This is a genomic window from Kribbella antiqua (genome assembly GCF_004345665.1).
GTDB lineage: Bacteria > Actinomycetota > Actinomycetes > Propionibacteriales > Kribbellaceae > Kribbella > Kribbella antiqua.
Map to the genome: position 1 here is coordinate 151,677 of NZ_SLWR01000006.1, position 56,313 is coordinate 207,989.

General features: G+C 68.4%; 54 protein-coding genes (1 of these 54 cut by a window edge). 35 read left to right on the plus strand and 19 right to left on the minus strand.

Going from position 1 to position 56,313, the window contains the following annotated elements:
- Positions 1-135: 135 nt before the first annotated feature.
- Both EV646_RS18400 and EV646_RS18405 read right to left on the minus strand, forming a co-directional pair.
- Positions 136-915, minus strand: a complete 780-nt coding sequence (locus EV646_RS18400; RefSeq protein WP_132150116.1) for an SDR family NAD(P)-dependent oxidoreductase — start codon at positions 913-915, stop codon at positions 136-138.
- A 1-nt stretch (position 916) separates the two neighbouring features.
- A complete protein-coding gene (locus EV646_RS18405; protein ID WP_132150118.1) occupies positions 917-1,597 on the minus strand; it encodes a TIGR03089 family protein in 681 nt (226 codons plus the stop codon).
- 66 nt (positions 1,598-1,663) lie between these two features.
- Here EV646_RS18405 and tatA point away from each other — a divergent pair, with 66 nt between their 5' ends.
- The 5 genes from tatA (at position 1,664) to EV646_RS18430 (ending at position 6,603) form a co-directional block, all read left to right on the plus strand.
- Positions 1,664-1,918 (plus strand): twin-arginine translocase TatA/TatE family subunit, encoded by a 255-nt coding sequence (gene tatA / locus EV646_RS18410; protein WP_132150120.1) that lies wholly within the window; start codon positions 1,664-1,666, stop codon positions 1,916-1,918.
- A gap of 64 nt (positions 1,919-1,982) precedes the next feature.
- Positions 1,983-3,320, plus strand: a complete 1,338-nt coding sequence (locus EV646_RS18415) for a hemolysin family protein (protein ID WP_132150122.1) — start codon at positions 1,983-1,985, stop codon at positions 3,318-3,320.
- A complete protein-coding gene (locus EV646_RS18420) occupies positions 3,317-4,408 on the plus strand; it encodes a hemolysin family protein (protein WP_132150124.1) in 1,092 nt (363 codons plus the stop codon). Before EV646_RS18415 ends, EV646_RS18420 begins: the two co-directional genes overlap by 4 nt.
- A 27-nt stretch (positions 4,409-4,435) precedes the next feature.
- Complete coding sequence (locus EV646_RS18425) at positions 4,436-5,494, plus strand: NAD(+)/NADH kinase (RefSeq protein WP_241996144.1); 1,059 nt, start codon at positions 4,436-4,438, stop codon at positions 5,492-5,494.
- Positions 5,495-5,505: 11 nt separating this feature from the next.
- Positions 5,506-6,603 (plus strand): mannose-1-phosphate guanylyltransferase, encoded by a 1,098-nt coding sequence (locus EV646_RS18430; RefSeq protein ID WP_132150128.1) that lies wholly within the window; start codon positions 5,506-5,508, stop codon positions 6,601-6,603.
- A gap of 67 nt (positions 6,604-6,670) precedes the next feature.
- Here the strand turns inward: EV646_RS18430 and EV646_RS18435 are convergent, their stop codons facing one another.
- From EV646_RS18435 to cofD, 3 genes are all read right to left on the minus strand, one after another.
- Positions 6,671-7,390 (minus strand): DUF3105 domain-containing protein, encoded by a 720-nt coding sequence (locus EV646_RS18435; RefSeq protein WP_132150130.1) that lies wholly within the window; start codon positions 7,388-7,390, stop codon positions 6,671-6,673.
- Between the two features lie 86 nt (positions 7,391-7,476).
- On the minus strand, positions 7,477-8,451 hold the full coding sequence (locus tag EV646_RS18440) for a coenzyme F420-0:L-glutamate ligase (protein WP_132150132.1): 975 nt from the start codon (positions 8,449-8,451) through the stop codon (positions 7,477-7,479).
- Positions 8,448-9,425 (minus strand): 2-phospho-L-lactate transferase, encoded by a 978-nt coding sequence (cofD, locus tag EV646_RS18445; protein ID WP_132150134.1) that lies wholly within the window; start codon positions 9,423-9,425, stop codon positions 8,448-8,450. The genes EV646_RS18440 and cofD overlap by 4 nt, the downstream gene beginning before the upstream one ends.
- Positions 9,426-9,541: 116 nt before the next feature.
- On the opposite strand from cofD, the gene EV646_RS18450 reads away from it, so the two are divergent.
- From EV646_RS18450 to EV646_RS18465, 4 genes are all read left to right on the plus strand, one after another.
- Positions 9,542-10,840, plus strand: coding sequence for a hypothetical protein (locus EV646_RS18450; protein WP_132150136.1), 1,299 nt, complete (start codon positions 9,542-9,544; stop codon positions 10,838-10,840).
- A 327-nt stretch (positions 10,841-11,167) separates the two neighbouring features.
- Complete coding sequence (locus tag EV646_RS18455) at positions 11,168-11,419, plus strand: WhiB family transcriptional regulator (RefSeq protein ID WP_020389877.1); 252 nt, start codon at positions 11,168-11,170, stop codon at positions 11,417-11,419.
- A 385-nt stretch (positions 11,420-11,804) separates the two neighbouring features.
- Positions 11,805-14,717 carry a glycosyltransferase family 2 protein gene (locus EV646_RS18460; RefSeq protein ID WP_132150140.1) on the plus strand — a complete coding sequence of 971 codons (2,913 nt, stop codon included), beginning with the start codon at positions 11,805-11,807 and terminating at the stop codon, positions 14,715-14,717.
- On the plus strand, positions 14,714-16,198 hold the full coding sequence (locus EV646_RS18465) for a DUF5719 family protein (protein ID WP_132150142.1): 1,485 nt from the start codon (positions 14,714-14,716) through the stop codon (positions 16,196-16,198). Before EV646_RS18460 ends, EV646_RS18465 begins: the two co-directional genes overlap by 4 nt.
- 1 nt (position 16,199) lies before the next feature.
- Here EV646_RS18465 and EV646_RS18470 read toward each other — a convergent pair whose 3' ends face one another.
- The gene (locus tag EV646_RS18470) at positions 16,200-16,583 is read right to left on the minus strand and encodes a DUF3499 domain-containing protein (protein ID WP_132150144.1); all 384 of its coding nucleotides are present in this window, start codon (positions 16,581-16,583) and stop codon (positions 16,200-16,202) included.
- A 31-nt stretch (positions 16,584-16,614) separates the two neighbouring features.
- On the opposite strand from EV646_RS18470, the gene EV646_RS18475 reads away from it, so the two are divergent.
- The 8 genes from EV646_RS18475 (at position 16,615) to EV646_RS18510 (ending at position 23,850) form a co-directional block, all read left to right on the plus strand.
- Complete coding sequence (locus EV646_RS18475) at positions 16,615-17,061, plus strand: metallopeptidase family protein (protein ID WP_241996145.1); 447 nt, start codon at positions 16,615-16,617, stop codon at positions 17,059-17,061.
- A gap of 135 nt (positions 17,062-17,196) precedes the next feature.
- Complete coding sequence (locus tag EV646_RS18480; RefSeq protein WP_132150146.1) at positions 17,197-18,273, plus strand: Gfo/Idh/MocA family protein; 1,077 nt, start codon at positions 17,197-17,199, stop codon at positions 18,271-18,273.
- Entirely contained in the window at positions 18,266-19,009 is a 744-nt protein-coding gene (locus EV646_RS18485; RefSeq protein ID WP_132150148.1) for a ThuA domain-containing protein, read from the plus strand. The genes EV646_RS18480 and EV646_RS18485 overlap by 8 nt, the downstream gene beginning before the upstream one ends.
- Before the next feature lie 37 nt (positions 19,010-19,046).
- Positions 19,047-20,435 carry a phosphomannomutase/phosphoglucomutase gene (locus EV646_RS18490; RefSeq protein ID WP_132150150.1) on the plus strand — a complete coding sequence of 463 codons (1,389 nt, stop codon included), beginning with the start codon at positions 19,047-19,049 and terminating at the stop codon, positions 20,433-20,435.
- The gene (locus EV646_RS18495; RefSeq protein WP_132150152.1) at positions 20,436-20,636 is read left to right on the plus strand and encodes a Trm112 family protein; all 201 of its coding nucleotides are present in this window, start codon (positions 20,436-20,438) and stop codon (positions 20,634-20,636) included.
- On the plus strand, positions 20,636-21,712 hold the full coding sequence (locus EV646_RS18500) for an SIS domain-containing protein (RefSeq protein ID WP_132150154.1): 1,077 nt from the start codon (positions 20,636-20,638) through the stop codon (positions 21,710-21,712). Before EV646_RS18495 ends, EV646_RS18500 begins: the two co-directional genes overlap by 1 nt.
- The gene (manA, locus tag EV646_RS18505) at positions 21,706-22,860 is read left to right on the plus strand and encodes a mannose-6-phosphate isomerase, class I (RefSeq protein ID WP_132150156.1); all 1,155 of its coding nucleotides are present in this window, start codon (positions 21,706-21,708) and stop codon (positions 22,858-22,860) included. The genes EV646_RS18500 and manA overlap by 7 nt, the downstream gene beginning before the upstream one ends.
- Before the next feature lie 30 nt (positions 22,861-22,890).
- On the plus strand, positions 22,891-23,850 hold the full coding sequence (locus EV646_RS18510; RefSeq protein WP_132150158.1) for a cation diffusion facilitator family transporter: 960 nt from the start codon (positions 22,891-22,893) through the stop codon (positions 23,848-23,850).
- 148 nt (positions 23,851-23,998) lie between these two features.
- Here the strand turns inward: EV646_RS18510 and EV646_RS18515 are convergent, their stop codons facing one another.
- Complete coding sequence (locus EV646_RS18515) at positions 23,999-24,358, minus strand: MerR family transcriptional regulator (protein ID WP_132150160.1); 360 nt, start codon at positions 24,356-24,358, stop codon at positions 23,999-24,001.
- Positions 24,359-24,489: 131 nt separating this feature from the next.
- On the opposite strand from EV646_RS18515, the gene ahcY reads away from it, so the two are divergent.
- Positions 24,490-25,926, plus strand: a complete 1,437-nt coding sequence (ahcY, locus tag EV646_RS18520) for an adenosylhomocysteinase (RefSeq protein ID WP_132150162.1) — start codon at positions 24,490-24,492, stop codon at positions 25,924-25,926.
- Between the two features lie 61 nt (positions 25,927-25,987).
- On the opposite strand, the gene EV646_RS18525 is transcribed toward ahcY, so the two are convergent.
- Entirely contained in the window at positions 25,988-26,956 is a 969-nt protein-coding gene (locus EV646_RS18525; protein ID WP_241996146.1) for an RDD family protein, read from the minus strand.
- Between the two features lie 82 nt (positions 26,957-27,038).
- On the opposite strand from EV646_RS18525, the gene EV646_RS18530 reads away from it, so the two are divergent.
- Positions 27,039-28,034 (plus strand): stage II sporulation protein M, encoded by a 996-nt coding sequence (locus EV646_RS18530; protein WP_132150164.1) that lies wholly within the window; start codon positions 27,039-27,041, stop codon positions 28,032-28,034.
- A 27-nt stretch (positions 28,035-28,061) separates the two neighbouring features.
- Positions 28,062-28,817 carry a DUF1206 domain-containing protein gene (locus EV646_RS18535; RefSeq protein ID WP_132150166.1) on the plus strand — a complete coding sequence of 252 codons (756 nt, stop codon included), beginning with the start codon at positions 28,062-28,064 and terminating at the stop codon, positions 28,815-28,817.
- Between the two features lie 21 nt (positions 28,818-28,838).
- Here the strand turns inward: EV646_RS18535 and EV646_RS18540 are convergent, their stop codons facing one another.
- Genes EV646_RS18540 through EV646_RS18550 form a run of 3 tightly spaced genes read right to left on the minus strand, consistent with a single transcriptional unit; the run spans position 28,839 to position 31,939 of the window.
- Positions 28,839-30,428, minus strand: a complete 1,590-nt coding sequence (locus tag EV646_RS18540) for an ABC transporter permease (RefSeq protein WP_132150168.1) — start codon at positions 30,426-30,428, stop codon at positions 28,839-28,841.
- Complete coding sequence (locus EV646_RS18545; RefSeq protein WP_132150170.1) at positions 30,425-31,327, minus strand: ABC transporter ATP-binding protein; 903 nt, start codon at positions 31,325-31,327, stop codon at positions 30,425-30,427. Before EV646_RS18545 ends, EV646_RS18540 begins: the two co-directional genes overlap by 4 nt.
- Before the next feature lie 3 nt (positions 31,328-31,330).
- Positions 31,331-31,939, minus strand: a complete 609-nt coding sequence (locus EV646_RS18550; protein ID WP_132150172.1) for a TetR/AcrR family transcriptional regulator — start codon at positions 31,937-31,939, stop codon at positions 31,331-31,333.
- An 89-nt stretch (positions 31,940-32,028) separates the two neighbouring features.
- Between EV646_RS18550 and EV646_RS18555 the strand changes: the two genes are divergently transcribed.
- On the plus strand, positions 32,029-32,319 hold the full coding sequence (locus EV646_RS18555; RefSeq protein ID WP_241996147.1) for an oligopeptide/dipeptide ABC transporter ATP-binding protein: 291 nt from the start codon (positions 32,029-32,031) through the stop codon (positions 32,317-32,319).
- Complete coding sequence (locus EV646_RS18560) at positions 32,303-33,274, plus strand: ABC transporter ATP-binding protein (protein ID WP_241996148.1); 972 nt, start codon at positions 32,303-32,305, stop codon at positions 33,272-33,274. Before EV646_RS18555 ends, EV646_RS18560 begins: the two co-directional genes overlap by 17 nt.
- Positions 33,275-33,356: 82 nt before the next feature.
- On the opposite strand, the gene EV646_RS18565 is transcribed toward EV646_RS18560, so the two are convergent.
- Positions 33,357-33,611 (minus strand): amphi-Trp domain-containing protein, encoded by a 255-nt coding sequence (locus EV646_RS18565; RefSeq protein ID WP_132150174.1) that lies wholly within the window; start codon positions 33,609-33,611, stop codon positions 33,357-33,359.
- Positions 33,612-33,684: 73 nt separating this feature from the next.
- Between EV646_RS18565 and EV646_RS18570 the strand changes: the two genes are divergently transcribed.
- Positions 33,685-34,020, plus strand: coding sequence for an ArsR/SmtB family transcription factor (locus EV646_RS18570; RefSeq protein WP_132150176.1), 336 nt, complete (start codon positions 33,685-33,687; stop codon positions 34,018-34,020).
- A complete protein-coding gene (locus tag EV646_RS18575; protein ID WP_132150178.1) occupies positions 34,017-34,814 on the plus strand; it encodes a VOC family protein in 798 nt (265 codons plus the stop codon). The genes EV646_RS18570 and EV646_RS18575 overlap by 4 nt, the downstream gene beginning before the upstream one ends.
- A 78-nt stretch (positions 34,815-34,892) precedes the next feature.
- Here the strand turns inward: EV646_RS18575 and EV646_RS18580 are convergent, their stop codons facing one another.
- From EV646_RS18580 to EV646_RS18600, 5 genes are read right to left on the minus strand one after another with little or no spacing between them, the layout of a single operon-like run.
- Entirely contained in the window at positions 34,893-36,185 is a 1,293-nt protein-coding gene (locus EV646_RS18580; RefSeq protein ID WP_132150180.1) for a DUF58 domain-containing protein, read from the minus strand.
- A complete protein-coding gene (locus tag EV646_RS18585) occupies positions 36,185-37,156 on the minus strand; it encodes an AAA family ATPase (RefSeq protein WP_132150182.1) in 972 nt (323 codons plus the stop codon). Before EV646_RS18585 ends, EV646_RS18580 begins: the two co-directional genes overlap by 1 nt.
- Positions 37,153-38,304: a DUF4350 domain-containing protein gene (locus EV646_RS18590; protein WP_132150184.1), complete on the minus strand. Its 1,152-nt coding sequence runs from the start codon at positions 38,302-38,304 to the stop codon at positions 37,153-37,155. The genes EV646_RS18585 and EV646_RS18590 overlap by 4 nt, the downstream gene beginning before the upstream one ends.
- Positions 38,301-38,924, minus strand: coding sequence for a DUF4129 domain-containing protein (locus EV646_RS18595; RefSeq protein ID WP_132150186.1), 624 nt, complete (start codon positions 38,922-38,924; stop codon positions 38,301-38,303). The genes EV646_RS18590 and EV646_RS18595 overlap by 4 nt, the downstream gene beginning before the upstream one ends.
- On the minus strand, positions 38,921-39,931 hold the full coding sequence (locus EV646_RS18600; RefSeq protein ID WP_132150188.1) for a hypothetical protein: 1,011 nt from the start codon (positions 39,929-39,931) through the stop codon (positions 38,921-38,923). The genes EV646_RS18595 and EV646_RS18600 overlap by 4 nt, the downstream gene beginning before the upstream one ends.
- A gap of 228 nt (positions 39,932-40,159) precedes the next feature.
- Here EV646_RS18600 and mtrA point away from each other — a divergent pair, with 228 nt between their 5' ends.
- The 5 genes from mtrA (at position 40,160) to hpf (ending at position 45,955) form a co-directional block, all read left to right on the plus strand.
- Positions 40,160-40,837, plus strand: a complete 678-nt coding sequence (gene mtrA, locus EV646_RS18605; RefSeq protein ID WP_131345780.1) for an MtrAB system response regulator MtrA — start codon at positions 40,160-40,162, stop codon at positions 40,835-40,837.
- Positions 40,838-40,899: 62 nt separating this feature from the next.
- Positions 40,900-42,615: an MtrAB system histidine kinase MtrB gene (mtrB, locus tag EV646_RS18610; protein ID WP_241996149.1), complete on the plus strand. Its 1,716-nt coding sequence runs from the start codon at positions 40,900-40,902 to the stop codon at positions 42,613-42,615.
- Positions 42,612-44,369 (plus strand): LpqB family beta-propeller domain-containing protein, encoded by a 1,758-nt coding sequence (locus EV646_RS18615; RefSeq protein ID WP_241996150.1) that lies wholly within the window; start codon positions 42,612-42,614, stop codon positions 44,367-44,369. Before mtrB ends, EV646_RS18615 begins: the two co-directional genes overlap by 4 nt.
- 58 nt (positions 44,370-44,427) lie before the next feature.
- Positions 44,428-45,117 carry a ComF family protein gene (locus EV646_RS18620; RefSeq protein ID WP_132150190.1) on the plus strand — a complete coding sequence of 230 codons (690 nt, stop codon included), beginning with the start codon at positions 44,428-44,430 and terminating at the stop codon, positions 45,115-45,117.
- 214 nt (positions 45,118-45,331) lie between these two features.
- Positions 45,332-45,955, plus strand: a complete 624-nt coding sequence (gene hpf / locus EV646_RS18625) for a ribosome hibernation-promoting factor, HPF/YfiA family (RefSeq protein ID WP_132150192.1) — start codon at positions 45,332-45,334, stop codon at positions 45,953-45,955.
- Positions 45,956-46,090: 135 nt separating this feature from the next.
- Here hpf and EV646_RS18630 read toward each other — a convergent pair whose 3' ends face one another.
- Complete coding sequence (locus EV646_RS18630) at positions 46,091-46,906, minus strand: S1 family peptidase (protein ID WP_132150194.1); 816 nt, start codon at positions 46,904-46,906, stop codon at positions 46,091-46,093.
- Positions 46,907-47,119: 213 nt separating this feature from the next.
- Between EV646_RS18630 and EV646_RS18635 the strand changes: the two genes are divergently transcribed.
- The 3 genes from EV646_RS18635 to EV646_RS18645 all read left to right on the plus strand — a co-directional run bounded on the left by EV646_RS18635 (position 47,120) and on the right by EV646_RS18645 (position 52,398).
- Complete coding sequence (locus EV646_RS18635) at positions 47,120-48,268, plus strand: winged helix-turn-helix domain-containing protein (protein ID WP_132150712.1); 1,149 nt, start codon at positions 47,120-47,122, stop codon at positions 48,266-48,268.
- Between the two features lie 188 nt (positions 48,269-48,456).
- Positions 48,457-51,360 carry a preprotein translocase subunit SecA gene (gene secA / locus EV646_RS18640; RefSeq protein ID WP_132150196.1) on the plus strand — a complete coding sequence of 968 codons (2,904 nt, stop codon included), beginning with the start codon at positions 48,457-48,459 and terminating at the stop codon, positions 51,358-51,360.
- Positions 51,361-51,453: 93 nt separating this feature from the next.
- On the plus strand, positions 51,454-52,398 hold the full coding sequence (locus EV646_RS18645) for an NAD(P)H-dependent flavin oxidoreductase (protein ID WP_132150198.1): 945 nt from the start codon (positions 51,454-51,456) through the stop codon (positions 52,396-52,398).
- Here EV646_RS18645 and EV646_RS18650 read toward each other — a convergent pair.
- Complete coding sequence (locus EV646_RS18650) at positions 52,374-53,165, minus strand: endo alpha-1,4 polygalactosaminidase (protein ID WP_132150200.1); 792 nt, start codon at positions 53,163-53,165, stop codon at positions 52,374-52,376. The genes EV646_RS18645 and EV646_RS18650 overlap by 25 nt on opposite strands.
- Before the next feature lie 103 nt (positions 53,166-53,268).
- On the opposite strand from EV646_RS18650, the gene EV646_RS18655 reads away from it, so the two are divergent.
- The 3 genes in view from EV646_RS18655 to EV646_RS18665 are tightly spaced (at most 28 nt apart) and all read left to right on the plus strand, a layout consistent with a single transcriptional unit that may run on beyond the window.
- Positions 53,269-54,291, plus strand: a complete 1,023-nt coding sequence (locus tag EV646_RS18655; protein WP_132150202.1) for a LacI family DNA-binding transcriptional regulator — start codon at positions 53,269-53,271, stop codon at positions 54,289-54,291.
- A gap of 28 nt (positions 54,292-54,319) precedes the next feature.
- The gene (locus tag EV646_RS18660) at positions 54,320-55,609 is read left to right on the plus strand and encodes an extracellular solute-binding protein (RefSeq protein ID WP_132150204.1); all 1,290 of its coding nucleotides are present in this window, start codon (positions 54,320-54,322) and stop codon (positions 55,607-55,609) included.
- A protein-coding gene (locus tag EV646_RS18665) for a carbohydrate ABC transporter permease (protein ID WP_132150206.1) crosses the window boundary here: on the plus strand, positions 55,606-56,313 show its 5' portion. It continues 189 nt past the right edge of the window; the window shows 708 of its 897 coding nt (coding positions 1-708); its start codon is at positions 55,606-55,608; its stop codon lies beyond the right edge, outside the window. Before EV646_RS18660 ends, EV646_RS18665 begins: the two co-directional genes overlap by 4 nt.

A 56,313-nucleotide genomic window follows, 5' to 3' on the forward strand; every position in this document is an offset into this window, starting at 1 on the left:
GCTCGCTCTGGTGGGGCGGGGGGGGGGTCCGGGGGCCCCCCCCCCCCCCGGGGGGGGGGGGGGGCGGCGCCCGGGCGGGGGGGGGGGGGGGGGGGCCCCCCCGGGGGGGGGGGGGGGGGGGGGGGGGGGGGGGGGCTAGTACTCCTTGCGGAAGGGGCCGGTGGTGGCTAGGTCGAAGAGGCCGGGGCCGGTGAGGATGCCGCCTTCTACGGGGAGGGTGTGGCCGGTGATCCAGGCGGCGTCGTCGGAGGCGAGGAAGGCGACGGCGGCGGCGATGTCCTCGGGTTCGCCGACTCGGCCGAGCGGGTACATGGGGGCGAAGCGTTCCAGCGTGTCCGGCTGGTTGTCCCAGTTCGGCGTACGAATGGTGCCGGGGGCGACGACGTTGAAGCGGACGCCCAAACCGCCGTACCGTGCGGCGTAGTTGACCGTCATGGCGATCTGACCGGCCTTGGCCGCCGAGTACTCGATGTTGCCGAAGGCCGCCAGGCCGTTGACCGAGCTGATCGTCACCACGTTGCCGCGGGTCTTCACCAGGTGCGGAAGCGCCGCCTGGATGCAGCGGGAGGCGCCGACCAGGGTCAGGTCCAGTTGCCGATGGAACTCCTCGGCGGTCGTGTCCTCCGGCACCGAGGTCACGATGCATCCGCCGGCGTTGTTGACGAGTACGTCGAGCCGCCCGAACCGCTCGACCGCCGCCGCGACAGCCGCGTCGACGTCGTCGCGGCTGGTGACATCCACCCGCAGCCCGATCGCCTGCTCGCCGATCTCGGCGGCGACCTGAGCGACCTTCTCCTTCTGCAGATCGGTGACGACGACCGAGCCGCCCTCGTCGGCGATACGCCGTGCCACCGCGGCGCCGATCCCCTGCGCACCCGCCGTGACGAGCGCCACGCGTCCTTCGAACCGCCGCATGTCAGCCCTCCACCACTCGGTCGACCTTTTCGTCCGTCACTCGCCGCTCCAGCTTCGCCTGGTCGAGGTTGCGGCAGAGCACGATCGAACCACCTCCGGCGATGACTCCGACCAGCAGTCCGATCCCGTCCCGGCTGACCAGGTCCTTGGTCACCAGGATCCGGTCGGCGACGGGCTCCGCCGTACGGATCAGGTCGTCGTGGGTCAGTTCGTCGTACGCCGGTGAGTCCGGGGACGGCGGGTCGAACGGGACGAAGAGGTCGGGGTGGTTGTAGACCTCGGCGCCGTAGTCGTGGACGCCGTCGGGGAGCGGCTCGCGGAAGCGGCCGCCGAGGGGGAGGAGAGCCGACGCGACTGTCTCCCGCTGGCCGCGGATGGCGAGGTCGGGGCCGGTGATCGCGAGGGTTCCGATGCCGGTGGTGAGTGAGGCTCCGGCGGACCACGCCGAAAGCGCCCAGACCACCCCGAGCCAGTGCGGCGGGAGGCCGATGGCGACGGTCTCGCCGGACTCGAGGTCGTACTCGTCGACGAGGAGGTTGGCGGTCTTGGCGACCCAGTTCGCGGTGGTGACTGCGCTGAGCTCGATCCGCTCGCCGGTCGCGTCGTCGTAGTACGTGAGGAAAGGCGCGCCACCGTCCCGGCGAACCGCGGCGGCGAACAGCTCCGGGAGAACTCGTGACATATGGCACACCCTACGGTTCGCCGGCCGACGTACTTTGGTTGGGGACTTTTGGAAAGAAGGCATGTGATGGCTGCTTTGCTTGCTCTGCCCGAGGGTGGCGAATGGATCGTCATCCTGGTGATCGTCGTCCTGCTGTTCGGCTCGAAGAAGCTGCCGGAGCTCACCCGGAACGCCGCCCGCGCGATGAACGAGTTCAAGAAGGTCAACAGCGGCGAGGACGACGAGAAACCGCAGGTGGACGGAAAGGCCGCCCAGCCTGCGTCAGGCGATCTCCAGAGCCGCCCGGCGGAGAGCGCCAGCGAGCAGCGCCCCGGAGTCTGACCTCCGGCTGGACGTAGTACACCCCGCGGTCCCGGGAGGGCCGGAGTTCTCATAGGGTCAGTACATGTTGATCCTGGCCGGCCTGGGGCTGATCCTCGCGCTGACCGTTGCCACCGGCTACTTTGTCGCGCAGGAGTTCGCGTACGTCGCGGTGGACCGCAACCGGCTGCAAAGCCTGGCCGCGTCCGGCAACGCCGCCGCCGGCCGGGCCTTGAAGGTGACCTCCCGGTTGTCCTTCGTCCTCTCGGGCGCCCAGGTCGGCATCACCATCACCGCACTGCTTGCCGGGTACGTCGCCGAGCCCTATCTCGGCAAGGGTCTGGCCGCAATTCTCGGCTCGGCCGGCGTACCCGACGCGGTCAGCCTGTCCATCTCGGTCGTCCTCGCGTTGCTTCTGGCAACGATCATCCAGATGGTGCTCGGCGAGCTCGCGCCGAAGAACCTGGCGATCGCCAAGTCCGAGGCGATCGCGCTCAGCCTGGCCCGGTCCACCCTGATGTACCTGACCATCGCCGGCCCGCTGATCCACGTCTTCGACGCGACCTCCAACCGGATCCTGCGCCGGGTCGGCATCGAGCCCGTCGAGGAGCTGCCGCAGGGCGCGACGGCTCAGGAGCTCGACCGGATCATCGTCACGTCGTACGAGCAAGGGCTGCTGGACGAGGACACCATGCGGCTGCTGGACCGCGGCCTCGACTTCCGCGGCCGGACCGCGGGGGAGGCGATGATCCCGCGCGTCGACGTCGTCACCGTGCACCAGGACGACCCGCTGACGCGCGTGGTCGAGCTGCAGGACACCGGTCACAGCAGGTTCCCGGTCATCGCGGACTCGGTCGACGAGGTGGTCGGCGTGATCGCGATCGGCGATGTCGTCGAGGTCGAACCCGCCGACCGAGGCCATGTCCCGGCGAGCTCGCTCGCGTCGCCGCCGGTCGTCGTACCGTTCACGCTCCCGCTGCCCGCCGTACTGGAACGGCTTCGGTCCGCGCACCGGCAGCTCGCGATCGTCGTGGACGAGTACGGCGGTTTCGCCGGGGTCGTGTCGCTGGAGGACATCGCCGAGGAGCTGGTCGGTGAGATCCGGGACGAGGACGACCTGCCGGAAGCCGGTGTGGTCGAGAGTGCGGACGGGGCGTGGGTGGTGTCCGCGCGCTGGCGGCTCGACGAGGTCGAGGCCGCGACCGGTGTACGGCTGCCGGAGGGTGACAACTACGAGACGCTGTCCGGTCTCGTGATGGCCCGGCTCGGCCGGATCCCGGTCGTCGGCGACGAGGTCGTGGTCGAGCTGCCCATGCGCTTCGATCATGACGGCCGCCCGGTCCCGGCCGAGTTCGTCAAGCTGGAGGTCCAGTCGATCGAGCGGCATGTGCCCGGGCTCGTGGCTCTGGAGCGTGTGTCATGAGTACGACGCTTGCGCTCATCATCTCGGTGGTCTTGCTGGCCCTCAACGGCTTCTTCGTCGCCGCGGAGTTCGCGCTGGTCGCGTCGAAGCGGCATCGGCTCGAAGCGGCGGCGGCCGCCGGAAGCAGGTCGGCGCGCGCCGCGATCGCCGGGGTCAGCGAGCTGTCGTTGATGCTCGCGGGTGCTCAGCTCGGCATCACCCTTTGCACCCTCGGCCTCGGTTCATTGAGCGAACCCGCGGTCGCCGACTTGCTGCACCCACTGTTCGAGCTGATCCACGTGCCCGAAGGCGTCGGCCATGTGATCGCGCTGATCATCGCCGTCGGCGGTATCGGCCTGCTGCATGTACTGCTCGGCGAGATGGCGCCGAAGTCATGGGCGATCAGCGACCCGGAGCGTTCGGCGCTGCTCCTCGCCCTGCCGTTCCGCGGTTTCACGTACGTCTTTCGGCCGATGCTGCTCGTCCTCAACTGGCTCGCCAACCTCTGCGTCCGCGCGCTCAAGGTGACGCCGCAGAACGAGCTCGCGAGCGCGCACGGCCCGGACGAGCTCCGGCTCCTGATCGAGTCGTCCCGCGAACACGGCACTCTCGAACAGCCCGAACACCAGCTCCTCACCGCGATGCTGGCCCTGCAGAACACCACGGTCGCCGAGGTGATGACGCCCATCGCCAAGCTGGTCACGGTCCCTGCCGCCGCATCCGCGCGCGACGTCGAGCTCACCAGCCGCCGCGAAGGCCGATCGCGCCTGGCTGTCGTCAGCGCCGGTACGACGATCTGCGGCATCGTGCATGTTCGCGACGCCGCCCGGGCCACGACCGGCGGTGGTACGACGCTCCACGCGTCCGACCTGATGACGGCACCGCTCGACCTTCCCGCCGACACCCCGGTGGCGGCGGCGATCCGGATCATGCGTGATCACCGGTCGCAGCTGGCCGTCGTACGGCAGGAGGAGCAGCCGCTCGGGGTGGTCGCGCTGGAGGATCTGCTGGAGGAGGTGATCGGGGAGTTCGACGACGAGACCGACCCGATCATCACCGCCGCGCGAGCGGAATCACCTCCCGACGGCCAGCTACCGTTGAAGCAGTGAACCGTCCGGAGGAGGACTGTCGTGCCGGTGAGCAGGCTGGGGCTCGTTGTCCATCAGGGCCGTCCGGTGGCCGTGCGTACGGCGGAAACCGTGCGGGAGTGGGCCCGGAAGCACAACATCGGCTGCACCGACATCGACGTGTGGAAGCAGCACGAAGAGCGGCGCGGCGGGATGGAGGAGCTGAAGCATGCGCACAATCCGGATCTGATCGTCACGCTGGGCGGTGACGGGACGTTCCTGCGTGGGGCCCGGATCGCGGCGAAGAACGACGCGATGGTGCTCGGCGTCGATCTCGGCAAGGTCGGTTTCCTCACCGAGGTCGCCTGCAGTGACGTGGAGGCGGCGCTGGAAGCGGTCCACCATGGTGGCGCCACGATCGAAGAGCGGATGACGCTCACCATGCGGGCGTCGCGGCCGCTGGAGATCCCGAGCGGGATCGAATCGCTGCTGCGCTACGGCCACGGCCCAGCGCTGCCGCCGCCGGCCGTGCGGCCGGAGTCCGAGGGTGATGGCTGGGGTGTCGCGCTGGACGTGACTGCGCTCAACGACGTCGTACTGGAGAAGCTGGCGCGCGATCATCAGGTGGCGTTGGGGGTTTACCTGGCCGGGCGGTTGCTGGCGTCGTACTCGGCTGATGCGGTGATCGTGGCGACGCCGACCGGGTCGACCGCGTACAGCTTCGCGGCGGGTGGGCCGATCCTGTCGCCGAACACCGAAGCGGTCGTGTTCACGCCGGTGGCGCCGCACATGACCTTCAACCGGACGGTCATCGCCGCGCCCGACGAGCCGATCGCTCTGCGGGTGCTGCCGCACTCAGGCCAGGCCGCGGTGAGTATCGATGGTCAGCTGCGCGGAGTGCTCGACCCCGGTGACTGGATCGGGGTGTACGGCTCACCGCGCCGGCTCCGGCTGGTCCGGCTGCGCCCGACCGACTTCTACGGCCGGTTGCGCGACCGCTTCCGCTTGACCGATGCACCCGCGACCGCCCTGGACGGCGAATCCGATGCCTTCTGGCGACCTACAACACCTGTTCCACCGGACCTTGCTCACTTGCGTCTTCCGCCGCCTCTTCAAGATGACCGGTAAGGTCTCTCCTCATGCGGAACGTGGTGATTCTGGCCGGGGGTTCGGGGACGCGGTTGTGGCCGTTGTCGCGGGCTGACAAACCCAAGCAGGTGCTGCCGCTGGCGGCGGGCAATTCGCTGCTGCGGCTGGCATACAACCGCCTGAACGGGCTCGTCGACCCGGCGAACATCTACGTGTGTACGGTCGCCGCGCACACCGAGCTGGTCCGTGAGGAACTGCCGGAGCTCGGCGAGCACAACATCATCGGCGAGCCGGTCGGCCGGGACACCGCGAACGCGGTCGGCCTGGCCTCCGCCGTAGTCGCGCGCAACGACCCGGACGCCGTACTGGCGATCGTCGGGTCGGATCACCTGATCACGCCCGAGGACGAGTTCCGGGCCGCGATCGAGAGCGGTTTCGAGCTGGTCGAGCAACGGTCCCGATCGCTGGTGACGTTCGGGATCGAGCCGACCCACCCGCACACCGGGCTCGGTTACATCGAACGCGGCGCGGCCATCGACGGTACGCGCGCGTACGTCGTCGACCGGTTCCGCGAGAAGCCGGATCGGGCGACGGCCGAGGAATACCTCGCCACTGGCCGGTTCTGGTGGAACTCCGGCATGTTCGTCTGGCGGGCCGAGACCGTGCTCAGCGTGCTCGACGAGCTGCTGCCCGAGTCGGCCGCGCAACTGCGTCAGGTCGCCTCGGTCTGGGACACCCCGGAGCGCGACGCGACGCTGGCGGAGATCTACCCGAACCTGCGCAAGATCAGCGTCGACTACGCGGTGATGGAGCCTGCCTCACAAGGCAAGGTGGATGCAGGCGTGGTCGTCGTACCGATGCCGGTGCACTGGCTCGACGTCGGCTCCTGGGCCGCGTTGGCCGGCACGTACGACGTCGATGCCTGCGGCAACCGTACGGACGGTACGACGCTGAGCTGCCTGCTCGACTCGCACGACAACATCATCGTCACCGACGACCCCGACCACCTGATCGCCGCGGTCGGCCTGAGCGGCCACATCATCGTCCACACCCACGACGTCACCATGGTCTGCCCGCTGGCCGACGGCGAACGCGTCAAAGACCTGGTAGCCGAAGTCCAATCCGCCCACGCCGCCCGCTACGTCTGACCCAGTACGTCGAACGCCCCCACGGACACAACCGTGAGGGCGTTCGCCGTACAGAGGTAAGGCTGGCTCAGCCGCCGTTCGGCTCTTGGGCGTCCATGGCGGGGTATTTGTCCATGAACTGGGTGAGGGCTTCGCCGCTGACGGAGCCGCAGAACTGGCGGTGGCCCTTGGCGGTGGTCTTGCCGGCCTCGTTGGCGCTCCAGTGCGAGAAGGCGACCGTCTTGCCGTCCGGCCAGGGCAGGCCGTCGCTCTCCTTGAACGGCGCGGCGATGAATTTGCCGAGCGAGCTGTCCGGCAGCTTGGCCTTGGAGATCTTCTCGATCAGGTCGATCTGGTCCTTCGGCAGCGTGTCGCGGTACCAGAGGATCGTGTAGCCGTGCTCCAGGTTGTGCACCAGGTTCGGCACCGGCGGGCGGTCGTCGACCGAGTAGAACTTCTTCCCGAACGGCGCCCAGGTGGCGTAGTGCGGCCCGGACGACGGCGGTGAGACCGGGTAGTTGATCACCGTGCCGTCGGGCTGGTGGTCCTGGGTGCCCTTGGCGTCGTCGTCGGTGACCTTGTCGCAGGAGGCGGCCGAGGCAGACACGCCGAGCTCGCTGATCGCCTGGTTCCGGGTCCGGGAGTCCTGGATCAGCCGGATCGCCGGGTAGGCGATGATGGCCAGGCCGACCAGGATCGAGGCGGCCACGATGATCAGAGTCCGGCGCTTGTCGCGGCGGGCCTGTTCCCGCTGCATCTTCTCGATCATCTCGCGGCGCGACTGCTTCTGCGACGACGCTTTACCCACAGTGTTGGTCTTCCCGGATCGGGGCGGCCAAGGCGCCGCCGTGCGGATGCAGTGTACGCAGGCCGCCTGAGAACTTGCCTAGAAAACTATCGTGACCGTGAGCCGAACGTGACCGTCGCCTCACTGCCCGGTCCAGTACGCACGGAAACGCCGTACCCCTCCGCATGGAGCAGTACGGCGAGCCGCTCGGCGACCAGGCCGACCGTGACGGGCTCGTCACCGAAGACGGTGACGGCGTTGTCGAGCAACTCGAGGTGGACACCCTCGACGTCGTCCAGCAGCCCGTCCCACAACTCCGGGTCCACGTCCCGCGGCCCGGCCGGCGCCTGCCGCTCCAGTACGGCGGCCCGCGCAGCCTCCCGCGTCCCCAGGCTGAACATGTCGAACTCGGCATCCCGCACCAGCGCCCGCGCTCCCGGACCGTGCTCCCCGATCGGGAGTACGACGTCCTGAAGCCCGCGCAGCACGGCAACCGGCACGCCGTCCGCCTTGCCCTTCACGAGCTCGCTCGCACCGGCGATCTCATCGGCCAGCGCCGGCTCCGTCACTGCGAGCACGTTGCCGTGGCTGTCCGTCGTACCGCGAAGGTCCTCCATCACCCGGACCCCGGCGGCGCCGATGGCCAGGTCGGTCTGGCCGTTGCGCCACGGGCGGCCGAGGGTGTCGGTGATGATGACGCCGACGTTGACGTCGTACCTCTCCTTCAAGGCCGTCCGGAGCAGCCGGGCCGAGTGGTCCGGATCGACCGGGAGCAGGAGGACGGTGCCGGGCGCTGTGTTCGAGGTGTCTGTCCCGGCCGCGGCCATCACCAGGCCGTGCCGCGTCTGCACGATCCGGGTGTCGCCGCGCTGGGCCACGACCCGGACGAGCTCCGTGTCGACGGCCTCGCGGCGGGTCCCGGTGGTCAGGCGGCCCTCGGCCTTGCTGACGATCTTCGAGGTGACCGAGACGACGTCGCCGTCGCGCAGGTCGGCCTCGTCGCCGATCAGCCCGGCCAGGTCGGCTCCGGCCGCCACTTCGGGCAGCCCGGTCACCGGGTAGATCTCGAGGTGCTTCCTCATCGCCGGACTGCCTCCGCGAGGTTCAGCGCCGCGTCGGCCATGGCGGCGGTGGTGGTCTCATCCGTCATCCACAACGGAACAGCCTGGACGTGAATTCCGGCTCCGGCGATCGAATCGAGCTGCATGTAGTCCGAGGTGTCGATCAGCCAGCCGTCCAGTACGCCGCCGGACGCGCGCGAGCCGTAGTGCCGGGCGACGGCCGAGGCCGTGGAGGCGACGCCGATCGCGGCGAGCACCTTGTCGGCCATGCCGCGGACCGGGCTGCTGCCGATGATCGGCGACAGCCCGATGACCGGCGCGGACGTCTCCCGGACCGCCTCGCGGATCCCCGGTACGCCGAGGATCGTGCCGATGGAGACCACCGGGTTGGACGGCGGCAGGATCAGCGCGTCGCAGTCGGCGATCGCGTCCAGGACGCCGGGGGCCGGCTTGGCCTTGTCCTGGCCGACCGCGACGATCTGCTGTGCCGGGATCTCGGCGTGCAGGCGGACCCAGTACTCCTGGAAGTGGATCGCCTTCCGACGGCCGGGGTTCTCCGGGTCGTCCACCACCACGTGCGTCTCGACCCGGTCGTCGCTCATCGGAAGTAGCTTCACCGGAAGCTTCCAGCGGGCGCACAGGGCCTCGGTGACCGCGGTCAGGCCGTAGCCGGCGTCGAGCATCTGGGTCCGGACCAGGTGGGTCGCCACGTCCCGGTCGCCCAGCCCGAACCAGGTCGGCTCCACGCCGTACGCGGCCAGTTCCTCCTTGATCACCCAGGTCTCGTCCTCGCGGCCCCAGCCACGGTCCTTCGAGATGCCCCCGCCGAGGGTGTACATCACCGTGTCGAGGTCGGGACAGACCCGCAGGCCGAACAGGGTGATGTCGTCAGCGGTGTTCCCCACCACGGTGATCTCGGCGTCCGGCCGGGCCTTGAGCAGCCCGCGCAGGAAGGTGGACCCGCCGATGCCACCGGCCAGCACTGTCAATCGCATGGGAAGAGTCTGCACGAGTCGTCAATGCGGCGAACCACCGCGGGACTATGCTGCCGTGAGTCAGATATGTGTCAACCTCCGTAGTTGAACGGCCCCCAACATCCCGAGGAGCCCTCGTGGTCACCGACGCAACCAAGAAGCTCAGAGAGCCGGTCGCGTATATTCTGCTCGCTTTCGCCGGCCTGTTCGCGCTGGCCTCACTGATCCGGCTGTTCGTCGGCGGCGTCGGCTTCACCAGCGCGGCCGGCGTTGTGGCGAACATCATCATCCCGCCGGAGTTCAGCGGCTTCGCGATCGTCGCCGCCCTGGCCGGATCGGTCTGGCTGGTGAACGAGTTCGGTGAGCGCACTCCCAACGCCCGGCTCGTGACGCTGGTCGCGCTGATCGTCACCGGCGTGCTGGCGCTGCTGATCCTGGTCATCGCGTTCTCGACCTTCAACGACACCGGCACCTTCGGCACGAAGCTCACCGCGTTCATCTACGCACTCGGCGGTCTCGCGCTGTACGGCGCCGCCGGCTTCTACATCGTCAAGACTTTCCAGGCACTGCCGGCTCCGGTCCGTGCACCGAAGCCGGGCCAGTTCGCCGGCCAGGGCCAGGGTCAGTACGGCCAGCAGGCGCCGTACGGACAGCAGGGCGGTTACCCGCAGCAGGGCGGCCCGCAGGGGCAGTACGGGCAGTACGACCAGGGCCAGGGTCAGTACGGCGGTTATGCCGCAGCAGCCGGGGCCGCGGGTGCGGCTGGTGGTTACGCGGCCGCGCAGGGCGAGCAGCAGTGGCCGCAGGAGTCGAGCTGGAACCAGGGCGAGCAGCAGCACAACTGGTCCGCCGGTGAAGCCGAGGCGCAACCGCACCAGCCGGCTGAGCAGTCGTGGGCCGGAGAAGGTCAGAACGCCGAGCCGACCCAGGCGTGGGGCGACCAGGGTCAGCAGTGGCCGCAGGAGCAGCAGCAGTGGGGTGACGCCGGTCAGCAGCAGTGGGGCGGCCAGGACTACCCGCAGCAGGAGTGGCCCGTTCAGCAGGAGCCGGTTCAGCAGGAGCACGGCCAGCCGGAGTCCGTTCAGCCGGAGCACGGCCAGCACGACGCGCTGCAGCACGAGGTGGCACAGCACGAGGCGGCACAGCGCGAGGCGGCACAGCGCGAGCAGGTGCAGGCGGAAGCCCAGCCGGAACAGGCGCAGGCTGAGCAGGGCTGGGGACAGGACAGCTGGCAGCAGCCCACTGAGCCGGCCTGGCAGGCCGAAGAGGCTCCGGCTGCTGAACCGCAGCACGAGCAGCCACAGCACGAGCAGCAGCCGGCCGCCGAGGCCGCGGACGAAACCCGCGTGGACCCGCGGGTTTCCGAGCCGGAGAAGGACGATCAGCCCAACCAGCAAGGTCAGGCACAGCAGGGCTGGTGGTCCCAGCCTTCCTGACAAGGCAACAAGGCAGCAAGCCCTTGCCGAACGGGTGCTTCGAATATTTTCGGAGTGGTCCGGCGGGGGCAGCACGGAACCGGGAGGCCTGTGTACGCAGGCCTCTCGTTCCTTTGCAGCCGTGTTGCGGATGATGCCAATAGCAGACCACGGCTTGACTTTCGTGGATTGCAGGAATGTAATTTCAATCGTGTCGTTCGTTGGACACTCGGTATCGGGGACCGTTGCAGAGCGCAGGACGGACGAGGTCAGGCATGTGGACCGCAAACCCACATGCGACAGGGGAACGAACAGGGTCGAGGAGGTCGTACCGTGACAGAAGGCCTGATGGCGATTGTCGACGGTGAGGCGATCGAGGAGGAGCCGAACTGGCAGGAACGGGCGCTGTGTGCCCAGACCGACCCGGAGGCTTTCTTCCCGGAGAAGGGCGGATCCACCCGCGAGGCGAAGAAAGTCTGCCTCGGCTGTGACGTGCGGGGCGAGTGCCTCGAGTACGCACTGCAGAACGACGAGCGCTTCGGAATCTGGGGCGGCCTGTCGGAGCGGGAACGCCGCAAGCTGAAGAAAAAGGCCGTCTGACCGGTCATCGGAACAGAGCACACACAACCCACAGAGGCAACCGCGTGAGGCCCCGGATCGACATCGTCGCCGGGGCCCGCGGCTGTCCGGGGCCCGTCGGCAACCAGAGGTGAGCGCGACGGTCGTTGGACCGGCGGCTGTATGGTGAGTCCTCGCCGTGACTCATGCGCCACATGAGCCGTGGTGAGGGTGTCTGGGGATCCTGCGCCGTCGCGAGCAGGTGCCCGGCGGAGTGTCTCGGTGTGCTGGAGGGGAGGGCTCGATGCGGATCCATCGTGGCCTTCCCTCCAGTGCAGCGAGGCGCCCGCCGGGTGCCGCGCAGTAGGCGCAGGATCCCCAGACACCCTCTAGGCCGTCTCCTTCCCCTGAGGTGTCACTGCTCCGCATGGAACAAGAAGCTCCGGCCGGCTGGGAATTCTTCGACTCCGTCGACTTCCCGACCGACCACACCGACGATTCGCTGGGTCATGCGCGGATCCGCCATGTCGTGACGGCCGTGGTGGTCGGGCACGAGGGCGCCGCCTGGCTGCCCCGGCTGACCGAGTCGCTGTGGGCGCTCAATCCACGCCCCGACCGGGTGATCGCGGTCGACACCGGCTCCACCGACGAGACCGCCGAACTGCTGGCCAGCATGCCCGGGGTCGAGCCCGTGGTCAGCGTGTCCGCCCGGACCGGTTTCGGTACGGCGGTCGCCCGCGGACTCGAGGCCGTCGGCTTCGCCCCGATCCCGTCGGCCGTCGGCCCGTACGGCGACGACCGCCACATGCCGGTGGTCGAGTGGCTGTGGTTGCTGCACGACGACTGCGCACCGGCCCCGAAAGCCCTGGAGAAATTGTTGCTCCAGGCCACAATGTCGCCGGAGACCGGCGTCTGGGGCCCGAAGCTGCGGCTCTGGCCGCGGGACCGCGACCTGCTCGAGGTCGGCGTCACCACCTCACTCGGCGGCCGTCGTGACACCGGAATCGAGAACGGCGAGCTCGACCAGGGTCAGCACGATCAGTTGCGCAACGTACTCGCGGTCAGCTCGGCCGGCATGCTGGTTCGCCGCGATGTCTGGGAAGCACTGCACGGTTTCGACCCGCGATTGCCGATGTTCCGCGACGACATCGACTTCGGCTGGCGTGCCAACCGGGCCGGGTTCATGGTCGGTGTCGCCCCGGATGCCGTCGTCTACCACGCGCAAGCTGCCGCGACCGGTGAGCGTGCCCTGGCCGGCACGCGGCGGCACGCCTACCAACTCGACCGCGCCAACGCCTACTACACGGTCCTCGCCAACGCGCCCGCCAAGCTGCTGCCGCTGTTGATCCTGCGGTTCCTGCTCGGGACAGTGATGCGGTCGACCTGGTTCCTGCTCGGCAAGACGCCGTCAGGTGCGGTCGACGAGTGGACCGCACTCCTCGGCACTCTGCTGGCCGGCGGCTGGACCACGGCCCGCAAGAACCGCAAGCAGCTCAATCGAGTCCCGTACGACGACATCAAGGGACTCTTCTCCCGGTCGGTGCACGCACTGCGGCAGAACCTGGAGGAGACGACCAGCACGATCTCCGAGCGGATCCGCGAAGCCTGGGCGGACGAACCGGAAGAGCAGGTTGTCACCACCGCACGCCGGGCCAAGTCCACCGCACGCGTCGCGGTCGAGCAGCCTCGCTGGCGACGGCAGTTGATCCGCCGGCCCTTCCTGATCGCGTGGGTCTTCCTGGCTCTCGGTGCGTTTGTCGCTGCTCGCAGTCTGATCGGTGACGGTGTGCTGCGGTCCCACCTGTTGTTGCCGGCGCACGACAGTCTTGGTGCTCTCTGGCACGCCGCTGCCTCCGCACCTCCCGGTGTGACGCCTCCTGCTTGGCTAGGGCAGTTCTGGGCTTTCTCGACGGTGATGTTCGGCCCGTCCGGTGCTACGAACCTGCTGCTGCTCGGTGCTGTTCCGCTGGCCGGCTTGGCCGCGTGGGCACTGTTGCGCGCGTTTGTGGTCGACCGTGTCGCCCGAGCTTGGGGCGCATCGGCGTACGGGCTTGCTGTGTTTACGAACGGCGCTATCTCGCAAGGGCGGCTCGGGACGTGTGTGGCGGCGATTGTGTTGCCGCTGCTCGGTGCTGCGGTGCATACGATCGCTCGACGGCGTCGTGTGGTCATCCAGGGCAGTTGGCGGGCCGCGTGGTTCGCCGGCATCTGTCAGGCCGTGCTGTTCGCGTTCACTCCGGCTCTTGGCCTGCTGATCAGCCTCACGCTTGTCATCGGTGGAGTGCTCGGGCTGGGCTGGCGTCGACAGGGCCGGCAGCTCGTCTTCTCCGTCGTACTGGGTCTGCTGCTGGTGCTGCCGTGGACCATCCAGCTGGTGCTGCACCCGTCGCGGCTGGGGCAGGAGGCTGGTGGTCCGCCGACTGCCGCTGTTGGGCCGGGTAACAGCCTTCCGCACTTGCTGACCGGTACGCCGCTTGGTGCGCCGACGCCGTGGTGGCTCGTCGTACCGCTGATTCTGGTGGCTCTGGCCAGTCTGCTGCGGGAGTCGCGGCAGCGGTATGAGCTGCTCGGGTGGTTCGCAGCGATGCTCGGCTTGGCCGGGACGCTGGTGGCCAGCCGGCTGGGTGGTGGCAGCGGTCCGCTGATGTTCCTGATGACCGCGGGCTGGATCATCGCGGTGACAGTCGCATGGGACTCGGTCGGCAAGTCCACCGAGATCATCGTGCAGGGCGTGCTGGGCATCGTGCTGGTGACGACGATCGTCACGGCCGGATTCTGGTTGGTACGCGGTGCCGACGGTCCGTTGTGGCGTGGGCCGGCGCAGGACCTTCCGGCGTACCTGGTCTCCGCGCAGGATCCGCCGGAGGACCAGTCGATCCTCGTCGTACGCAAGGATCCGAACAGCCCGATGCGGTACTCGCTGGTGCGTGACGGTGGTCCGCGGATGGGGTCGCTGGAGGCTGCGCCCACTGCAGAGCAGACCAAGCCCATCACTGACGTGCTGGCCACGCTTGGTGGTGGCGGTACGGGTGAGGAGGGGCGGCAGCTGGCCGGGCTGGATATCGACTACGTCTACCTGCCCGCTCCGGTGGACCCGACGCTGCAGTCGACGCTGGACTCGTTGCCCGGTCTGACCAGGGCCAGTGCGGCGGACGGTGATTCGGCGTGGCTGGTGGACCGCTCGAGGACCGAAGGCAGCTCGCCGCTTCAGGATCAGACGCACACCGTGTGGCGGTTGCTCGGCCTGATCGCGTGGATCATCGCGCTGATCTTCTGCCTGCCGACCGTACGCCGTACTGTCGCCGTCCCGCACGGCACGCATGCGAGGAGGGACCGGTGACCCGGTTGCTGTCGGACCTGCGCGTCCGGGTCGGTGCCTGCGTCCTGGCAATGGCTGCCGCGGCCGGTCTGGGTGTCGTCACCCACGCCAAGGAGCCGGTGACACGTCCGCAGTCCACCCAGGAGCCCACGCGGGCAGTCGTGAACCGTACGGCGCTGTCCTGCCCCACTCTGACTGGCGGCGGCATGACGAGTGTGGTGAACGCGGTGTCGCCCGTGCTGCCCGAAGGAACGCCGACTGCACCGGGGAACGCCGTACCGCTGACAATCGCGCCACTGCCGGCTACTGCTGACCCAGTCGGGTCGGTGCTCGTCCGCGGCAAGCTTGCGTCGACTACGCCGACCGGCAAGCCAGTGCCGTTGTGGATCCACGGCACTGGCCCACTCGCTGCCGGTGCTGTCGGCACGAGTACGACGACCTCCAACGACGGCGTCAACCGGGGCATGGCGAGCACGCCGTGCCAGCAGCCTGGCTCTGACTTCTGGTTCGTCGGCGCATCCGGAGAGCGCGGCCGGCGTGACGTGCTGGTGCTGACGAACCTGGACAGCATCAACGCCGAGGTCAACGTCACCGTGTACTCGCGCGACGGGCAGCAGGACCTGCCGAACGCCCGCGGCATCGTCGTACCGGCTCGTGGATCGTCAGAGGTGTACCTCAACTTGATCGCGCCGAACATGAAGGACCTCGCGCTACATGTCGAGTCCACCGGCGGACGGGTGTCTCCGGCGCTGCGGGACAACGCGACGACGGCCGACAACGACCCAGCGGGCGTGGACTGGCTGACTCCGTCGGCAGTGCCGTCGACCAAGGTGTACGTGCCCGCTGTAGCGCCCGGCGCCGGGCAGCGGGTCCTGTCGATTGCCAACCCCACGGACCTGCAGGCGACGGCCAGCCTGACCGTGCACGGCCCGAACGGTCCGTTCACGCCGGCCGGACTGGAGACGGTGGTGGTTCCGGCCGGGTCGGTGAAGACCGTGCGGCTCGACCAGGTGCTGCTAGGCGGCGCCAGCGCGATCACCGTGACGTCGGACCAGGCGGTGACGGCGTCGATGCGGATGGCGGACAAGAGCAACGAGGACTTCGCGTCGATCGGATCGGCCGAGCCGCTGAACGGACCGGCGTACCTGGTGCTGCCGCCGCACGACCAGCCGGCGATGCTGCAGGTGACGGCGCCGGGCAAGAACGCCAGTGTCAAGTTCGAGTTGCGCGATGCGACGGGCCGGGTGCTGCAGACGCGGACCCTGGATGTGATCGCCGGGTCGACCAGCCAGATCTCCTTCAAGGCCCAGCCGCGCGCGACTTACCTGATGGTCCAGCAGACCCGCGGCACGATCGTGGCTGGTGTCACGCTGATGCCCGACCCCAAGCGGGACGACAACGACGACGACGTCGCCCAGGTCGCTGCGTGGCCGCTGACGACCTCACTGGTCTTCCGCGCTCAGCTAGGCGCCCAGGCCGACGTCAGCGCCGCCCTGCGGTAGCTCAGCCTTCAGAGGTGTTGGCGCCGGGATCCTGCAGCATCCGCAGGTGCCCACGGCGAGCCACCTCGACCGGTGCGCCCGGAGTGCCGTGACCCGGCTCGCGCGGGGGCAGCGGTCGTGCTGCCTCGCGTACGGCGTTGGCCAGTGCCTCCAGGTCATCCGACGACGGTCCGGCCGCGGCCGGGTCCGGAGCGAGCCGGATGACTTCCCAGCCGTTCGGAGCCGTCAGCCGCTCGGCGTGGTCGGCGCAGAGGTCGTAGCAGTGTGGTTCGGCGTACGTCGCCAGTGGACCGAGCACGCAGGTGGAGTCGGCGTACACATAGGTGAGCGTCGACACAGCCGGCTTATGACAGGCGGCGCGCGAACAGATCCTGGCGATGCTCACGACCAGACGTTACCCCCACTAGGCTGAGCGCGTGACCGAGGCTCGCCGTCATCGCAGGCACATAGACCGCCACGGCCGCGGCATGCTCGGCCCGATCAGCCGGCCGAGCGGGTTCGCGCCGCGTGGTCTGCCGTTGCAGCGCTCCGGCGCGGCCCAGTTCGACGAGGTGGTCGCGATCGAGGTGACCCGGCTGGAGAAGCGGCTGCCGCAGGTCGTCACCCGGGTCGAGTTCGCCATCGAGGACGTGCCGAACCTGGACCTCGACGCGCGCGAGATCCCGCTCACCCACTCCACCGGCGGCACTTCGCACGAGCCGTACCGGATCGTCGTCTTCCGCCGCCCGATCGAGCTGCGCGCCGAGCGCTCCGGCACCAGCCTGGCCTGGCTGGTCCGCTCCGCCCTGGTCCTCGAGCTGGCCGACGTACTGGCACTGTCCCCGGAGCAGATCGACCCGGAGTTCGAGTCCGACGAGGACTGAATTGAATTGCCGGGCCTTCGGCGCGGGGGTCATGGAGACCGCGCTGGAACCACCCGTTCCACTGGTGTTGGAACGTGTTTCGTAGTGTGGGAAGCGGTTTGTGACCTTCGTTGTCAGTGCGAGAGGATCGCGGGTGTGAACGATCAAAAACTGCGGGTCGGAGTGGTCGGACTGGGCTTCGCCGGGCGGACGGCGCTGGAGGCCTTCTCCGAGTTGCCGGACGTCGAGGTGGTGGCGCTGGCCGGCCTGGAGAAGGACGTGCTGACCAGCCTCGGCGAGAAGCACGCAATCCCGCACCTGTACGAGAAGTGGGAAGACCTGCTCGAGACCGACGGCCTGGAAGCGGTCAGCATCGGCACGCCGACGCAGCTGCACGCCCCGATCGCCCTGAAGGCGCTGGAGAAGGGCCTGCACGTGCTGTGCGAGAAGCCGCTGGCCCGCACGGTCGCCGAGGGCACGGCGATGGTCGAGGCCTCGAAGAAGGCCGGCAAGGTGCTGAAGGTCATCTTCAACCACCGTGAGCGCGGCGACGTCGCGGCGCTGAAGCACCAGATCGACGAGGGCCAGCTGGGCCGGATCTACTACGCGAAGGCGCACTGGATGCGCCGCAACGGCATCCCCGGCATGGGCGGCTGGTTCACCAACCGCGAGCTGTCCGGCGGCGGCCCGCTGATCGACCTCGGCGTCCACATCCTCGACCTCGCCCTGCACCTGCTGGGCGAGCCCAGCGTCTCCACGGTCAGCGCGAACACCTTCGCCGAGCTCGGCCCGCGCGGGCGGGGCAGCAACGTGCCGAACGCGAACACGCTCGGCTCGGCCTTCGAGGTGGAGGACCTGGCGACGGCGTACCTGCGGCTCGAGGGCGGTGGCGCGCTGCAGCTGGAGACGAGCTGGGCGACGTACCGGGCGCCCGGTGACAACTTCGGCATCGAGCTGTTCGGCACCGAGGGCGGCGCCAAGATCGAGGTGCAGAACTACACCACCGTCGACACGCTGCGCATCTTCACCGACGTCGGCGGCGTACCGGCCGAGGTGAAGCCCGCGACCGGTGCCGGGCTCGGCCACCGGGCCGTCGTCCAGGAGTTCGTCAAGATCGTGCAGAGCGGCGACTGGGCCGCGCACAACGGGTCCGAGGCGCTGCTGCGGACCGAAGTCATCGACGCCTGCTACGCCTCGGCGAAGGCGGGACGAGAGGTTGTACTCAATGGCTGATCCGATTCGCGTCACGGTGTGGGGCGAGAACGTGCACGACCAGCGCGACGCCTCGGTGCAGAAGGTGTATCCGGACACCATGCACGAGACGATCGCGGCCGCGGTGCGGGCCAAGCTCGGCGAGAAAGTGGTCGTCCGTACGGCGTGGTTGCAGCAGCCCGAGCACGGCCTGACCGACGAGGTCCTGGCGGAGACCGACGTGCTCACCTGGTGGGGTCACGCGGCGCACGGCGACGTGGACGACGCGGTGGTCGAGCGGGTGCAGCGGCACGTGCTGTCCGGGATGGGCCTGATCGCGCTGCACTCGGCGCACTTCAGCAAGATCTTCATCCGGCTGATGGGCACCACCTGCTCGCTCGACTGGCGCTCCGACAACGACCGGGAGCTGCTCTGGACCGTCGCGGCCGGGCACCCGATCGCCCAGGGCGTCCCGCATCCGCTGGTGATCGAGCGCGAGGAGATGTACGGCGAGCTGTTCGACATCCCGCAGCCGGACGAGCTGGTGTTCGTCAGCTCGTTCTCCGGCGGCGAGGTGTTCCGGTCGGGCTGCTGCTACCGCCGCGGCCAGGGCCGGGTTTTCTACTTCCGCCCGGGCGACCAGGAGTACCCGACCTACCACCAGCCGGAGATCCAGCAGATCATCTCCAACGCGGTCCGCTGGGCGGCTCCGACCAGCCCTCGCCAGCTGCCGGAGGTTCACCACCGCAAGGACACGGGCTGGTTCGAGACAGCCTGAAATAGAGCTGCCACCCCGGGCCGGATAGGGTCCACGCATGGTTGACGTTGCTGCGATCTTCAAGGCGTACGACGTGCGCGGGGTCGTCCCGGACGAGCTGGACGAGTCGGTGGCGCGGGCGACCGGGGCCGCGTTCGTCGAGGTCCTGGACGTCCTGGCGGCTCCGGGGGCGGTTGTGGTCGGCTACGACATGCGGCCGTCCAGCCCTGGTCTGGCGGCCGCGTTCGCCGACGGGGTCACCAGCACCGGTGCCGACGTGATCGACATCGGCCTGGCCTCCACCGACCAGCTGTATTTCGCCTCCGGCCGGCTCCAGCTGCCCGGCGCGATGTTCACCGCGAGCCACAACCCGGCGAAGTACAACGGCATCAAGCTGTGCCGCGCGGGTGCCGCACCGGTCGGGTCGGAGTCGGGGCTGCGCGACATCGCCGACCTGGTCGCCAAGGCGCTGGCCGAGGGTTCCTTGCCGTCGGTCGCCGTACCGGGCCATGTGCGACGCAAGGACCTGCTGACCGCGTACGCCGACCACCTGCACGACCTGGTCGACCTCAGCGGCAGCCGCCCGCTCAAGGTCGTCGTCGACGCCGGCAACGGCATGGGCGGGCACACTGTGCCGGCCGTGTTCGCCAGCGGACCGATCGAGATCATCCCGCTGTATTTCGAGCTGGACGGGAACTTCCCGAACCACGAGGCGAACCCGCTGGACCCGAAGAACCTGGTCGACCTGCAGGCCAAGGTCCGCGAGCTGGGCGCCGACCTGGGCCTGGCGTTCGACGGTGACGCGGACCGCTGCTTCGTGGTGGACGAGAAGGGCGACCCGATCTCCCCGAGTGCCGTCACCGGCGCGGTCGCCGTACGGGAGCTGGCCAAGCACCCGGGCTCCGCCGTCATCCACAACCTGATCACCTCGAAGGCCGTGCCCGAGCTGATCGCCGAACACGGCGGTACGGCGGTCCGGGCCCGGGTCGGGCATTCCTACATCAAGCAGAAGATGGCCGAGACCGACGCCGTGTTCGGCGGCGAGCACTCGGCGCACTACTACTTCCGGGACTTCTGGCGGGCCGACACTGGCATGCTGGCAGCACTGCACGTGCTGGCGGCGCTCGGTGAGCAGGACAAGCCCGCCAGCGAGCTGTTCGCCGCGTACGAGCGCTATGTCGCATCCGGCGAGCTGAACAACAAGGTCGACGACGCCGCGGCCACGGTCGCGGCGATCGAAGACACCTACGGCGACCGGGACGGCATTACCGTTGACCATCTGGACGGTCTGACCGTGTCGGCGGGACAGTGGTGGTTCAACGTCCGCGCGTCGAACACGGAGCCGCTGCTGCGGCTGAACGTGGAGGCGGAGGACCGGGCCACGATGGAACGTGTCCGTGATGAAGTACTGGCCCTGATCACCGGCGCATCGGTGGAGGAGAACTGAATGGCAGTCAATCTGGACCCGGATCTGCTGAGCATCCTGGTCTGCCCCAAGTGCCGCTCGGAGTTCCGGGTGGACGACGAGGCGAGCGAGCTGGTCTGTACGAACGGCGCCTGTGCGCTGGCCTACCCGGTCCGGGACGACATCCCGGTCCTGCTGATCGACGAAGCCCGGGACACCCGGCAAGAGGTCGCTGAGGGCTGATGAGCGTCTTCGACGACACCCGGCTGGACGATCCGGCCGCCCTGGAGGCGAGCGACAACCTGCTTCGCCGCCTCGCGAGTGCGGGCGCCCGGGTCCGTGCCGAGCTCGAAGCGGCCGAAGAGGCGCTGGCCAAGCTGGATTCCGACGGCTTCCGGCCGCGCGCCATCGTCGCGGCCGGCCGGGACGCGCGTCTGGTCCGGGCCGTGCTGGAACCGGTCTGCCCGGTGCCGTTCGTCGCGTGGCCCGGTCCGGGCCTGCCGGGCTGGACCGGTCCGCTGGACCTGGTCATCGTGCTGGGCGGCGCCACCGACGACTCCGACGCGATCTCTGCCGCAGGAGAGGCAGTACGGCGTGGATGCGGGCTCATGGTGGCCACGCCGGAGGACTCACCGGTGGCACAGGCGTCGGCCGGCCTGCGGCACGCCGTCCGGCTGCCGTCCCAGTCCGACGACCAGATGGCGACGGCTGTCGCCGTACTGCAGGCTCTGCATCAGATGGAGCTTGGGCCGGTCGTGGACGGCAAGGCAGTCGCGTCGATGCTGGACGATGTCGCGATCGAGTGCTCGCCCAACAACGACGTTGCGTCCAACCCGGCGAAGGACCTGGCCCTGATGCTGGCGGACGCGTTGCCGCTGGTGTGGGGTGGCTCCGTCCTCGCTGCACGGGCTGCACGCCGTGTGGTGGAGGCTCTGCGCCTGGCCAGCGGTCGTCCGGCCCTGGCTGCCGACGCCGGGCACCTGCTGCCTGTGCTGAACCAGCCGCCGCGTGATCTCTTCGCCGACCCCTTCGACAAGCCGGAGGAGCTGCGGCCGGGGCTGGTCATCCTCGACGACGGTGTGGAGGATGCGGGTGTCGCCGAGCACCGCCGCAAGCTGGAGCAGAAGGCAGAGGGCCACGACGTCCGCGTGCACGTGGTCACCCAGGCCAACGGCACCGACTTCGCCCGCTACGCCGCTCTGACCCAGCACGGCCGCTACGCCGCGGCGTACCTGGGCATCGGCCTGGGCCGCTACGGCACTCCGACCGACGAAGAGCTTGTCGAGCCAGGGAACCCGTCGGAGGACCCAGCGTGGTAGTGCGGCTCCAGAACACCATCCGGGACTACGCCTGGGGATCGCGGACCGCGCTCCCCGAGCTACTCGGACTGGAGCCGGACGGCACGCCGCAGGCCGAGCTGTGGATGGGCGCGCACGAGTCCGCGCCCTCCATGCTCCCGTCCGGAGACTCCCTGTACGACGTGGTGTCCGCCGGGCCGGCCGACGTACTGGGCTCGGAAACCGCGGAGCGGTTCGACGGGCGGTTCCCGTTCCTGGCCAAACTGCTGGCGGCCGCGCAGCCGCTGTCGATCCAGGCGCATCCGTCCCGGGAGCAGGCGATCGACGGGTACGCGCGGGACGAGGCCGCCGGGATCCCGCGGGATGCCGGCGACCGGAACTACAAGGACGCCTGGCCGAAGCCGGAGATCCTGATCGCGCTGGAGCCGTTCGACGCACTGGTCGGTTTCCGGCCGCTGCACAGCACCGTGGCGCTGCTGGACGCACTGGCTCCCGAGGGCTTCGACGAGTGCACCGACCTGCTTCGCAACGGCAAGCTCCAGGACGTCTTCACGCAGATCATGAGCAACGACCGGGACACCATCCGCCCGCTGGTCGCCGCTCTAGGCGAGGCCTGTGCGCAGTACTCCGGTGCGGCGTTCGAGCTGGAGCGGGAGACGCTGGCGAAGCTGTGTGCGGACTTCCCGGACGACCCCGGCGTACTGGCGGCGTTGCTGTTGAACCGGGTCCGGCTGGAGCGGTTCGAGGCGGTGTATCTGCCGGCTGGGAACGTGCATGCCTATTTGCACGGCCTCGGGTTCGAGGTGATGGCGAACTCGGACAACGTGTTGCGCGGCGGGCTGACCAGCAAGCACATCGACGTACCGGAACTGGTCTCGGTGATCGACTTCGAGCCGCTCGCGAATCCGGTGCTGACGGCAACGGATCTCGGCGACGGCATCGCCTCGTACGAGACCGGGTGTGAGTACTTCGCCATTCGCCGGGTGCAGCTGGACGACGACGAGCGGACCGTCGACGGGATCGGGCCGCGGATCATCTGCTGCGTGGACGGTCTGGTCGAAGCCGGTGATGTGATGTTGTCCGCCGGTCAATCGGCGTTCGCTGCAGGACCCGAAGGACCCTGTAGCCTGCGTGGTTCCGGCACGGCGTTCGTCGTGTCCGCGCGCTGATCAGAGAATTTCACGGAGGACCTGAACAACATGGCTGGTGGCGGAACCAAGGCCGTCGTCGCGGCACTGCTGGCGAACACCGGGATCGCGGTCACCAAGTTCGCCGCCTGGGGACTGACCCAGTCGGCCTCGATGCTCGCCGAGGCGATCCACTCGGTCGCCGACGCCGGCAACCAGGTACTGCTCCTGGTCGGCGGCAAGCGGGCCCAGCGGGAGGCCGACGAACTGCACCAGTTCGGCTTCGGCCGGGAGCGGTACGTCTACTCGTTCATCGTGGCGATCGTGCTGTTCAGCGTCGGCGGCCTGTTCGCGCTGTACGAGGGCTGGCACAAGGTTCACGAACCGCACGCGATCGACCACTGGAAGTGGGTGCCGGTCGCGGTGCTGGTGGTCGCGATCGTGCTGGAGTCGCTGTCGTTCCGGACCGCGATCATCGAGGCGAACAAGCTGCGCGGGCACGTCGGCTGGACCCGGTTCATCCGCAACGCCCGGGCGCCGGAGCTGCCGGTCATCCTGCTGGAGGACTTCGCCGCGCTCACTGGTCTGGTGCTCGCGCTGATCGGCGTCGTACTGACGCTTGCCACTGGCAACGGTGTGTTCGACGGCCTGGGTTCGATGGCGATCGGCGCGCTGCTGGTCTGCGTCGCGATCTTCCTGGCGATCGAGATGAAGTCGCTGCTGCTGGGCGAGTCCGCGACCCGCGAGGCCCAGCAGCGGATCGTCGCAGCGATCGAGAACACCCCGGGCGTGCAGCGGCTGATCCATATCAAGACCCTGCATCTGGGCCCGGAGGAGGTCTTGGTCGCCGCCAAGGTCGGCGTCGAGCCCACCTCCGACGCGTCGGTGGTGGCCGAAACCATCAACGCCGCCGAACGGGCCGTCCGCGAAGCCGAGCCGATGTCCGTCCACGTCTACCTCGAGCCGGACATCTACCTCGAGAACTACACCCCCGCCGAGCGCCCGCCCGTCCCCGAAGCCCCCTCCCACTGACCCCCGACGTTTGGTGGGTTCACCCACCAACTTGTGGGTTCGCCCCCTGCATACGGCGGGGGAACCCACCATTTGACTGGTTAACCCATCAAACGCGGCGATCAACGGTGACGCCTGGGTGACTGCGATGGTCAGCTGCGGGGTGGGGTCAGCGGGGGCGTGGGGGCAGGACGCCGGAGCGGCCTAGCCAGCGGAGGGCTCGGTCGCGGTCGATCTGGGACTGGGTGGGTGGCGCGCTGAGGCGTCCGGTGCGATAGCCGAGGTTGCGGATGTCCGCGGCGACCGACGGCTCGGCCAGGGCCCGGAGTGCGAACGCCAGCGCGGCCGGTGTCACGTCGTACCGGTGCTCGAGGTCCAGGGCGAGCTTGACCGCGGCCAGGTCGCGTTCGTCGTACGTGCGTTGTGCGTTGTGCCCGCCCCGCGACCGCGGCAGCAGGCCGAGGGTCTCGCGGTAGCGCAGCATCCGCGGGGTGGTGCCCAGCCGGCGGGCGGCCTCAGTGATGCGCATACGGACAATCTTGACATTTCGGTGTCAAGAACGCCTACCGCCGTCCCCGCGCACCCTCGGTCACCGCTAGGGTCTTTCCCCTGGGCGGCCGACGGTCGCAGGAACCGACCTTCAGGGGAGCGGAAACAGTAATGTCGTTCGACTACAAGGTGGCCGATCTCGGCCTGGCCGACTTCGGCCGCAAGGAGATCCGGCTGGCCGAGCACGAGATGCCCGGCCTGATGGCGATGCGCAAGCAGCACGGCGACAGCAAGCCGCTGGCCGGCGCGCGGATCATGGGCTCGCTGCACATGACGATCCAGACCGCGGTGCTGATCGAGACGCTGACCGCGCTCGGTGCCGAGGTGCGCTGGGTCTCGTGCAACATCTTCTCCACCCAGGACCACGCCGCGGCCGCGGTCGTCGTCGGCCCGCAGGGCACCGCTGACGCCCCCGCCGGTGTGCCCGTCTTCGCCTGGAAGGGCGAGACGCTGGAGGAGTACTGGTGGTGCACCGAGCAGGCGCTGAAGTGGCCCGGCGGTGAGGGCCCGAACATGATCCTCGACGACGGTGGTGACGCCACCATGCTCGTCCACAAGGGCACCGAGTTCGAGAAGGCCGGCACCGTACCGGACCCGTCGACCGCGGACTCCGAGGAGTACGCCGTCGTCCTGAAGCTGCTGACCCGCACCGTGGCCGAAGATCCGCAGCTGTGGACGACGATCGGTCAGGGCATCAAGGGCGTGACCGAGGAGACCACCACCGGCGTGCACCGGCTGTACGAGATGCACAAGGCCGGCGCGCTGCTGTTCCCGGCGATCAACGTGAACGACTCGGTGACCAAGTCGAAGTTCGACAACAAGTACGGCTGCCGGCACTCGCTGATCGACGGCATCAACCGGGCCACCGACGTACTGATCGGCGGCAAGGTCGCGGTCGTCTGTGGGTACGGCGACGTCGGCAAGGGCTGCGCCGAGTCGCTCCGCGGCCAGGGCGCCCGGGTGATCGTCACCGAGATCGACCCGATCTGCGCGCTGCAGGCGGCGATGGACGGCTACCAGGTCACCACGCTGGACGACGTGGTCGGCATCGCCGACATCTTCGTCACCACCACCGGCAACAAGGACGTCATCACCGCCGACCACATGGCGGCGATGAAGCACCAGGCGATCGTCGGCAACATCGGTCACTTCGACAACGAGATCGACATGGCCGGCCTGTACAAGGTGCCGGGGATCGAGCGGGTCAACATCAAGCCGCAGGTCGACGAGTTCCGGTTCGCCGACGGCCACACCGTGATCATCCTGTCCGAGGGCCGGCTGCTGAACCTCGGCAACGCGACCGGTCACCCGTCGTTCGTGATGTCGAACTCGTTCACCAACCAGGTGCTGGCGCAGATCGAGCTCTTCGTCAAGACGGCCGACTACCCGACCGACGTCTACGTGCTGCCGAAGCACCTGGACGAGATGGTTGCCCGGCTGCACCTCGACGCGCTCGGCGTGAAGCTCACCGAGCTCACCAAGGAGCAGGCGAACTACCTCGGTATCCCGGTCGAGGGCCCGTACAAGTCGGACCACTACCGCTACTGAGCACTTAAGAACGCAACACAGGCGCCCTACCAGGTTGGTGGGGCGCCTTGCTGTTGGTGGGTCAGAACCACTGGGTGGGTTCGTTGCTGCCGGGGGCTGCCCAGCCTTGGGGGTTTATGGCGGCTGGGCGGGGTTGGGGTGGTGGGGGTACGGCGAAGGGGCCGGCCGGGGCTGGAGTCGGCGGGAGGGCGCCGTACGGGGTGGGTGGGAGGAAGGGGCCGGCGGGGACGGCGTAGGGGTTGGGTGGGGCGAAGGGGCCGGTGTGGGTCGGGCGGGTGGTGGCCAGGCGGGCCAGCTCGCGGCGGCGGCGTTCGGCCAGTACGGCGGACAGGAAAGCCGGAGCCACGATCGGCATCGGCGGGGCGGGCGCGGTGACCTGACCAACCCGGTACGCCAGCGCATCGCCCAACGCGGCGCGGGCATCGGGTAGCAGTTCGGTGTAGCGGGCCAGGTACTCGCGGGAGGCGTTGGCGAGCTCGTCGGACAGCCGGGACAGCTCCAGCGACTGCGCCCACTGCACCAGGTGACCAGGGACGAACAGCGGCGGTGACGCCATCGGCTGGTGCCGCTCGCGGATCACCACCGTGCCCGCGACCATGTCGCCGATCCGCTTGCCCTGCTTGTTCATCAGACTCGCCACGATCCCCGGGCTGGCTGCGAACCACGGCGCGAAGTCGACGAAGAACCACAGCAGCGTCCGTACGAGCGCATGCCGGAAGCGGATCGAGCTGCCGTCGTCCCGGACCACCTTCAGCCCCAGCATCATCTTGCCCAGCGTCCGGCCGCGGGTGAGCGTCTCCATCACCACCCGGTAGCCGACCACCACCAGCAGGATGGCGATGAAGATCAGCGCGACAGCAAGGGCCTCACTGGCTTCCCCGCCGATCAGGAACCCGAACAGCAGCGAGAACATCACCCCGAGCGCGATCATCTGGATGATCACGTCGATCGCACACGCCAGCGCCCGCGTCGGCATCCGCGCGATCCGCACCTGGAGGACGACAGCCTCACCGGTAACCAGCTGAGACACCCTCGCCCCCTCCCACGACGCAGCGACACCAAGTCCAGCTAGTCTGCCAGCGCAAGGAGCCAGACAGGGGAGGTGGGCCACTGTGGATGTCGAGGCGTTTGTGTCGGTGCATCAGCCGCAGTGGGACCGGCTGGCGTACCTGACCCGTCGGCAGCGTCGGCTGACCGGTGCGGAGGCCGAGGAACTCGTCACGCTCTACCAGCGCGTCGGAACCCACTTGGCGGCGCTGCGAGCAGCCGGTGGCGACCCGGTGTCGATCGGACGCCTCTCCGGTCTCATCGCCGACGCACGCGGCGCCGTGACGGGCGCACAGGCACCTGTCTGGCGGGACATCTCCAGGTACTTCCTGGTGAGCTTTCCTGCCGCCCTCTACGCGTCCAGACGCTGGTGGCTCACCATCGGCCTGCTCTTCTACCTGGTGGCCGCGTGGATGGCTTGGCGGATCATCGTGCACCCGGAGGTCGTCGACTCGATCGCCACCCCGGCCCAGATCAAGCAGTTGGTCGACAACGACTTCGAGTCCTACTACTCGGAGAACCCGGCCCAGGACTTCGCCCTCCGGGTCTGGATCAACAACTCCACCCTCAGCGCCGCCGTACTCGCGCTCGGCATCCTGCTGATCCCATCCGTCTTCATCCTCTGGGACAACGCGCTCAATCTGGGCGTCAGCGCCGGCCTGATGATCCTCCACGACAAGGGCGGCCTGTTCTTCGGCCTGATCACTCCGCACGGCCTGCTCGAACTGACCGCGGTCTTCGTCGCGTCCGCGGCCGGTCTCCGCCTCGGCTGGTCCTGGATCGTCCCGGGGCGCCGTACTCGCATGCAAGCCCTTGCCCAGACCGGCCGCGCGACGGTCGGCATGGCCATCGGCCTGGCCGCCATTCTGCTCGTCACCGGGCTGATCGAAGCTTTCGTCACCCCGTTCCTGCCCACGCCGGTCCGGGTCACGATCGGCGTCCTGGCCGAGGTCGGCTTCATCCTCTACGTCTGGATCCTCGGACGCCGCGCGTACCGGGCCGGCGAGTACGGCGACGTCGACGAATCCGACCGCGAAGCCACCGCCCCGGTCTCCGCCTAGCGGTTTGCTCCTGGGCACAGGAGCGACGTGAGGACCCGGCAGAGTCGTTGGTACGGCGTCGCGATCACCCTGGGACTGATCGCGTACGGCGTGGTCCACCTGCTGATCGCCTGGATCGCCCTCCAGCTCGCCTGGGGCAAGTCCCCGAAGGACGCGTCCCAGCAAGGCGCACTCGAGGAACTGGCCGGCAATCCGCTCGGCCGTGTGCTGCTGTGGATCGTCGCGATCGGCCTCTTCGCGCTGGTGATCTGGCGCCTCCTCGAGCTCGGGTACGGCGAGCTGGACCTGGAGCACAAGCTGTCAGCCGTGGGCCGCGGCATCGTCTACCTCGTCCTCGGCATCAGCGCGGTCAGGGTTGCGACCGGATCCGGTGGCTCGAGCACGGGCGAGCAACGGACCCTCAGCGCCCGGCTGATGGCCCATGGCGCCGGCCGCGTGCTGATCGTCGGGGTCGGGGTGGCGATCATCGCCATCGGTGTCCGCCAGATCCACAATGCGGTCACCAAGAAGTTCACCGAGGATCTCACCCTCGGCGTCACCGAGGTGACCATCCTGCTCGGCCGGATCGGGTACGCCGCCAAGGGCATCGCTTTCCTCATCGTCGGCGCCCTGTTCGGCTGGGCCGCGATCGACTACGACCCGCAGAAGGCGGGCGGCCTCGACACGGCCCTGCGCACGATCAAGGAGCAGCCCTTCGGCCCCGTCCTGCTCACCATCCTTGCCCTCGGCATCGTTGCCTTCGGCGTCTATTCGTTCGCCTGGTCCGGCAACGCCCGCCGCTGATCAGCCGGCGCGCGCCGCTGATCAGCCCACAGGTAGGTCGCGCCGCCGCAGCCCGATCAGACCGATCAGCCCGAGTACGACGGCGATCGCGATCAGTGCGACGAGTGAGCCGGCAGACGCCGTACCGCCGGGAAGCCGGGGCAGGTGGTTGAACGGGGAGATGTCGCGAACCCACTCGGCGACATTGGTGCCGGCACTGGACAGACCGATGAGGATGCAGATCGCGGGCGCGGCCCACGCGGCCGGCGTCAGCCTGGGGAACAACCCGAAGAGAACGATTGCTATCGCCGCGAGGATCCAGACGGCCGGAAGCTGGATCAAGGCCGCACCGATCAGCCGAGGCACCTGCTTGCCCACCTCACCAACAGCAAGCCCGTACGCCAGCCCTTCGGTCAGTCCAGCAGCCAGCAGCGCCGCCGCAGGCCCCAGCAGCCCGAACACGAGATGGCTTGCCGCCCACCGCAGCCGCCCGCTGGCAGTCGCGAGCACCGGCTCCGCCCGCCCGCTGGTCTCTTCCGCCCGGAGCCGCAGCGTGGCCTGTACGGCGTAGGCCGACGCGATCAGCCCGATGATCGTCATCACCCCGGCCAGGAAGGAATCGATCAGCCCGGCCGATCCGCCGAGCCGCGCGAACATCTCCTGCACGTCCTTGTCGTCCTTCATCAGATCGCCGACGCCTTCGGCCACACCGCCGAAAAGCAAGCCCAGCAAGGCGAATCCAGTAACCCATGAGACCAGCAGTCCGCGATGTAACCGCCAGGCCAAACCCAATGGCGACCCCACCTCGCCATCGGCCGGCCCCAGTCGATCCGGCAACAGTCCGGCGCCGAGATCCCGCCGTACGGACAGATAGATGGCGACGGCAACGAGTACGACGGTTGCCGCCAGCACCAAAACTGCCGGCCACCAGCGGTTGTCGCCGTACGGCTGGATGCGTTGCGCCCAGCCGAGCGGTGAGAGCCAGGACAACCAGCCGAGCGGACCGTCTGAGTGCGCGCTCGTGTCACCCGCCGCCCGCAGTACGTACGACGCACCGAGCACGCTGATCGCGATGCCCCGGGCCGTCCCGGCGCTGGCGGTCAGTTGAGCAGTGACGGCACCGACGGCGGCGAAAAGCCAGCCAGTACAGGCGAATTCGAGGCCGATGGCAACGGATCCGGCCATCGGCAGATCCTGGCTGTACATGCCCAGGGCAAGCAGTGCGGCGAGCAGCACGTTCGCAGCGAATGTTGTCAGCAACGCCGCAGCAAGCCCTGCATGCCGGCCGACGACGCTCGAGCCGAGCAGCTCACGACGCCCGGTCTCCTCCTCGACCCGGGTGTGCCGGATCACGGTCAGCAAGCTGGCCAGCGCAACCATCACCGGCACGAACCCCACGCGCCAGGTGATGAACTCGCCGAGGCTGGTCCCGGACAGTTCGCCGTACAGCGTGACGAAGCCGGCGTTGCCGGCGTACCGCAGCCGGGATTCCCCGGTCGGGAAGAGCTCGCCGAAGGACTTCACGTAGCTCACCGGGATCAGCGCGAGCGGCAGGATCCACAGCGGCAGCACAAAGCGGTCCCGGCGCAGAATCAGCCGGATCAGGCCGCCGGTTCCGGTCAACGTTTTCATCGCGAGGATCCCTCCGGCTCGTACAGCCGCAGGAACAGCTCCTCCAGCGACGGCGGCTGGCTGACCAGACTCCGTACGCCGACCTCCGTCAACCGGCGCAGCACTGCGTTGATCTCGTCCGTGTCCACGTCGAACCGCACCTGGCCATCCTCGACCCGGAGGTCGTGGACGCCGGTCAGCTCGGCCAGTCCGTTCGACGGGCCGACCAGTTCGGCCTTGATCGACGTACGGGTGAGGTGCCTGAGCTCGGACAGCGTGCCGCTCTCGACGGCGCGACCGGCACGGATGATGGTGACCCGATCGCAGAGCGCCTCGACCTCGGACAGGATGTGGCTGGACAGCAGCACGGTCCGGCCGTCGCGGTCGCTCACCTCCTGAACGACCTCGCGGAACACCTCCTCCATCAGCGGATCCAGACCCGAGGTCGGCTCGTCGAGCAGCAGGAGCTCGACATCGGACGCGAGCGCTGCGACCAGAGCGACCTTCTGGCGGTTGCCCTTCGAGTACGCGCGGGCCTTCTTGCGCGGGTCGAGGTCGAAGCGCTCGAGCAACTCGGCCTTGCGCTTCTTGTCCAGCCCGCCGCGCATCCGGCCGAGCAGGTCGATTGCCTCGCCGCCGGACAGGTTCGGCCACAGCGTCACGTCGCCCGGCACGTACGCGAGCCGCCGGTGCAGCTCGGTCGCGTCCGACCAGGGGTCGCCGTCGAGGAGTTTCGCCGTACCGGAATCCGCGCGGGTCATCCCGAGCAGAATCCGGATGGTCGTGGTCTTGCCGGCGCCGTTCGGGCCGAGGAAGCCGTGCACCTCGCCGGTGCGGACCGTGAGGTCGAGGCCGTCCAGAGCGCGCGTACGCCCGAACGTCTTGACCAGACCGTGGGTGCTGATCGCTGCATCAGCCATGGTTCAGTGCTCCTCTGAGTACTTCTGTAGTTGTTCGAGTTGTTCCGGCGTCATCACCGGGATCGTGAAGATGTCGAGCATGGCCTTGGTCAACCGGGCATAACCGGTGGGACTGGCGATGTCCTCGCCGATCGCCTCCGAGACCTGGTCGCGGAGCACGAAGACGCCCATCTTCATCGCGGCCAGCACAGCGGCGTACGCGCGTACGTCGCTGGGCTCGCGGGGGAGCGTCTTGGTGAAGTCCTCGCCGGCATCGACCATCTCGAGGAACAGCGCGGTCGCGGTGTCCGAGCCGTCCATCATCGAGCGGACCAGATACGTCTGCAGTGGCAGCGTGACCGGGTGCATCGTCGCCACGTCGGTGCGGGCCGCACCGCCCTGGAAGACGAGCTCCTCGCCGATCTGCAGCATCCGTTCCTTCGCGTACTGATCACAGGCCTCGCGCAGGGCCTGCTTCGAGCCGAAGTGATGCCGGACCAGCCCGGACGAAACCCCCGCCTCGGCCGCGATGTCGCGGATCGACGCGGCCTCGATGCCGCGTTCGGTGAAGAGGTTGATCGCCGCGTCCCGGATCCGGGCCCGCGCGGTCAGATCGTCTGCTGGTCTGTCCATCACAGTCCTCTCGCTACACACAAGAGCAAACTACTACACGATCGTATAGTCAAGAGGAAAATGATTACCGAAGCGATCGGCTGGCGGTCATGTACGCCGGCCGGCTTGTCGAGGCGGGTCCTTCTGGTGAACGTTTTCGGCATCCCTACAGTCAGGCGCTCGCGGCGGCGTTTCCGACCGTGGGCGATCCGGCGTCACGGCTGGCGCCTCGCGGCCTGGCGGGGGATCCGCCCGACCCTCAACATCTGCCTGGTGGATGCTCGTTCCACCCGCGCTGTCCGGTCGCGTTGGAGTCGTGTTCGTCGGTCGCGATCGAGCTACGGCCGGCGGGCGATCGCCGTACCGCTGCCTGTGTCTTGGTGGGTGAGTCAATTGCTTGAGGCAACTGGGGTTGTGGTCGAGTTCGCGTCGCGCGGCCGGCGAGCGCGGGCCGTGGACAACGTCAACCTCGCCGTCGGGCCAGGCGAGATCGTTGCCCTCGTCGGCGAATCTGGCTGCGGCAAGACAACCCTCGCGCGTACGCTCCTCGGCCTCGAACGGCCGACATCAGGCCAGGTCTCGTACGACGGAACGCCGCTGAACTACACCGGCCGTCGCCTGCGGGCGTTCCGGCGGCAGGTCCAGCTGGTGTTGCAGGATCCGATGGGCTCGCTCAACCCACGGCAGACGGTGTACGAGGCCGTTGCCGAGGGCCCGCGAATTCACGGGCTGGCGGACGAGGAGGCGGTCGTTGCTTCGGCGTTGTCGCGGGCCGGTCTGCGGCCGCCGGAACGGTTCTTCCTGCGGTACCCGCATGAGTTGTCGGGCGGTCAGCGACAGCGGGTCGTGATCGCCGGCGCGTTGGCGCTGAGCCCGAAGGTGCTGATCGCGGACGAACCGGTCGCCTCGCTCGATGCGTCCGTACGCGGCGAGATCCTGTCGTTGCTGCTGCGATTGCGGGACGAGCTCGGCCTGGCGGCCCTCGTGGTGACGCACGACCTCGGCCTGGCCTGGAACATCGCAGACCGGGTCGCGGTCATGTACCTAGGCCGCATCGTCGAATCCGGCCCAACCGAGCAGGTCCTGACCAACCCCCAGCACCCCTACACGCAGGCTCTGTTGTCGGTTCTCCCCGAATCCCCCGAACGAATCGTCCTCACCGGCGAGCCCCCCGACCCCACCCGAATCCCCACCGGCTGCCGCTTCCACCCTCGCTGCCAACTAGTAGCCGCCGGCAAAGCCACCGACGCCTGCACGACCACGACCCTCCCCGTCCTCCCCCCGACCACGTCCAGCCAGGTCGCCTGCCACCTCGCGCCAGTCACCACCGGACCTCCTGCACCGAGCGCCATTTGACTGGTTCACCCACGAGATGGCGGGTTCCCCGTCGGAATACGGGCGGGGAACCCAGTACTTGATGGGTGAACCAGTCAAAGGGTCAGACCTCGGGGTCGTCGTCTTCGGGGGTTTCGTCGGTGTCGGCGAGGGACCACTTGAGTTGGAACTCGACCTCTTCCTCGTCCTCGCCGCGCTCGTGCTCGACGCTGATCCGGGCGTTCTTCGGGACGGTGAACCGCTCGCCCGCGACCTGGATCCGGAACGGCTTGCCGGACTCCAGTGCGTCCGCGAGCCGCCGTAGCTTGGCCGCGAAATCGGCGACCGAGTAGTCCTTCTCGACATCTCTTTCAGTCATGCGGCCAATCCAATCAGGCGAGAGGTTCTTCCAGCCGTTGACAATAGTTAACAAATAGTAGAACTATTGCAGCATGGTGGACGATCAGGTGGACCGCTTCTTCGAAGTACTCGCGGATCCGACCCGGCGGCAGGTGGTCCGGTTGCTGGGCGAAGGCCCGCGCCGGGCCGGGCAGCTCGCGGCCGCGACCGGTTCGTCGTCGCCCGCGATGAGCCGGCATCTGCGCATCCTGCTGTCGGCCGGGCTGGTCGCCGACGAGCGGGTGCCCGACGATGCGCGCGTACGGATCTTCCGGCTCAACCCCGAGCCCGTGGTCGCCGTCCAGGCATGGCTCGACCAGGTGCAGGCGCACTGGCGGGACAACCTGGGCTCGTTCAAGAAGCACGTCGAGCAGAGGGAGTCATCGTGACCGAACAATCCGCGTCGGCGTCCGTCGAGGTCGCCGCCGATCCCGCGACCGCGTTCCGCATCTTCACCGAGGAGATCGACCTGTGGTGGGTGCGTGGCCCGATCAACTTCTTCGACTCCGCGCGGGCGACCGCGATGCAGATCGAGCCCGGCGTCGGCGGCCGCATCCTCGAGGTGTACACGCCGCCGGACGACGTACTCGAGCTGGGCACGATCACCGACTGGGAGCCTGGCGCGTTGTTCGCGTACCGCAGTTCGGTCGACGACACCGAGACCCGGATCAGCTTCGATGCGCTCGACGGCGGTACGCGCGTCACCGTCGTACAGTCGCTGGTCCAGGGTGGCGAGAAGGCGTTCTACTTCTGGCCGAACATCCTGCACTGGGTGCCGCAGTGGATCGATCGGCGCAATGCATCGCCGAGCCCGCGCGAGCTCGACCGGCTCGCGATCGCCTTGTACTACGAGGATCCGGCCGCCGCGGCGCGATGGCTGCACACGGTCTTCGGCCTGGAGTCGTGGGACAAGATCCCGGCCGAGGGTGAGAAGCCGTCGTGGATCGAGTTGCATGTCGGCTCGGCCGCGATCCTGCTCTTCCAGCTGACCGAGGATCGCGTCGGCGGTCTCGATCACGGTGTCTGGGTGTACGTCGAGGACCTCGACGCGCACTTCGCCCACAGCTCGGCCAACGGCGCCAAGATCGTCTCCGAAATCCACCAACACGGCTACCGCTGCTACGAAGCCGACGACCTAGAAGGCCACCGCTGGACCTTCACCCAGGCCCGCCCGGCTCAGTGACGAAACCGTTAACCGGCGGGTGGCTCACCAAAGGCACCTGGTCCACGACGGGGGAGCCGCGGCGTAGCACGCGTGGGGTTACAACCGGCCGGCTTTTTTCAAGGCCAAGTAGGTGTCGGCTAGGGCGGGGGCTATTTGGTCGGGGGGTTCGTCTACGACGGTGGCGCCGGCTCGGGTGAGGATGGCGGTTACTCGTTCGCGGTCCAGGCGGGTGCGGGCGGCGGAGGCGGCGCCGTAGACCTCGGTGAGGTCGGCGCGGGTGGCTTCGAGCTCGATGAGCCGGGGGTCGGCGACGGACGCGAGGACGATGACGTGGCGGCGGAGCAGAGGGCCGATGACCGGGAGCAGGGACTCCTCGATCACCGCCGGATCGAGGCCGGTCAGGAGTACGACGAGGGAGCGCTGGCCGAGGCGTTCCAGGACCTGGGAGACGACGACGCGGAAGTCGGTCTGGACGAGTTCGGCCTCGACGTTCGCCAACGCGTTCACGAACGACGGCAGCACGTCCTCCGGCGCGGGGCGTCGTACGTCGGCTCGTACGGCGGAATCGCAAGCCAGCAAGGAAACCCGGTCACCCGCGCGGGTCGCGAGCGCGGCCAGCAGCAGCGCGGCGTCCATGGCGTGGTCGAGTCGCGGCGCATCGCCGACCCGGCCCGCGGACATCCGGCCGGAGTCGATCACGATGGCGACCTGGCGGTCCCGCTCCGGCCGCCAGGTCCGCAGTACGACGTTGCCGCGACGAGCCGTGGCACGCCAGTCGATGCTCCGGACATCGTCGCCCGGCACATAGTCCCGCAACGAGTCGAACTCCGTACCCTGACCGCGAACCAGCAACGCCGTCCGCCCGTCCAGCTCACGCAACCGCGCCAGCCGAGACGGCAGGTGCTTGCGGCTGTTGAACGGCGGCAGCGCCCGCACAGTCCACGGCACCTGGTGAGACCCCTGCCGACCCGCGAAGCCGAGCGGACCGATCGACCGGACAGTCACCCGGTACGCCTGCCGGTCACCCCGCCGCGTAGGCACCAGATGCGTCACCAGCCGTCGCCGCTCCCCATGCGGAAGGTCCAGCCTGTGCGGCGGGTCCTGCACACCGGCCGACGGCGGCCATGCGTCACGCAGCAACCCCTTGACCCGCCGACCCGGGTTCGCGACCAGCAACTGAACCACAGCCTGCTCACCCAGCCGTACGGCGTTGTCGCCCTCACGACTCAGCTGGAGTCGCCGAGGCGAACCGGCCAGCAGCATGTCCACTAGGCACACCACCAGCACGACCGCGACCACCAGACCGACTCCGCTCCAGCTGGGCATCAGCACAGCCACGAAGACGACTCCAGCGGCGGCGAGTAACCCGGCCCGCCCGGTGAGCACCATCAGCGTGGAACTGGCACCGTGGCCAGCACACTCTCGAGTACGGCGTCCGCACTCACACCCTCGAGCTCCGCCTCCGGACGCACCTGCACCCGATGCCGAAGGCAAGGACGCGCCATCGCCTTCACGTCGTCCGGGATGACGTAGTCACGCCCCGACAACCACGCCCACGCGCGCGACACAGCCAGCAACGCAGTAGCACCGCGAGGAGACACCCCAAGCTGCAGCGACGGCGACTGTCGCGTAGCCCGGCACAGGTCGACCACGTACGCCAGCACGTCCTCCCGCACCGCAACCCGTCGTACGGCGTTCTGCCCGGCCAGCAGGTCCTCCGGGCCAGCAACAGGACGCAGGCCGGCTGCCTCCAGGTCACGCGGGTCGAAGCCCTGCGCATGCCGAGCCAGAACGGCGATCTCCGCGTCGCGCGGCGGGATGTCCAGCGTCACCTTCAGCAGGAACCGGTCGAGCTGAGCCTCGGGCAACGGGTAGGTGCCCTCGTACTCGATCGGGTTCTGCGTCGCCGCGACCACGAACGGCACCGGCAGCTTCCGCGGCTCGCCGTCGACCGTGACCTGCCGCTCTTCCATTGCCTCCAGCAGCGCGGCCTGGGTCTTCGGCGGCGTCCGGTTGATCTCATCGGCCAGCAGGATGTTGGTGAACACCGGTCCCGGGCGGAACTCGAACTCGCTGGTCTTGGCGTCGTACACCAGCGATCCCGTGACGTCACCGGGCATCAGGTCCGGCGTGAACTGCACCCGCTTGGTGTTCAGCCGCATCGCTGTCGACAGTGCCCTCACCATCAGCGTCTTCGCCGTACCCGGCACGCCTTCCAGCAGCACGTGGCCGCGGCAGAGCAGGGCGAGTACCAGTGCGGTCACCGCGGTGTCCTGACCGACCACCGCCTTGCCGATCTCGGTCCGCAGCGCCACCAGCGCCTGCCTGGCCTGGTCGGCGCTGACCTCGGTAGTCGTCACGGGTGTCGTACCTCCTGCGTCAGTACGTCGAGTTCATGGGACAGGTACATCAAGGCGGAGTCATCAACAGGCGGTAGACCGTAGAGCAGTTCGTACAGCATGGCCGGGTCCCGGCCGGTGCGAGCGGCCACTGTGGCGACGACGGCCGAGGGATCAGCCTTGCGGGGGATGCCGTGCGCCTTGTGCAGCTTGCCGAGGGCAGACTCGCGCAAAGCCGACGCGGCGCGATCACGTGCCCGTGAACGCCGGTAGAGCCGCGCCCTGCCCTCAGTGGTCTCGGCCGCGTGCACGATCACGGGCAGCCGCTCAGGCACCACCGGGCCGAGTCGACGACCTCGCCACAGCGCAACAACGAGTACGGCGAACGCCAGCGCCCAGGCGACATAGCGGACTTCCGGCGGGACCAGCGGTGGACCGTCTTCGTCGCCGTTGTCGACGCCGCCGGACTCAAACTGCGGCAGATACCACGTCAGGTCGGCGTGGGTGCCGATCAGGTTGAGTGCGAGCGCCGCGTTGCCGTCGTCGGCGAGCTGCTCATTGGTGAACGAGCGTGAGGTCCCTACGACGTCGACGATGCGCCCTGCGGTCTCCAGCCGGATCACCGTGTGGTTGATGCCGTCCCCGTAGCAAGCCTGCGCTCCAGGCGGTGCGGAGTACGTGGAGCCGCCGACAGTCACAGTGCCGGCCTTGACAGCGGCCGGGAGGTCACAGTCGGGCTCACGGCTTTCGGAGGACAGGAACGACGTACTGTCGTGGACACCCGGTGCCAGGACCTCCAGCGCCCGCGTGCCCGGCCGGACCAGGACGATGTGGCTCCAGCCCGCATCAGCGATCCGCTGCCAGTCATAGCGGTCGAGTGAACCGTTAGGCCCGATCAGCAGGGTCTTGCGGTCACCTCGTCCCACCGGGTCCACTGCGTCGTCCAGCAGCTCCGTGCCGGTCACGTCGACACCGTGGTTCTTCAGCAGCGTCGCGAGAGCCCGTGCCCCGGACGGCTCGGTCGAGTCCGGACTGAAAGGTCCTGAGGTCGTCGCAGTAGTGGCGATCATGACGAAGACCGCAGCCAGTACGACGACACCGGTAACGAGCAGCGGCAGCCGCAGCACCCGCCAGCTCTCCCCAGCACTCCGCCCAACCGCAGTACTCATACGAGCACCCGTGCTGTCCGTGCGGCCTCGTCAGCGGCCACCACCAGGGCGTAGCGCTCCGGCGTTCCCGGTCGGTTGCCGTAGACAACCTCCGTGAACACGACCGCCGCGGGCCGCAGTACATCCCGCAGCCCCGGCGCCGCCTGACTCGCGTCCGCCACGACCTCGTACGCCGTCCGGCCCGCCCGCTCATCCAGAATGGTCCGCTCGGTCAACTCGGCCACGCAGGCCCGGAACCGGCTGCGCACCGCGTCGGCGTACTGCCCGGCGGCAGCTTCACTCTCCGCCTGAGCGCGGTACTCATGAGCCGTACGCGGCTTGGCGGTGTCGAAGACAGCCTGGCGCTCGCGGTGGCTCGTGCGGAGGCCGCCGGCGCGCCAGAGCACCACCACGACGATGAGCAGGATCAGCCCGATCAGCATGGCCAGCCCAGCGTGGCCGTTGGGGGACGTGCCGGTCAGGCTGTCCAGCAGGTCGGCGATCCACTCCAGGACCTTGCCGATCGCCTTCTCGATCAGCGAGTCACCGGACTGTGCGTACGCCGACTTCGACAGCTCCTTGGCCGCCTCGGCCGCGGCCTGGTCCCGGCCTATGTCCACCGGTGGTTCAGCGAAGATCATCGAGCCTCCTGCCGCAGTACCGGTCGCATCCACAGGTCGAGGCCCTCACGTCGCACCCGGAGATCCAGGTAGATCAGCGCCTGTACCGCGGACATGAAGGCCAGGCTGGCGATCAGCGTCAGCACCGTCGCGATGCCGGCCGCCGCGCCGAGCGCGATCACGACAGCCGTGGCGCCGGTGCTGTCGCTGCCGTCCGCCCACGACCCGACCGTGAGTACGAGCGTGGTGACCCCGAACTGCAGGGCATAGCTGACGATGTTCACCACCACTCCCGCGAACAGCAGAATGCCGAACACCCGCCAGAACTTCCCCTTCACCAGCTGCCAGGACCGCTTCAGCGCACCCCAGATCCCCACTCTGGCAGGGATGTAGAGCCCGATGTCCGGCGCATGCCGGCCCTCCATCAGTACGACTGTCCCGGCCAGCACCAGGCGGATGCCGAAGATCAGCACCAGCAGTGCGCCGGCCAGGACCATCACCAGAGCTACCGCACCGGCTACGTCGGAGGAGATCGCAGCATCCGCTCCGGAACCGATCCCGAACACCGCCAGCCCCCAGCCGCCGATCAGGATGATGAAGGACAGCGACTGCACCAGACCGACAGCAGCCAGCGCGGGCAGCGCGGGCCGGACCAGCCGCAGCAGCTCCCGAGGGCCGACCCGGTGCGCCAGCTGACTCCGTACGGCGGCCAGCGCGATGATCCCGGCCAGCATGCTCGACACCACGGTGAACAGCACTAGTTGAACGCCGTAAGTGAGCAGCAGAGCGGCACCAGCCTGCTGGAACGGGTCATCCGCCCCGAAGAACCCACTCAGCCCACCCGGCACGGCAACCTCGGTCAGAGCAGCCTGTACGGCGACCAGAGCGATCGAGGCGAGCACCGGGAGGCCCAGCATGATCGTCTTGTTCTCGGAGATGGTCCGGGCCGCGTTGTCGAGCAGGTCGGCAGGCAGCCAGGGCCGCAGCGGCTCCGACGCCGGGTCCTCGTGCAGACTGATGTCCGCCACTGGCCACCCCCTCCTCGAACCGCCGGCCACGCTGAGCCGTGTAGTCCATAAGTTGTCTCGAGCACGGGCTGTGCACCATGATCACAGCCCAACTCGGGGTCACTCGGCGATCCGGCGTGTGCACCACCCGGGGAATGGGACACTATCCGTAGTGCGTACGGTCAGCATCCGCTGGGCGCACAACGATCGGACGGCAAGGAGCAGGGCGTGGCAGATGGTAACCGGACGATGAGGGGACGTGTTCTCATCGTCGACGACGACACAGCGTTGTCGGAGATGCTCAGCATCGTGCTGCGCAACGAGGGCTACGACACCTATCTGTGCGCAACCGGTGACAAAGCGGTACCGGCCTTCCGCGAGTTCAAGCCGGACCTGCTGCTGCTTGACCTGATGCTTCCGGGCATGGACGGGATCGACGTCTGCCGCGCGATCCGGGCCGAGTCCGGCGTACCGATCGTGATGCTGACCGCGAAGAGCGACACCGTGGACGTCGTTCTGGGCCTGGAGTCCGGGGCGGACGACTACGTGGTGAAGCCGTTCAAGCCGAAGGAGCTGGTGGCCCGGATCAGGGCCCGGCTGCGCCGGATGGACGAGCCCGGTCCGGAGTCGCTGACCATCGGCGACCTGACCATCGACGTGGCCGGGCACTCGGTGAAGCGGGCCGGCGAGACGATCCAGCTCACCCCGCTGGAGTTCGATCTGCTGGTCTGCCTGGCTTCCAAGCCCTGGCAGGTGTTCACCCGCGAGGTGCTGCTGGAGCAGGTCTGGGGCTACCGGCACGCGGCCGACACCCGGCTGGTCAACGTGCACGTCCAGCGGCTGCGCTCCAAGATCGAGAAGGACCCTGAGCACCCGGAGATCGTGGTGACCGTCCGCGGTGTCGGCTACAAGGCGGGTGCGGACTGATCGAGTACGGACGCGACCAAGAGTCGCAGGCAGCTCCGGACGCACCCCCAGCCCCGGCAGTGGTGAGTCAGGAGCAGCCGGTACCGCCGGAGCAGGAGACGCCGGCGGAGTCCCGTGGGACGGAGCTGGAGCTCACCGCCACCGCGGCGGACTGGCCTGCCAATCAGCAGCCGCTGTGGCGGACGCACCCGAAGCACTGGCCGGACATCTGGCGCCGGTCCATCCAGGCCCGGATCGTCACCGGCACCCTGCTGATGTCGACCGTCGTCCTGCTCCTGGTCGGCTGGGTGATGATGAGCCAGGTCACCGACGGCGTGCTGGAGTCACGCCGGGCGAGTGCACAGGCCGAGGCGGTCGCCCAGCTGGCCTCGCTGTCGAACACGATCAACGCCGCCGACCCCACCACGATCAACCAGCAGCTGTCCGAGCTGGTCCTCGGCTCCAACCGCCCCGGCCTGTACGACGTACTGCTGGTGCCGACCGACTCGTCGGCCTCCAACGCGATCCGCTACACCGGTCTGGTCGACAGCGACTCCATCCCGACCGAGCTGGCCTCCTCGGTGATGAGCGACGACTCGAAGCTGTGGGACACCTACACGGTGATCAACTACCGTGACGGGCCCAGCGTCCCCGGGCTGGTGGTCGGTTCCCAGCTCCGGGTGACCAATGAGCGGTACGCCGTCTACTTCCTGTTCCCGCTCACTGCGCAGCAGGAGACGCTCGACGTCGTCCAGAACGCACTGATCACCGCGGGGCTCCTGCTCGTCGTCTTGCTCGGCGCGGTGGCCTGGCTGGTCACCCGTCAGGTTGTCACCCCGGTCCGGATGGCGCGGCGGATCGCGGAGCGGCTGGCGGCCGGCAAGCTCGAGGAGCGCATGCAGGTCCGCGGCACCGACGACCTGGCCCGGCTGGCGGTCTCCTTCAACAAGATGGCCAGCAACCTGCAGCGGCAGATCCGCCGGTTGGAGGAGCTGTCCCGGCTGCAACGCCGGTTCGTCTCCGACGTCTCACACGAGCTACGTACTCCGCTGACCACGGTCCGGATGGCGGCTGACCTGCTGCACGAGACCCGCGACCAGTTCGACCCGATCAGCCGGCGCTCGGTCGAGCTGCTGCAGAACGAGCTCAACCGGTTCGAGGAGCTGCTCGCCGACCTGCTGGAGATCAGCCGGTTCGACGCGGGCGCGGCCGCACTCGACCTGGAGGACGTGGACCTGCGCGACATCGTCAACCGGGTGCTGGAGAACCACGAGACCCTACTGCAGCGCAAGGGCTGCGAGGTGCAGCTGGACATGCGCGAGCCCTGCCGCGCCCAGGTGGACTCACGCCGGATCGAGCGGATCCTGCGCAACCTGATCGGCAACGCCATCGAGCACAGCGAGGGCCTGCCGATCCGGATCAGTACGGCGTACGACGAGGACGCGGCGGCGGTCGCGGTCCGCGACCACGGTGTCGGCTTCCGGGCCGAAGAGGCGGAGATGGTGTTCAGCAGGTTCTGGCGAGCGGACCCGGCCCGGGCCAGGACCACCGGTGGGACCGGGCTCGGCCTGTCCATCGCGCTGGAGGACGCCCGCCTCCACGGAGGCAGACTGGACGCCTGGGGGTCACCGGGGGACGGTGCCTACTTCCGGCTCACCCTGCCGCGCCGTTCGGACGTGACACTGTCCGGCTCGCCGCTGCCGGCGCGTCCGCCGGACGCCAGCCGCGTGGTGACGGAGAAGTCGCTGGTCGACGTCGGAGCGCCGTACCAGAAGCTGACCGGTGGTGAGGAGCGGTGAGGCGCGCACTGATGCTGCTGCTCGTCGCGGGGTGTGCGACCGTGCCGACCAAGGGCACCATCCGCAGTAGCAACAAGGAGGGCCTTGCGCCGGAGCTGGGCGGCGTCGGGGTCGAGGCGAAGCCGCCGCGGGACGACACCCCGCCGCTGGCGCTGGTGAACGGGTTCCTGGAGGCGATGTCGGACTCGCGTGCGTTCGACGTGGCCCGCGAGTACATGACGGCTGACGCCGCGGCTGCGTGGAAGCCGGAGTCGCAGACGGTGGTGTACGACCAGCGGCCGGACGCCATCACCACCGTGCGTACCAACCAGATCAAGCTGACCGCCCGCAAGATCGCCACCATCGACGACCGTGGATCCTGGATCCCGGCGCGGATCGGCGAGACGGTGTCCTTCGTCTTCAAACTGGCCAAGGTGGAGAACCAGTGGCGGGTCGCGTCGGTCCCGCAAGGCGTGTTCCTGGGCAGCAACCAGCTGGACCCGAAGCTTGCCCCGCGCAACCTCTACTTCTTCACGCCCGGCCGGGACATGCTGGTGCCCGACCCGGTCTACCTGCCGGTGAACCTCTCGCCCGGCCAGGCCGCGACCCAGCTGATCCAGGAGCTGCTCAAGGGCCCGACCAGCCGGCTGGGCAACGGAGTGATCTCACTGGTGCCGCCCGGCACCGAGATCCAGGTGTCGGTGCCGGTCGACCTCGGCGTGGCGACGGTGGCGCTCAACAACGCCGTCAACGCGCTGCGAGACCCGGACCGCCGACTGCTGGCGGCGCAGATCGTCTGGACGCTGAACCAGATCAATCTCCGGGTGAAGATCACCGTCGGCGGAGCGCCGCTGCTGCCGGACGATCCCGAGCAACTGCCGTTCTCCAACTTCAGCCAGTACGACCCGTCGGTCCCCGGTGGAGCCCTGACCGACCTGTACGGCGTACGGTCCGGCAAGGTGCAGCGGATCGAAGGGCTGGACGGGGCGTCGGACATCGCGGCCCGGGCGCTGGACTCGAGCATGCTCTACCAGTACGACGCGGAGTCGTTCGCGGTGAACCTCAGAGCGGACTCCGGGGCGATCGTGACCAACGTCAAGGGCGACAAGGTGGTGGCGTACGCGCGGCTGGACTCGACCGACCAGACCGACCAGGTGCGCCAGATCCAGACCCAGGGGCGGGTACTGCGGCCGAGCTACGACAACCAGGAGAACCTGTGGATCCTGGACCGGGCGGACAGCACGACGCCCCGGCTGCGGTTCCGGAACCGGGACGGGAACCTGACGAACGTCGCGGTCAACTTCCACGGTGACAAGCCGCTGATGCTGCGGATGGCTCCGGACGGCGTGCGGGCGCTGCTGGTGATGCGGTCCAAGACGACCGGCAAGAACTACGTGCAGACCGCGACACTGCTCAGCCAGAACGGCGGCAAGCAGCTGTTGCTCGGCGAGTTCCGGAACCTCCAGCTGCCGCTGGACGACATCACCGATGCGGCGTGGAACAAGCTGGGCATCCTGGTCGCCGGGACGTCCAGCGCGGGCGCCAACAAGAGCCGCCAGCCGTGGCTGGTCAACCCGGACGGCTCCCGCCTGCAGCTGCTCCCCGGCGCCCCCGAGTTCGGCACGCTGCACCTGGCGTCCAACCTCAACAAGGACACACTCCCGGTCGTCGAGGACACCGACGGCCGACTCCACTGGCAAACCCGCGACCTGACCTGGGTCACGATGGACGACGAACCCAACGCCGCCCCGCTCATCCCTGTCTACCCGGGGTAATCCACAGGTTGCCTCAGGCCGGTTGCGGGCCGGCAGGTGGATCGCGGATGGTGGGGCGATGCCGGTCCGGGATGCCTTCGTGGACCTCGTGCTGGGTGGAAGGTGTGCGGGGTGCGGGCGGCCGGGGGTCACGCTCTGTGGTGGTTGCCGGGAGCTACTGGACGCGGTGACTCCGTTCCGTGCCTGGCCGGAGCCGGCTCCGCGCGGATTGCCGACGCCTACCGCGAGTGCGCCGTACGGCGACCAGATCCGGAAGCTGATCATCGCGCACAAAGAGGAGGCGCGCTACGCCCTGGCGCGGCCGCTGGGCGAGGTACTCGCGACGGCGGTCCGGAGCGCGTTGGGGGCACGGCACGGGGTCTGGCTGTGTCCAGTCCCGTCGGCGCGCGCGACGGTGCGGGCGCGTGGGCATGATCCGTTGCGGCGGATCACCAAGGCTGCGGTGAAAAGCCTGCGCCGCCAAGGTTTCGACGCCCGGCTGGCCGATGCGCTGACCGTCGTACGGCGTCCTGATGACCAATCGGGATTGTCCGCTGAGCGGCGTACGGCCAACCTGGCCGGGGCTTTCGCGGCTCGTTCGCGCTGGGCTGAAAGGCTGACGGATCAGCCGGTCCTGCTGGTCGACGACGTGATCACCACCGGTTCCACGCTGGCCGAGGCGTGCCGCGCCCTGGAATCGCAGGGGATCGCGGTGTTCGGTTGTGCAGTACTCGCCGCGACCCGCCGGTACTCGACGTCTGGTTCATGAGAACTTCCCTACCGGTTTTCGCCGAAGCCGACTAGCGTTGGCCTATGACACCCGCTAGGGCTTGTCGGGCAGGGATGTGGTGCAGGGCCGGATCAGCCGGAATCCTCACCACGGAGTCCGACCGGTTCGATGGCGGGTGTTCTTGTTTCGGGCACCGTCACGACACAGACGGGGGTCCGGAGACGTAGAAAGTCGCCGATCGATGGAGGTTTCCGTGGACGTCGTTGTCAAGGGTCATCACTGCGAGGTCAGTGACCGCTTCCGGCAGTACGTCGAGGAAAAACTCGAGCGGATCGAGAAGGTCGATCACCGGGTACTGCGGTGCGAGGTAGAAGTCAGCCAGGAAAAGAACCCGCGACAGCACGATCGGGCGATGCGTGTCGAGCTCACCATGTATACGAAGGGTCCGGTGGTCCGCGCCGAAGCGACCGGCGAGACCAAGTCGGCAGCGTTCGACGTCTGCCTGGACCGACTGCGGGCACAGGTCCGCAAGGCGGCGGACCGCCGCCGGGTGCACCGTGGTGAGCGCTCGCCGGAAGGCCTGCGGCACGTGAACGCGAAGCAGCCCCTCAACGAGACAGCTGCAGTGGAGGAGACAGTCGCCGAGGAGGAAGTGGCGACGCATAAGTACGGTTCCCTCGTGGTCACCGGAGACGGACCGCTGGTGATGCGCGAGAAGACCCACACCGCCAAGCCGATGACACTGGACCAGGCGCTCTACGAGCTCGAACTGGTCGGTCACGACTTCTACCTGTTCGTCGACGCGGACGAGAACCAGCCCAGCGTCGTCTACCGCCGTCGCGGCTACGACTACGGCGTGATCCGCCTGTCTGTCTGACGCAGGTGCACCAGCCCACTCCGGTCGTGTGAGGCCGACCTCCGATTCCCCGGGAGGAGCACAGAAGGGGCCGGGCGACGAGACCCGGCCCCTTCTCCTTCCCCTGCGAAGGTCTGTCCGCTGCCGCAGGGGTGGCTAGCTGTTGATTTGGGCTTGTAGTTCGGTGGCGTAGGTGGCTACTTCGGCGTAGACGCCGGGGTTGCCGGCGTCCGCGCAGCCGATGCCCCAGGAGACGATGCCGAAGAGGCGGCCGTTCAGGACGAGCGGGCCGCCGGAGTCGCCCTGGCAGGAGTCCTTGCCGCCCTCTTCGTACCCGGCGCAGATCTCGCCGTCGGCGGTGTAGCCCTCGCTCGCGTACGCCTTCTCGCAGTACGCGTCACCCAGCACCGGCACGTCCACCTTCTGGAAGGTGTTCGCCGGCCCGGTGCCCTCGGTCTCGCCCCAGCCGTAGACGACCGACCCCGCACCAGCCTTGTCCGCCGCCTTGTCGGTCTCCAGCGCCAGCGTCGGCACGCCGTCGAACGGTGTCGCCAGCGTCAGTACGGCGACGTCGTGGCCCGGCTGCTTGCCGTACTCCGGGTCCACCCAGATCTTGCTGACCTTCGACTCCTGGCCTTCTGCCTTGTCGCTCAGCACGTCCCGGCCCTGGATCGCGGTGTAGGTGGAGGCCGCCTCCTGCGCGCAGTGCGCCGCGGTGACGATCTTGTTCGCCGCCACCAGAGTCGAGCCGCACCACTCGCCGGTGGGGTCGGGCGAGCCGCTGTTCGACAGCTGAATGGCCCAGGGCGTGTCCGCGGTGTGCGCGATGGCCCCGCCGACGATCCGGGTCTTGGGTCCGTCCGGTGCCTGCGCGGCGGATGCGGAGCCGGCTACGGCCACCGCACCCAGGGACGCCACGGTCAGCACACCGGCCGCCAGGGCAGCACGGACCAGCTGAAGTCTTCCTGTCATGCCTCACACTCCAGGGTGATAGGGGCCGCGCGGGCGTCACGGCCTGACAGCGAGCGTCTCCCGAACACGGTCCGTAGCACACCTCCCACTTCCGGTAACTCCCGAGTTATGGCCCGGGTTTTGTCGGTGCGGCCCGGCAGACTTCGGTAGGTGACTACGCAGGTGTTGTCGACGGCTCAGGCCCGGCGGGTGGCGCTGGCTGCGCAGGGCTTCATGGACCCGCGGCCGAAAGGCGTTCCTGACGCGCGGGCGCTGGCTCGGGTGCTCGGCCGGATCGGGCTGATCCAGATCGACTCCGTCAACGTGCTGAGCCGGGCGCAGTATCTGCCGCTGTACTCGCGCCTCGGTCCGTACCCACGCGACCTGCTCGACCGCGCTTCCGGGAAGGCCCCACGCCGCCTGGTCGAGTACTGGGCGCACGAGGCCTCCCTGCTCCCAGTGGAGACGCACCCGCTGATGCGCTGGCGGATGGCTCGCGCGCACACCGAGGCCTGGGGCGGCCCGCGATCGATCGCCCGCGAACGGCCGGATCTGCTCAAGCAGGTGCTCGCCGACGTCCGCGAGCACGGCCCGCTGACCGCCCGCGAGATCGACGACGACGTCGAGCGGGAGCGGGACAACTGGGGCTGGAACTGGTCCGACGTGAAGCGGGCGCTCGAGTTCCTGTTCTTCGCCGGTGAGATCACGGTCGCTCGACGCAACCAGCAGTTCGAGCGGATGTACGACGTACCCGAGCGGGTGCTGCCGAGCGCCGTACTGGAGACTCCGACTCCGTCGGTCGCGGAGGCGCATCGAGGGCTGGTGTCGATCGCGGCGCGGGCGCACGGGGTGTCGACGGCGCAGTGCCTGAAGGACTATTTCCGTACGGCGCCCGAGCCGACCGCGCAGGCGATCCTGGAACTGGTGGAGGAAGGCGAGCTGATTCCGGTCAAGATCGACGGCTGGAAGCGGCAGGCGTACCTGCACCGGGACGCGCGGCTGCCGCGGCGGGTGAACGCGCGGGCGCTGGTCAGCCCGTTCGACTCGCTGGTGTTCGAGCGGACCCGGACCGAAGTGCTGTTCGACTTCCGGTACCGGATCGAGATCTACGTGCCGGCGGAGAAGCGAATCCATGGGTACTACGTGCTGCCCTTCCTGCTCGGGGATCGTCTGGTCGCGCGGGTGGACCTGAAGTCGGACCGTGCGGCTGGGGTGCTGCTGGTTCAGTCGGCGCATGCCGAGCCCAAGGCGCCGGTGGAGACCGCGGACGAGCTGGCTGCCGAGCTCGTCCAGCTGGCCGGCTGGCTGGGGCTGGACCAGGTCCGGGTGGCCGGTGGCGGTGACCTCTCGCCTGCGCTGAGTGACGCCCTACGGGGTTCCTGACCGGGAAGCCGGAACTTTTCGCGCTGCTGGAGCGTGGGTCAGGTAGGCCCGGGGGCACGCAGGGGAGGGGTGGCTTGGGTACACGCGCCCCGTACCATGGGTGACGCACGCCGTTCCGACGGGTCGGACCGTGCCCTTTCGGCGTCGGCCGGAACCAGGCTTCAGCAGCAAGGAGAGAACTCCCCACCATGAAGGTGATCGACAAGGTCCTGCGGATCGGCGAGGGCAAGATCCTGCGCCAGCTCCAGGGCATCGCGAAGATGGTCAACTCGATCGAGGACGACTTCGTCGGCATGTCCGACGAGGAGTTGCGCGGTCAGACCGCGGAGTTCAAGCAGCGGCACGAGAACGGGGAGTCGCTCGACGCGCTGCTGCCGGAGGCGTTCGCGGTGGTCCGCGAGGCGGCCAAGCGGACGCTGCACCAGCGGCACTACGACGTCCAGATCATGGGCGGCGCCGCGCTGCACCTGGGCAACATCGCCGAGATGAAGACCGGTGAGGGCAAGACCCTGGTCGGTACCCTGCCGACGTACCTGAACGCCCTGTCCGGCAAGGGTGTGCACGTGGTCACGGTGAACGACTACCTGGCCAAGTACCAGGCCGAGTGGATGGGCCGGGTGTACCACTTCCTCGGCCTCGACTACGGCGTGATCCTGCCGGAGATGTCGCCGGCCGAGCGCCGGATCGCCTACGCCAAGGACATCACCTACGGCACCAACAACGAGTTCGGCTTCGACTACCTGCGCGACAACATGGCGCAGAGCATCGAGGACTGCGTCCAGCGCGAGCACAACTACGCGATCGTGGACGAGGTCGACTCGATCCTGGTCGACGAGGCCCGGACCCCGCTGATCATCTCCGGCCCGGCCGAGGACTCGCAGCGCTGGTACGTCGAGATGGCCCGGATCGCGAACGCACTGAAGCCGCGGATCGCCGACGACAAGGTGCCCGAGGAGCAGCGCCCGGTCGCCGACTACGAGGTGGACGAGAAGAAGCGCACCGTCGCCATCCTCGAGCGCGGTATCGAGAAGGTCGAGGACCGGCTCGGGATCGACAACCTCTACGAGTCGGCCAACACCCCGCTGATCAGCTACCTGAACAACGCGCTGAAGGCCAAGGACCTGTTCCGCAAGGACAAGGACTACGTGGTCGTCGACAACGAGGTGCTGATCGTCGACGAGCACACCGGCCGGACGCTGCACGGCCGCCGCTACAACGAGGGACTCCACCAGGCGATCGAGGCCAAGGAAGGCGTCGAGATCAAGGAGGAGTACCAGACCCTCGCGACGATCACGCTGCAGAACTACTTCCGCCTCTACGAGAAGCTGGCCGGCATGACCGGTACGGCGATGACCGAGGCGGCCGAGTTCCAGAAGATCTACGGCCTGGGCGTGGTCCCGATCCCGACCAACAAGCCGATGATCCGGGTGGACGAGCGGGACCTGATCTTCCGCACCGAGGACGCCAAGTTCGACGCGGTGGTCAAGGACATCGTCGCGGTGCACAAGACGGGCCAGCCGATCCTGGTCGGCACCACCAGCGTGGAGAAGTCGGAGCGGCTGTCCAACCAGCTGCGCAAGGAGAACATCGCGCACGAGGTGCTGAACGCGAAGCAGCACGCGCGGGAGGCGGCGATCGTCGCCGAGGCCGGCCGCAAGGGCGCCGTCACGGTGGCCACCAACATGGCCGGCCGTGGTACCGACATCATCCTCGGCGGCAACCCGGAGTTCCTGGCCGACAAGGAGCTGCGGGCCCGCGGCATCGACCCGGCCGAGTCGATCGAGGAGTACGAGACCGAGTACCCGACGGTCCTGGAGCAGTTCGAGAAGCAGGTCAAGGACGAGCAGGAGGAGGTCCGCGAGGCCGGCGGCCTGTACGTGCTCGGCACCGAGCGGCACGAGTCCCGCCGGATCGACAACCAGCTGCGCGGCCGGTCCGGCCGTCAGGGCGACCCGGGCAAGTCCCGGTTCTACCTGTCGCTGGAGGACGACCTGATGCGGCTGTTCAAGCGCGAGATGGTCGACTGGGCGATGTCGCGCAACAACGACGACAGCCAGCCGCTGGAGAACAAGGTCGTCACCAAGGCGATCGCGTCGGCGCAGTCCCAGGTCGAGGCGCAGAACTTCGAGACCCGCAAGAACATCCTCAAGTACGACGACGTGATGAACCGGCAGCGCCATGTCGTGTACGACGAGCGCCGCCGCGTACTCGAGGGCGCCGACCTGCGCGACCAGGTCCAGGACATGCTCGAGGAGACCGTCACCGGCTACGTCCAGGGCGCAACCGCGGACGGGTTCGCCGAGGACTGGGACCTGGATGCCCTCTTCACCGCGCTGAAGACGCTGTACTCGACCGAGCTGACCGAGGACGACCTGATCGAGGAGGCCGGTGGCGAGAAGGCCGGCCTGACCCAGGACTTCCTGGTCGAGCGCTTCATCGAGGACGCCAAGGCGGCGTACGAGAAGCGCGAGGAGCTGCTCGGTGAGGACGCGATGCGCGAGCTGGAGCGTCGCGTCGTACTGAGTGTGCTGGACCGCAAGTGGCGTGAGCACCTGTACGAGATGGACTACCTGCGCGAGGGCATCGGCCTGCGCGCGATGGCCCAGCGCGATCCGTTGGTCGAGTACCAGCGCGAGGGCTACGACATGTTCGCCGCGATGATGGAGTCGATCAAGGAAGAGTCGGTCGCCTTCATCTTCAACGTCGAGGTGGACGTCGAGGCGATGCGGGCCGAGATGGAGCTGGCCGAGGCCGAGGCCGAGTTCGACGACACCGAAGCCGAGGAAGAGGACATCCTCACGCCGGGTGCGCCGGTGGCGGAGTTCCCTGGCCGGGTCCAGGACGAGCCGCGCCCGCGGGACACCCCGCGGCTGCGGGCCAAGGGCCTGACCGGTGAGAGCCGGCCGCAGCGGTTGTCGTACTCGGCGCCGACGATCGACGGCGACGACGAGGTCGCGGTCCGGCAGGACGCGGGCGAGGAAGGCGGCTTGATGTACGCCGGCACTCCCCGCAACGTCGCTTGCCCGTGCGGTTCCGGCAAGAAGTACAAGCGCTGCCACGGTGACCCGCAGTCGGACGTCTACAAGTTCTGAATCACCTCGTAACGGCCGGTCCTCTTTGAGGGCCGGCCGTTCAGTGTGTCAGGCGCCATGGCGCCGGCTCTGCTGATGTGATGCGCTGGCTGCATGTGGCTGACGGAGAAGTTCGGGTTGTCCGTTCCGGTGGTCGGTGCGCCGATGGCGAATGTGAGCGGAGGCAAGCTGACCGCCGCGATCTCGGCGGCCGGGGGACTGGGGATGCTCGGCGCGGGTTCCGCGGTGAGCGCTGACTGGATCCGCACCGAAGGCGCGGTCGCCTCCCGGTCTGGGAAGCCGTACGGGGTCGGGTTGATGGCCTGGTCGGTCAAGGATCACCCCGAGCACCTGGACGCCGTACTCGAGCTCAAGCCCGCGCTCGTCTCGCTCAGCTTCGGCAACTATTCGCCGTACGTCGGGATGCTGCAGAAGGAAGGCATTGTCGTGGCGACGCAGGCCGGGACGGTCGCGGACGCGCGGGAGGCGATCGATGCCGGGGTCGAGGTGATCGTTGCTCGCGGCGCCGAGGCAGGCGGTCACGGACGCAACGCTGTCGCCACCCTCCCGCTCCTGCAGGCGATCCTCGACCTCACCGACCTTCCCGTCCTCGCGGGCGGCGGCATCTCCGGCCCGCGCGGGCTCGCCGCCGTACTGGCTGCTGGTGCGGCCGGCGCTTGGATCGGTACGGCGTTTCTTACCTGTGTCGAGGCTTTGACGCCCTCGTCGGTCCGGGCGCGGGTGATCGAGGCAGATGAGACCGAGACCGTTTACGGCACGGTCTTCGACGCCGCCTCTCGGGCCGGGTGGCCTGACGAGTTTGGTGGTCGCGCTCTGCGGAACGCCTATTTCGACACGTGGGAAGGTCGCGAGGAAGCCTTGAAAACGGACGATGTGGGCCACACGGACTACGTCGACGGCGTGCGCAGCGCGGACCCGGCTCGCACCTCGATCTACGCGGGACAAGGCGTCGGCGCTCTGACTTCACAACTGACCGCTGCGCAGGTCCTCGATGGCTTCGCTCGCTATCGGACCTACTTGCAGGCTGCCCTCAGGTAGTCGGGGCTGCCGGGGGTGGAGACCTCCAGGTCGCGTTGGACGATGGTGAGGGCGTCGCCGTACTCGGTGCAGGCAGCTTTCAGGCCGCTGGAGGTGTACTCGATCACGATGACGTTGTTGCCGAAGGCATCGACATAGTCGGCGCATTCGTCGTGCTCGCCGCATTCCTCGGCGACGGCGAAGTCGAGCCCGACTGTCTCCCGGTCGCCGGCGAGCTCGACGGTGTTCTTCTGGCCGATGGCGAGGTTCTTAGCGTGGGCGTGGGTCGCGATGAGGGTGTGGAAAGCCTTGGCCTGGTCGGGCGTGAGCATGTTCTTCGAGCGGGTGTAGCTGTCGTAGTTGTCTGGCTCGATCGCTTGGTAGCCCTTGGCCGCGCAGTCGTCGATCCAGGCGTTGACCTTCGCGGCGATCCGGGTGCGCTTGTCGTCGGTGCGGAGGTCTAGCAGCGGTTCGTTCCAGTCCTCGTCGATCACGAGGTTGCCGGCGGCGTCGCGGAGGAGCAGGTCGGGGTCCCAATCCTTTTGTTCACCGGGCTGGACCTGGAAGGCGTTGACGTAACAGACGTTGTAGAGCCCGGGCGCGGGTGCCGCCGTACGGTCGCGGGTGACGACCTCGACGCCGGCGGGCGGGTCGTACGCCCCGCCTAGCTGGTAGTCGAAACCGGCGTGGGTCGGCGGCAGGGTGAGAGCCGGCGCAGCGGTGGTCTGGTCGGCAGGCGTGCAGGCTGTGAGGCCGGCGACCAGTGCGACTACGAGCAGTGAACGCACCGCCGCAGCGTACGTGCTGACCGGTCCGACCTCTTGACGGACGTTGTTTTAACCGGTTTAGTGACTGTCTAAACCGGTTTAAACGCCTGTCGAGTGAGGTCAGATGAGCAAGCAGCGGCCGACGATCGCCGACGTGGCGACCCGCGCGGGCGTGTCCAAGGGTGCGGTGTCGTTCGCCTTGAACGGCCGCCCCGGGCTGGCTCAGGCGACGGTCGACAAGATCCTGGCCGCGGCCGACGAGCTCGGCTGGCGTCCGAGCAACCGAGCCCGGTCGCTCTCGGTCTCGAAGGCATTCGCGCTCGGGCTGGTGATCACGCGAGACCCGGCCGTGCTGTCGTCGGACCCGTTCTTCCCGGCCTTCATCGCGGGCGTCGAGAGTGTGCTCGCCACTCGCGGGCAGGCGCTCGTCCTGCAGGTCGTCACCGCCGGCGAGGACGAGGAGGCCGGCTACCGACGGCTCGCGCAAGACGCCAGGGTCGACGGCGTCTTCCTGTCCGACCTCCGTCACGACGACCCACGGATCGACCTGCTGGTCGAGCTCGGACTGCCCGCAGTGAGCCTGAACCGCCCCGACGGCGCGTCGCCGTTCCCCGCCGTCATCCTCGATGACCGGCCTGGTACGAGCGCAGTCGTCGAGCATCTGCTGGACCTCGGTCATCGCCGGATCGCGCACGTCGCCGGCCCGCCGGCCTTCGTGCATGCGATGGCCCGCTCCGCCGCCTTCGTCTCGACTCTGGCCACCGCCGGTCTGGAACCGGTGGCTGTCGAGACCGGCGACTTCACTGCTGCAGGCGGCATCGCGGCCACCCGGCGGCTACTCGCGCTACCGGAGCCGCCGACCGCAATCGTCTACGCCAACGACCGGATGGCGATCGCCGGTCTCGGCGCAGCTCAGGCGGCGGGGCTAACCGTGCCGGACGACCTGAGCATCGCCGGCTTCGACGACAGCGAGCTCGCCGAATACGTTCACCCCGGACTGACCACCGTCCGCGCCGACCCTTTCCGCTTTGGCGAGGCGGCTGCGCAGACGCTCAACCGAGTCGTCGACGGCGAGGCCGACGTACCCGATGTCGAACTGCCACCGGCGCAGCTCGTCGTACGCAACTCAACCGCCGCCCCGGCCTAAAGCACCTGCATTGCCCCCTGGAGGAACCATGAAGTTACAAGCCGGACTGCTGGCCCTCGCTTTGGCCGGCTCACTCGTCGCGTGTGGTGACAGTGGCGGCGGCGCTGGTGACGCCGACGCCGCGGCCAGCGCCCGCGGCCCGATCAACATCTGGTACTCGAACAACGCCGAGGAAGTGGCCTGGGGCAAGCAAATGGTCGCGGCCTGGAACGCGGCTCACCCCGATCAGAAGGTCACCGCCCAGGAGATCCCCACCGGCAAGAGCTCCGAAGAGGTCATCGGCGCCGCGATCACCGCAGGCAACGCTCCCTGCCTGATCTTCAACACGTCACCCGCGTCGGTCTCCCAGTTCCAGAAACAAGGCGGTCTGGTTCCGCTCGACAGCTTCAGCGACGGTACGTCGTACATCGAGGAACGCTCGGGTGACGTCGCCAAGCAGTACAAGTCGAGCGACGGCAAGTACTACCAGCTGCCCTGGAAGTCGAACCCGGTGATGATCTTCTACAACAAGAAGGCGTTCGCCAAGGCAGGGATCGATACCACGAAGCCGCCGCTGGCTACGTACGACGAGTTCCTCGCGGCCTCACGCAAGATCGTTGCCTCGAAGGCGGCGAAGTTCGCGATCTACCCGGCGCCGAGCAACGAGTTCTTCCAGTCCTGGTTCGACTTCTACCCGCTGTTCGCGGCCGAGACCGGCGGCAAGCAACTGGTTGCCGATGGCAAGGCTCAGTTCAACTCCGACGAGGGCAAGAAGGTCGCGACCTTCTGGCGGACGATGTACGCCGACAAGCTGGCGTCGCAGGAGAAGTACACCGGTGACGCGTTCGTCGACGGCACCGCGGCGATGGCCGCGGTCGGGCCATGGGCAATCGCAACCTACAAGGGCAAGGTCGACTGGGGCGTCGTCCCGGTGCCGACCTCGGCCGGCAAGCCGGCCGACGAGATCCATACGTTCTCCGACGCGAAAAACGTTGCCATGTACTCCGCGTGCAAGAACCGCGGCACGGCATGGGATGTGCTGAAGTTTGCCACCAGCAAGGAACAGGACGGCAAGTTCCTGGCGGCCAGCGGCCAGATGCCCCTGCGCAAGGACGTTACCGCGGCGTACCCCGACTACTTCGCCAAGAACCCTGACTACAAGGTGTTCGCCGACCAGGCCGCCCGTACGGTCGAGGTGCCGAACGTGGCGAATTCGATCACCATCTGGCAGACCTTCCGGGACGCCTACTCCAAGTCGGTCATCTTCGGCCAGGAAGACCCCGGCACGGCCCTGGACGGCGCCGCACAGAAGGTCGATCAACTCGCTAAGCAGTCATGAGACGGGGTCTGCTCGGGCGGGTGCTGGGTGAGCACCCGGTCGGGGCCGTCTTCGTCACGCCGTACGTCGTGTTCCTGGCGGCGGTGTTCGCCTATCCGCTCGGGTTCGCCGTCTACATGTCCTTCCACGACTACTTCTTCACCGCCCCCGGCGCGATCGTGGAGCGGCCGTTCGTGGGGTTCGACAACTACGTCACCGTGTTGTCGGATCCCGCGGTCCGGCGGGCCTTCTGGAATGTGCTGGTGTTCCTCGTGATCAACGTGCCGCTGACCGTCGTACTGGCGCTCGGTCTGGCGAACGCGTTGAACGCGGCGATCCGGTGGCGGACGTTCTTCCGGGTCAGCTACTACGTGCCTTACGTGACGGCGAGTGTGGCGGTGGTCGGGGTCTGGCTGTTCCTGTTCAACTCGAACGGACTGGTCAACTCCGTCCTCGGCCCGCTCGCGCCGGATCCGTCCTGGTTGGTGAACTCGAAGCTCGCCATGCCAACGGTCGCGATCTATGTGACCTGGAAACAGCTCGGGTTCTTCATCCTGCTGTATCTGGCCGCGCTGCAGAACGTGTCGAAGGACCTCTACGAGGCGGCCGCGATGGATGGCGCCGACAAGTGGAAGTCGTTCTGGAACGTGACTGTTCCGGGAGTGCGGCCGGCGACGACTCTCGTCGTACTGCTGGCGACCGTGACCGGAGCGAATCTCTTCACC

Coding starts and splice junctions, on each gene's coding strand:
- EV646_RS18620 (WP_132150190.1), top strand. CDS start 44,428: ATGCCGGTCCGGGATGCCTTCGTGGACCTCGTGCTGGGTGGAAGGTGT.
- EV646_RS18405 (WP_132150118.1), bottom strand. CDS start 1,597: ATGTCACGAGTTCTCCCGGAGCTGTTCGCCGCCGCGGTTCGCCGGGAC.
- EV646_RS18510 (WP_132150158.1), top strand. CDS start 22,891: ATGGCTGGTGGCGGAACCAAGGCCGTCGTCGCGGCACTGCTGGCGAAC.
- EV646_RS18485 (WP_132150148.1), top strand. CDS start 18,266: ATGGCTGATCCGATTCGCGTCACGGTGTGGGGCGAGAACGTGCACGAC.
- EV646_RS18595 (WP_132150186.1), bottom strand. CDS start 38,924: ATGATCTTCGCTGAACCACCGGTGGACATAGGCCGGGACCAGGCCGCG.
- secA (WP_132150196.1), top strand. CDS start 48,457: ATGAAGGTGATCGACAAGGTCCTGCGGATCGGCGAGGGCAAGATCCTG.
- EV646_RS18580 (WP_132150180.1), bottom strand. CDS start 36,185: ATGGTGCTCACCGGGCGGGCCGGGTTACTCGCCGCCGCTGGAGTCGTC.
- EV646_RS18635 (WP_132150712.1), top strand. CDS start 47,120: ATGGACCCGCGGCCGAAAGGCGTTCCTGACGCGCGGGCGCTGGCTCGG.
- EV646_RS18655 (WP_132150202.1), top strand. CDS start 53,269: ATGAGCAAGCAGCGGCCGACGATCGCCGACGTGGCGACCCGCGCGGGC.
- EV646_RS18440 (WP_132150132.1), bottom strand. CDS start 8,451: ATGAGGAAGCACCTCGAGATCTACCCGGTGACCGGGCTGCCCGAAGTG.
- EV646_RS18515 (WP_132150160.1), bottom strand. CDS start 24,358: ATGCGCATCACTGAGGCCGCCCGCCGGCTGGGCACCACCCCGCGGATG.
- EV646_RS18570 (WP_132150176.1), top strand. CDS start 33,685: ATGGTGGACGATCAGGTGGACCGCTTCTTCGAAGTACTCGCGGATCCG.
- EV646_RS18630 (WP_132150194.1), bottom strand. CDS start 46,906: ATGACAGGAAGACTTCAGCTGGTCCGTGCTGCCCTGGCGGCCGGTGTG.
- EV646_RS18455 (WP_020389877.1), top strand. CDS start 11,168: ATGGCGATTGTCGACGGTGAGGCGATCGAGGAGGAGCCGAACTGGCAG.
- EV646_RS18490 (WP_132150150.1), top strand. CDS start 19,047: ATGGTTGACGTTGCTGCGATCTTCAAGGCGTACGACGTGCGCGGGGTC.
- EV646_RS18400 (WP_132150116.1), bottom strand. CDS start 915: ATGCGGCGGTTCGAAGGACGCGTGGCGCTCGTCACGGCGGGTGCGCAG.
- EV646_RS18540 (WP_132150168.1), bottom strand. CDS start 30,428: ATGAAAACGTTGACCGGAACCGGCGGCCTGATCCGGCTGATTCTGCGC.
- EV646_RS18590 (WP_132150184.1), bottom strand. CDS start 38,304: ATGAGTACTGCGGTTGGGCGGAGTGCTGGGGAGAGCTGGCGGGTGCTG.
- EV646_RS18550 (WP_132150172.1), bottom strand. CDS start 31,939: ATGGACAGACCAGCAGACGATCTGACCGCGCGGGCCCGGATCCGGGAC.
- EV646_RS18660 (WP_132150204.1), top strand. CDS start 54,320: ATGAAGTTACAAGCCGGACTGCTGGCCCTCGCTTTGGCCGGCTCACTC.
- EV646_RS18415 (WP_132150122.1), top strand. CDS start 1,983: ATGTTGATCCTGGCCGGCCTGGGGCTGATCCTCGCGCTGACCGTTGCC.
- EV646_RS18645 (WP_132150198.1), top strand. CDS start 51,454: ATGTGGCTGACGGAGAAGTTCGGGTTGTCCGTTCCGGTGGTCGGTGCG.
- EV646_RS18545 (WP_132150170.1), bottom strand. CDS start 31,327: ATGGCTGATGCAGCGATCAGCACCCACGGTCTGGTCAAGACGTTCGGG.
- EV646_RS18460 (WP_132150140.1), top strand. CDS start 11,805: ATGGAACAAGAAGCTCCGGCCGGCTGGGAATTCTTCGACTCCGTCGAC.
- EV646_RS18420 (WP_132150124.1), top strand. CDS start 3,317: ATGAGTACGACGCTTGCGCTCATCATCTCGGTGGTCTTGCTGGCCCTC.
- EV646_RS18500 (WP_132150154.1), top strand. CDS start 20,636: ATGAGCGTCTTCGACGACACCCGGCTGGACGATCCGGCCGCCCTGGAG.
- EV646_RS18565 (WP_132150174.1), bottom strand. CDS start 33,611: ATGACTGAAAGAGATGTCGAGAAGGACTACTCGGTCGCCGATTTCGCG.
- mtrA (WP_131345780.1), top strand. CDS start 40,160: ATGAGGGGACGTGTTCTCATCGTCGACGACGACACAGCGTTGTCGGAG.
- EV646_RS18555 (WP_241996147.1), top strand. CDS start 32,029: ATGTACGCCGGCCGGCTTGTCGAGGCGGGTCCTTCTGGTGAACGTTTT.
- EV646_RS18430 (WP_132150128.1), top strand. CDS start 5,506: ATGCGGAACGTGGTGATTCTGGCCGGGGGTTCGGGGACGCGGTTGTGG.
- ahcY (WP_132150162.1), top strand. CDS start 24,490: ATGTCGTTCGACTACAAGGTGGCCGATCTCGGCCTGGCCGACTTCGGC.
- EV646_RS18495 (WP_132150152.1), top strand. CDS start 20,436: ATGGCAGTCAATCTGGACCCGGATCTGCTGAGCATCCTGGTCTGCCCC.
- cofD (WP_132150134.1), bottom strand. CDS start 9,425: ATGCGATTGACAGTGCTGGCCGGTGGCATCGGCGGGTCCACCTTCCTG.
- tatA (WP_132150120.1), top strand. CDS start 1,664: ATGGCTGCTTTGCTTGCTCTGCCCGAGGGTGGCGAATGGATCGTCATC.